The organism is Blastocatellia bacterium (assembly GCA_025054955.1).
GTDB lineage: Bacteria > Acidobacteriota > Blastocatellia > HR10 > J050 > JANWZE01.
Map to the genome: position 1 here is coordinate 1 of JANWZE010000100.1, position 57,671 is coordinate 57,671.

The 57,671-nt window shown below is 56.0% G+C and carries 41 protein-coding genes (1 of these 41 running past the window's edge); 21 read left to right on the top strand and 20 right to left on the bottom strand.

What is annotated here, in order from left to right; genetic code table 11:
* Positions 1 to 385: 385 nt before the first annotated feature.
* Positions 386 to 1,141: a tetratricopeptide repeat protein gene (locus NZ823_12250; protein ID MCS6805893.1), complete on the bottom strand. Its 756-nt coding sequence runs from the start codon at positions 1,139 to 1,141 to the stop codon at positions 386 to 388.
* 118 nt (positions 1,142 to 1,259) lie between these two features.
* On the opposite strand from NZ823_12250, the gene NZ823_12255 reads away from it, so the two are divergent.
* On the top strand, positions 1,260 to 2,051 hold the full coding sequence (locus tag NZ823_12255; GenBank protein MCS6805894.1) for a Uma2 family endonuclease: 792 nt from the start codon (positions 1,260 to 1,262) through the stop codon (positions 2,049 to 2,051).
* A gap of 113 nt (positions 2,052 to 2,164) precedes the next feature.
* Here NZ823_12255 and NZ823_12260 read toward each other — a convergent pair whose 3' ends face one another.
* Both NZ823_12260 and accC read right to left on the bottom strand, forming a co-directional pair.
* Complete coding sequence (locus NZ823_12260) at positions 2,165 to 3,892, bottom strand: propionyl-CoA carboxylase (GenBank protein ID MCS6805895.1); 1,728 nt, start codon at positions 3,890 to 3,892, stop codon at positions 2,165 to 2,167.
* A 309-nt stretch (positions 3,893 to 4,201) separates the two neighbouring features.
* Positions 4,202 to 5,545, bottom strand: a complete 1,344-nt coding sequence (accC, locus tag NZ823_12265; protein ID MCS6805896.1) for an acetyl-CoA carboxylase biotin carboxylase subunit — start codon at positions 5,543 to 5,545, stop codon at positions 4,202 to 4,204.
* A gap of 299 nt (positions 5,546 to 5,844) precedes the next feature.
* Here accC and NZ823_12270 point away from each other — a divergent pair, with 299 nt between their 5' ends.
* On the top strand, positions 5,845 to 6,063 hold the full coding sequence (locus tag NZ823_12270) for an AtpZ/AtpI family protein (GenBank protein ID MCS6805897.1): 219 nt from the start codon (positions 5,845 to 5,847) through the stop codon (positions 6,061 to 6,063).
* Between the two features lie 61 nt (positions 6,064 to 6,124).
* On the opposite strand, the gene pta is transcribed toward NZ823_12270, so the two are convergent.
* Positions 6,125 to 7,123, bottom strand: a complete 999-nt coding sequence (pta, locus tag NZ823_12275) for a phosphate acetyltransferase (protein ID MCS6805898.1) — start codon at positions 7,121 to 7,123, stop codon at positions 6,125 to 6,127.
* Positions 7,124 to 7,444: 321 nt separating this feature from the next.
* Between pta and NZ823_12280 the strand changes: the two genes are divergently transcribed.
* Positions 7,445 to 8,836, top strand: coding sequence for a hypothetical protein (locus NZ823_12280; protein MCS6805899.1), 1,392 nt, complete (start codon positions 7,445 to 7,447; stop codon positions 8,834 to 8,836).
* 176 nt (positions 8,837 to 9,012) lie between these two features.
* Here the strand turns inward: NZ823_12280 and NZ823_12285 are convergent, their stop codons facing one another.
* The 11 genes from NZ823_12285 to NZ823_12335 form a co-directional block, all read right to left on the bottom strand.
* Positions 9,013 to 9,804 carry a urate hydroxylase PuuD gene (locus tag NZ823_12285; protein MCS6805900.1) on the bottom strand — a complete coding sequence of 264 codons (792 nt, stop codon included), beginning with the start codon at positions 9,802 to 9,804 and terminating at the stop codon, positions 9,013 to 9,015.
* Between the two features lie 416 nt (positions 9,805 to 10,220).
* A complete protein-coding gene (locus tag NZ823_12290; GenBank protein MCS6805901.1) occupies positions 10,221 to 11,402 on the bottom strand; it encodes a S8 family serine peptidase in 1,182 nt (393 codons plus the stop codon).
* A gap of 65 nt (positions 11,403 to 11,467) precedes the next feature.
* Entirely contained in the window at positions 11,468 to 14,365 is a 2,898-nt protein-coding gene (locus tag NZ823_12295; protein ID MCS6805902.1) for a CHAT domain-containing protein, read from the bottom strand.
* An 11-nt stretch (positions 14,366 to 14,376) separates the two neighbouring features.
* Positions 14,377 to 15,015 carry a hypothetical protein gene (locus tag NZ823_12300; GenBank protein ID MCS6805903.1) on the bottom strand — a complete coding sequence of 213 codons (639 nt, stop codon included), beginning with the start codon at positions 15,013 to 15,015 and terminating at the stop codon, positions 14,377 to 14,379.
* 12 nt (positions 15,016 to 15,027) lie between these two features.
* Positions 15,028 to 15,723, bottom strand: a complete 696-nt coding sequence (locus NZ823_12305; GenBank protein MCS6805904.1) for a sigma-70 family RNA polymerase sigma factor — start codon at positions 15,721 to 15,723, stop codon at positions 15,028 to 15,030.
* 703 nt (positions 15,724 to 16,426) lie between these two features.
* Positions 16,427 to 17,719, bottom strand: a complete 1,293-nt coding sequence (locus NZ823_12310) for a pilus assembly protein TadG-related protein (protein ID MCS6805905.1) — start codon at positions 17,717 to 17,719, stop codon at positions 16,427 to 16,429.
* A 122-nt stretch (positions 17,720 to 17,841) separates the two neighbouring features.
* Positions 17,842 to 18,273, bottom strand: coding sequence for a pilus assembly protein (locus NZ823_12315; GenBank protein ID MCS6805906.1), 432 nt, complete (start codon positions 18,271 to 18,273; stop codon positions 17,842 to 17,844).
* Positions 18,274 to 18,276: 3 nt separating this feature from the next.
* Positions 18,277 to 18,696 (bottom strand): pilus assembly protein, encoded by a 420-nt coding sequence (locus NZ823_12320; GenBank protein MCS6805907.1) that lies wholly within the window; start codon positions 18,694 to 18,696, stop codon positions 18,277 to 18,279.
* Between the two features lie 76 nt (positions 18,697 to 18,772).
* Positions 18,773 to 18,970 carry a hypothetical protein gene (locus NZ823_12325; protein MCS6805908.1) on the bottom strand — a complete coding sequence of 66 codons (198 nt, stop codon included), beginning with the start codon at positions 18,968 to 18,970 and terminating at the stop codon, positions 18,773 to 18,775.
* Positions 18,971 to 19,672: 702 nt separating this feature from the next.
* Entirely contained in the window at positions 19,673 to 20,920 is a 1,248-nt protein-coding gene (locus NZ823_12330) for a pilus assembly protein TadG-related protein (protein MCS6805909.1), read from the bottom strand.
* A 291-nt stretch (positions 20,921 to 21,211) separates the two neighbouring features.
* Positions 21,212 to 22,477 (bottom strand): VWA domain-containing protein, encoded by a 1,266-nt coding sequence (locus NZ823_12335; GenBank protein ID MCS6805910.1) that lies wholly within the window; start codon positions 22,475 to 22,477, stop codon positions 21,212 to 21,214.
* 444 nt (positions 22,478 to 22,921) lie between these two features.
* Here NZ823_12335 and NZ823_12340 point away from each other — a divergent pair, with 444 nt between their 5' ends.
* From NZ823_12340 to NZ823_12375, 8 genes are all read left to right on the top strand, one after another.
* Entirely contained in the window at positions 22,922 to 24,127 is a 1,206-nt protein-coding gene (locus NZ823_12340; protein MCS6805911.1) for a metallophosphoesterase, read from the top strand.
* On the top strand, positions 24,117 to 27,032 hold the full coding sequence (locus tag NZ823_12345) for a hypothetical protein (GenBank protein MCS6805912.1): 2,916 nt from the start codon (positions 24,117 to 24,119) through the stop codon (positions 27,030 to 27,032). The genes NZ823_12340 and NZ823_12345 overlap by 11 nt, the downstream gene beginning before the upstream one ends.
* Entirely contained in the window at positions 27,029 to 27,529 is a 501-nt protein-coding gene (locus NZ823_12350) for an NUDIX domain-containing protein (GenBank protein ID MCS6805913.1), read from the top strand. The genes NZ823_12345 and NZ823_12350 overlap by 4 nt, the downstream gene beginning before the upstream one ends.
* A gap of 1,177 nt (positions 27,530 to 28,706) precedes the next feature.
* Positions 28,707 to 29,462 (top strand): ABC transporter ATP-binding protein, encoded by a 756-nt coding sequence (locus NZ823_12355; protein ID MCS6805914.1) that lies wholly within the window; start codon positions 28,707 to 28,709, stop codon positions 29,460 to 29,462.
* The gene (locus tag NZ823_12360) at positions 29,459 to 30,256 is read left to right on the top strand and encodes an ABC transporter permease (protein ID MCS6805915.1); all 798 of its coding nucleotides are present in this window, start codon (positions 29,459 to 29,461) and stop codon (positions 30,254 to 30,256) included. The genes NZ823_12355 and NZ823_12360 overlap by 4 nt, the downstream gene beginning before the upstream one ends.
* A gap of 179 nt (positions 30,257 to 30,435) precedes the next feature.
* Positions 30,436 to 32,124 carry an alkaline phosphatase family protein gene (locus NZ823_12365; protein MCS6805916.1) on the top strand — a complete coding sequence of 563 codons (1,689 nt, stop codon included), beginning with the start codon at positions 30,436 to 30,438 and terminating at the stop codon, positions 32,122 to 32,124.
* An 81-nt stretch (positions 32,125 to 32,205) separates the two neighbouring features.
* Positions 32,206 to 33,348 carry a hypothetical protein gene (locus tag NZ823_12370; protein ID MCS6805917.1) on the top strand — a complete coding sequence of 381 codons (1,143 nt, stop codon included), beginning with the start codon at positions 32,206 to 32,208 and terminating at the stop codon, positions 33,346 to 33,348.
* 53 nt (positions 33,349 to 33,401) lie between these two features.
* Positions 33,402 to 35,129 carry an alkaline phosphatase family protein gene (locus NZ823_12375; GenBank protein MCS6805918.1) on the top strand — a complete coding sequence of 576 codons (1,728 nt, stop codon included), beginning with the start codon at positions 33,402 to 33,404 and terminating at the stop codon, positions 35,127 to 35,129.
* Positions 35,130 to 35,526: 397 nt separating this feature from the next.
* Here NZ823_12375 and NZ823_12380 read toward each other — a convergent pair whose 3' ends face one another.
* The 4 genes from NZ823_12380 to NZ823_12395 all read right to left on the bottom strand — a co-directional run bounded on the left by NZ823_12380 (position 35,527) and on the right by NZ823_12395 (position 40,825).
* Positions 35,527 to 37,149 (bottom strand): hypothetical protein, encoded by a 1,623-nt coding sequence (locus NZ823_12380; GenBank protein ID MCS6805919.1) that lies wholly within the window; start codon positions 37,147 to 37,149, stop codon positions 35,527 to 35,529.
* Positions 37,150 to 37,228: 79 nt separating this feature from the next.
* Positions 37,229 to 38,386 (bottom strand): radical SAM protein, encoded by a 1,158-nt coding sequence (locus NZ823_12385; GenBank protein ID MCS6805920.1) that lies wholly within the window; start codon positions 38,384 to 38,386, stop codon positions 37,229 to 37,231.
* A gap of 94 nt (positions 38,387 to 38,480) precedes the next feature.
* On the bottom strand, positions 38,481 to 39,263 hold the full coding sequence (locus NZ823_12390; protein ID MCS6805921.1) for a glycosyltransferase: 783 nt from the start codon (positions 39,261 to 39,263) through the stop codon (positions 38,481 to 38,483).
* 116 nt (positions 39,264 to 39,379) lie between these two features.
* Entirely contained in the window at positions 39,380 to 40,825 is a 1,446-nt protein-coding gene (locus NZ823_12395) for a hypothetical protein (protein ID MCS6805922.1), read from the bottom strand.
* A gap of 452 nt (positions 40,826 to 41,277) precedes the next feature.
* On the opposite strand from NZ823_12395, the gene NZ823_12400 reads away from it, so the two are divergent.
* A complete protein-coding gene (locus NZ823_12400) occupies positions 41,278 to 41,964 on the top strand; it encodes a response regulator transcription factor (protein MCS6805923.1) in 687 nt (228 codons plus the stop codon).
* 211 nt (positions 41,965 to 42,175) lie between these two features.
* Here the strand turns inward: NZ823_12400 and NZ823_12405 are convergent, their stop codons facing one another.
* Entirely contained in the window at positions 42,176 to 42,811 is a 636-nt protein-coding gene (locus NZ823_12405; protein MCS6805924.1) for a redoxin domain-containing protein, read from the bottom strand.
* Positions 42,812 to 43,240: 429 nt separating this feature from the next.
* Here NZ823_12405 and NZ823_12410 point away from each other — a divergent pair, with 429 nt between their 5' ends.
* The 9 genes from NZ823_12410 to NZ823_12450 form a co-directional block, all read left to right on the top strand.
* Entirely contained in the window at positions 43,241 to 46,480 is a 3,240-nt protein-coding gene (locus tag NZ823_12410; GenBank protein MCS6805925.1) for a TonB-dependent receptor, read from the top strand.
* Between the two features lie 151 nt (positions 46,481 to 46,631).
* Positions 46,632 to 48,134, top strand: coding sequence for a hypothetical protein (locus NZ823_12415; GenBank protein ID MCS6805926.1), 1,503 nt, complete (start codon positions 46,632 to 46,634; stop codon positions 48,132 to 48,134).
* Complete coding sequence (gene truB, locus NZ823_12420) at positions 48,127 to 49,047, top strand: tRNA pseudouridine(55) synthase TruB (GenBank protein MCS6805927.1); 921 nt, start codon at positions 48,127 to 48,129, stop codon at positions 49,045 to 49,047. Before NZ823_12415 ends, truB begins: the two co-directional genes overlap by 8 nt.
* 132 nt (positions 49,048 to 49,179) lie before the next feature.
* Complete coding sequence (locus tag NZ823_12425; protein ID MCS6805928.1) at positions 49,180 to 51,120, top strand: PrkA family serine protein kinase; 1,941 nt, start codon at positions 49,180 to 49,182, stop codon at positions 51,118 to 51,120.
* 102 nt (positions 51,121 to 51,222) lie between these two features.
* Positions 51,223 to 52,383 carry a sporulation protein YhbH gene (gene yhbH, locus NZ823_12430; GenBank protein ID MCS6805929.1) on the top strand — a complete coding sequence of 387 codons (1,161 nt, stop codon included), beginning with the start codon at positions 51,223 to 51,225 and terminating at the stop codon, positions 52,381 to 52,383.
* 65 nt (positions 52,384 to 52,448) lie between these two features.
* The gene (locus NZ823_12435; protein ID MCS6805930.1) at positions 52,449 to 53,858 is read left to right on the top strand and encodes a SpoVR family protein; all 1,410 of its coding nucleotides are present in this window, start codon (positions 52,449 to 52,451) and stop codon (positions 53,856 to 53,858) included.
* 650 nt (positions 53,859 to 54,508) lie between these two features.
* Positions 54,509 to 55,879, top strand: a complete 1,371-nt coding sequence (locus NZ823_12440) for a sigma-54 dependent transcriptional regulator (protein ID MCS6805931.1) — start codon at positions 54,509 to 54,511, stop codon at positions 55,877 to 55,879.
* A 9-nt stretch (positions 55,880 to 55,888) separates the two neighbouring features.
* Positions 55,889 to 57,256, top strand: coding sequence for an ATP-binding protein (locus NZ823_12445; GenBank protein MCS6805932.1), 1,368 nt, complete (start codon positions 55,889 to 55,891; stop codon positions 57,254 to 57,256).
* Positions 57,257 to 57,458: 202 nt separating this feature from the next.
* Positions 57,459 to 57,671, top strand: the beginning of a protein-coding gene (locus tag NZ823_12450; protein ID MCS6805933.1) for an efflux RND transporter periplasmic adaptor subunit. Its footprint extends 1,041 nt past the window's final position; the window shows 213 of its 1,254 coding nt (coding positions 1-213); the start codon lies at positions 57,459 to 57,461; its stop codon lies beyond the right edge, outside the window.

The window sequence follows — 57,671 nt, forward strand, 5'->3', positions numbered from 1 at the left end:
GAGAGCAATCCTCCGGCATTTTGTTGACCACCAAACGCCGATTACCAGAGGCAGTCCGCGCTGCTGATGCCTGGTCATTGCTCAATGAGCAATCTGAGATAACCCTCAACGATGAACGATGAACAGCATGGAACGAATTCCACTTCTCATCATCTAGCGGGGCAGATACGAGATCAATCATGCTTCAACACGTCTGCGCCGTCTCCAAATATCGGCATGTCGCCTCCAGCGACAAGAGGCAATACATCGCCGAGTCAGTACTCCTACCACAGCCGTTGCAAGCGCATCAGAGCGCGAACTTGGATGCGCTCGCTGATGGGGCGTCGGACCGCGAACTCGGATGCGCACGTTGATAAAGCGTTGATCACGTACAACGCGCTGGCATTCACCGCTCACGCTCAAGAAACTCTTGAATTTCTTGTCGAAGCCGCTCGGCCTCTCGACGTCGAGGCGTGTACGTCCTGATGACGTTCTCACATTCTTTGATGGCTGAGTCGAAATCATCCGTTTTCAAATAGGCGAGCGCCAAGTGCCACATGGCTTCGCCTCGGATGCGGCCACGACCAAACCGAACAGCCGATTGAAGCGGCCCGATGGCCAGCAGCGGTTTTTCGAGCATCAAGAGCGACACGCCACGATAGAAATGCGCTTCAGCATGGCGTGGAGAAGATTGCAAGAATTGAGCCAGTTGCTGCTCAGCCGTGGCAAAATCCGCGCGTTGGTATGATTGCATGATCTGATGAAACAGGCTTGATTGCCCGTTGGCAGGCATGTCGCCGCCCGGCTCTCGCCAAATCAAATCATCCTCCTGTGGCTGAGGCGGAGTATACACTGCCTGAGCAATTTTCAACGTGCGCCAAGGATTCTCACGCGACGGCGCTTGCATCGAGGACGACGATGGCGCTGTCGAAGTTTGCAGCGGCCCATCCGATGGCGCTTCAACCGGCCATCCACGACCTAACAACAGCAGACCTCCGACAACCACCAGCAACACGGTAGCCAGCCCAAATACTCGGCGGCGATGCCGAATGTACCAAGCCGGAGCACCTGATGACGGCAAAGCTACAGGCGACGCATTTTCACCCTCCGACAGAGAGGCCTCAGGCCTCTGGAGGTCTTCATTGACCAACTGCGGTTTCATACGGCCTCTGCTGTTACTTTCTGTCAGGAACCACGCGACAATAATACCGCAATGCCAAACTGAATCAAAGTTCACAGCCAGAGCAGCAGAGCACTGCCTGTTCTTGACGGTGTTGGAGGTGGCAGTGTATAAAGGCGGCATGAACCGGACAGAGCACGCTCCATCAGAAGGCCAAGAAGCGACGTTGGCGCCGCTGCCGGCGTTGCCGTTTGATGTCAATGAATTGGTGACGGAGGACGATACGCCGGTGGATAATTTGTTTTCAGAGAAGCAGCAACGTTTGCTGACGGAGCCACTGTACAGTAGCTGGGCGGGGCCGGAGCCGGAGGCCGAAGGCGGGGGGCGCCGGCCATTTTTGGTAGCGTCAAATGTGGGACTGTTTTTTGCATGGCGAGAGCCGCCGCTTGTGCCCGATGTATTTTTGAGCCTTGACGTGGCGGTTCCCGAACAATGGCACGAGAAGAGCCACCGGTCGTATTTCTTTTGGGAGTTTGGCAAGGCGCCGGAGGTGGTGGTGGAGATTGTCTCCAATCGTGAGGGCAATGAGCTGGGGAGCAAGAAGCAGCAGTATGCGCGCATCGGCATAGCCTATTACGTGGTCTACGACCCGACGCACCAGTTGGGAGAAGAGACGTTGTATGTGTTTGAGCGGCGTGCTGAGGGATATATTGCTCGCGCGGAGCGTTATCTGAGCGGAATTGGGCTAGGCGTGACGTTGTGGGAAGGCGTTTATGAAGGCAAGCAGGACACGTGGCTGCGCTGGTGTGATCAGCACGGCCGCGTGATTCCAACAGGCGCTGAACGCGCAGCCCAGGAAGCCCAACGGGCCGAACGCGAAGCTCAACGGGCCGAACGGCTGGCTACGAAGCTGCGGGAACTGGGCTTTGATCCCGATCAAATCGGTTCCTAATGACTCTCAACCCCAACGACGCGTCACCGAGCCAAGGCGGCCTTATCTTCACACGCTGAACACCTGTCAGGCCATCGCCGGGCTGTTTGTCTCCGTCACGGTGAAGCAACAGGTCATCTTTCGATGAGGACATTCAAATCATGTAGTGACCAGATGCGTGGGTTCTTCACGCGCCGGTAGCCGATGCTCTGATAACACATCTGGACAATCGTCTCCAAGTAACTGCGCAGCTCGCTCATTTTGACAATTTCGTCCACGTCTTGTTGGCGTGCCGTCAGGATTGGGTTCATCTCAGCAGTGATACGGGCTTCCACGGCCTCCATGCCACGTCGCACTTCCTCGTACTCCTCTTGGGTGGTAAAAATGATATTGAAATCGTCATCGAGTCGGGCGTTGTAGGTGCCGATGGCCAGCGTGCGGCCTTCCATCACAGCCAGCCGTGTGATCGGCGTTGCCAGTTGCAAGACCGGATCATAGGGCATACCGGCCATGGCGTAATAGCCTGCGCCTGAGGCCTTGCGCAGCAGGACGGTGATCATCGGCGTCGAGTTGGTCGAATTGGTATAAATCAAACTTGAGCCGTAGCCGAGCAGTCCTTGCTTTTCCGCCTCCGGCCCGATGTCGAAGCCGGAGATGTCCTGAAGCCAGATGATCGGCAAGCCATCGTCATTGCAGGCGCGGGAGAACTGAGCAATTTTGGCAATCCCCTCTCGATAGAGGATACCGCCGGGTCGCTTCACATGGTGGCTCACCGGATGGTCGGTGAGGAACTGATTATTGGCAATGATGCCGACATACAGACCACTGATACAGCCAACGCCGCAGATCATTTCCTGACCCTGCTGCGGCATCAATTCCCAGAACAGCCCGGCATCCACCAAGCGAGCGATCACCTGCCGCATGTCGTAAGCCATACGGTAATCCACGGGAAATAACCCATCCAGCTCTGCCGGATCAAAGCGAGGTGGGGCAGATTGCATACCATAGCGATAATACTCGACGGCGCTGCTGGGCAACTTGGCGACTTCCCGACGGATCATGCGCAGCAACGTATCATCATCGGGCACACGCGCGTCGGCGCAATTAGACAGGTGTACATGCACATCAGGGCCGCCAATGCTGAGGCTGGTGATCTTCTGCGATTTGCCACCTTTGACCAGCGCCGCGCCGGCAATCACCATATAGGCGTCTTCAGTCATGTAGACAACGTCGCTAATAATCGGCATATAACCGCCGCCGGCAATGCAATCCCCACAAACGCCAGCAATCTGTGGCACGCCGTGGGCGCTGAGCAGACTGTTGTACTTGAAAATATGGCCAGCGCCGGTTTTGCCAGGAAACGTGTGAATCTGTTCGGGGAGGAACAGGCCGCTGCAATCAACCAGATAGATCACCGGAATGCGCAAACGTAAGGCGATTTCTTGCGCGCGTTGAATCTTCTCCGGCGTGCGCGGCCACCACGCGCCTGATGCCACCGTGTTGTCGTTGGCAATGACTACGGTGTGTCGCCCTTCCACTTGAACGAAGGCGGTGACAACGCCCGCGCTTGGCGACGTTCGTTGCTCTTCGCCGAACGTCAACCCTTCATTGACAAACGTGCCGATGGGGAACACAGCCGTGCCTGCGTCTTTGAGCCGCTCGATACGCTCCCAGGTGGTCAGCTTGCCTTTCTGGTGAACGCGCTCAACGTATTTCGGACCCCAGCCAGCGCGCACCTGTTCGCGTCGAGCTTGTAGCTCCAGGTTCAACGCTTGCATGGCGCGTAAATTTTCTTGGTATTGGTCAGGCGTGAGAAAATGATGCAGCGATGTGCCGATCGGTTCTAGGATAACCTTAGCCATAAAGCACCCCTGTGGTGGAAATCCGAAATCCGAATATCGAAATCCGAAACAAGTTCAAAAATCCAAATCCCAAGCCCTCTTCGAGGGAAACCCGGCCCTCTTCGAGGGAAATCCGAAGCCCCGGCGGGGAAATCCCAAGCACGAAATCCCAAATCCGAAACAAATTCCAATGACCAAACTCCAAATGGCAGACAATGAGTGGGGTAGTGTTTGGAACATTGAGATTTTGACGTTTGAACTTGTTTCGGACTTCGTGCTTCGGACTTCGGATTTCCCTCGAAGAGGGCTTCGGGCTTTTCCCCATTTTCTTCAATCAACCAGCATGCGTTTGAGAAATTCGACATCGTACTGTCCGCTGACGAACTCAGGCGCAGCCAGAATACGCTGATGCAGCGGGATTGTAGTGCGGACGCCCTCAATACGAAATTGCCTCAACGCCTCTGCCATAATACGCAACGTCTCCGGTCGCGTCCTCCCATGCGCAATCAGCTTGCCAATCATCGAATCGTAGAACGGCGGGATGGTGTACCCGGCTTCAACGTGTGTGTCCAATCGGAGTGCCTCGCCTGTTGGTGGATCAAACACAGTGATGCAGCCGGGGTCAGGTTTGAATCCGTTTTGTGGGTCTTCGGCGTTGATGCGACATTCAATCGCATGACCGTTCCACCGGACCTCGTCCTGTTTGATCGTCAACGGTTGATTGGCGGCGATACGAATTTGCTCTTTGACGATGTCCACACCCGTGACCATTTCGGTGACCGGATGCTCGACTTGAAGCCGCGTGTTCATCTCCATGAAGTACAAGCGACCGTCGGCATCGCGTAGGAATTCAACGGTGCCGGCGCTGACATATCCGATCGCCTTCATGGCCGCGACGACGCGCTCGCCCATGCGACGGCGTGTATCAGCATCTATCACCGGCGATGGAGATTCTTCGACCAGTTTTTGGTGATGACGCTGGACTGAGCATTCGCGTTCACCCAGATGAATGACATGACCAAACGCATCGCCCAGCACTTGAAATTCAATGTGTCGGCCACCTTGAATGATCTTTTCCAAATAGAGGCCAGGGTGACCAAACGCTTTCTCTGCCTCCAAGGCGGCCTCGTCGAAAAAGCGTTGCAACTCGCCTTCATCGCGACAGACGCGCATCCCCTTGCCGCCGCCGCCGGCTGTGGCCTTCAACAAGACGGGATAGCCAACGTAGCGGGCCACCTGTTTCGCCTCATCCACATTGGCCAGAAGCGATGCAGAGCCGGGAATCGTTTCCAAGCCGGCGGCCTGCATGGTTTGCTTGGCTGTCAGTTTGTCGCCCATCAATCGAATCGCGTGAGGCGGCGGCCCGACAAACGCAATCTTCTGTCGCAAGCACCGCTCGGCAAAGAGCGCGTTCTCCGACAGGAATCCATAACCGGGATGCAGCGCCTGACATTCGTATTGCTCGGCCGCTTGCAGCACGGCGTCCATGTTGAGGTAGCTTTCTTTGCTCTGCGCTGGACCGATGCAGACACTCTTATCCGCCAAGCGTAAATGCGGCGAGTCGCGGTCTGCGGATGAGTGCACGGCGACCGTTTCAATGCCCAGCTCACGGCAAGCGCGTATGATGCGCAATGCGATCTCTCCTCGATTGGCGACTAGCAGTCGGCGAAACATAGACGGTCACACAGCAATTTTTTAGGAAATGGGCTTGGGTGCATTGCTTGAATCCTCGTGGCCAGAGCTGTGGGAAACGAGCGCAGCGCATCGAAGGCGCAGAGAAAAAGGGAGCGTTTCTGCAATCGCCGTGATCTGGACAAGTCTCTCTTCATTCTTCCTGGCCTGTCGTAGCACGCAGGTAAGTCTTGAAATGTTCGTACAGGGCGGAAATATAACACGAGACCTATACGAGCAGAAAGCCTCTTGCCGATTGAGGCCGGCGGCTCATTCGTCTACAATCAAACGAGGTGATTGTCATGGCAAAGTCAGATACGCCAGAACAACTGAAGAAATTTGGTATGGCCATGTCGCTTGGCACGGTGTTCATTTCTTACATTTTGGCTGGAGGCCTGATCGGCTATTATCTGGACAAGTGGCTTGGCACCACGCCGTGGATGTTTCTGATCTGGTTCGCGCTGGGCGTGGGCGGCGCGATTTACCAAGCATTTCGGATTTCAGCTCGACTGAATCAGTAACCTGTGAGGCAGTGACCTACGACTCACACGTGCGACTCGATTGAACGCTGCCCGATGCGCCTCACGAAGCCAGCGCTTGCACCGCTGTGACGGCGATGGCCTCGACGATGTCTTCAGCCGTGCAGCCACGCGATAAATCGTTGACCGGCTTGTTCAGCCCTTGCAAGATCGGCCCGATGGCGGTGGCTCCGGCCAGCCGTTCGGTCAGTTTATACGCGATATTGCCAGCGTCGAGGTTGGGAAAGATCAGCACGTTGGCCCGACCGGCAACTGGCGAGCCTGGCGCTTTTTTCTCGCCGACCAATGGCACTAACGCAGCGTCTGCTTGCAGCTCACCATCAATCTGCAACTCGGGCGCACGGGCGCGAGCCGTCTTCACTGCTTCGACGACTTTCTCCACGAATGGATGAGCGGCGCTCCCTTTGGTGGAGAAGGAGAGCATCGCCACGTAAGGTTCAACCTCCAGTAATTGTCGGCAACTGTGCGCCGAGGCCAGTGCGATCTCGGCCAGCTCTGCTGCCGAAGGGTTCACCACCACGCCACAATCGGCATAGATCAAGGCGCCTTGAGCGCCCACGCGAGCATCGGGCAGCACCATGATGAAGAAACTAGAGACGAGGCGAAAGCCTTCTCGTAATCCGACCACCTGAATGGCTGCCCGCACGGTCTCAGCCGTCGTGTGAACAGCGCCGGCCACCGCGCCATCAGCGTTGCCTTCCCGCACCATCATCGCGCCGAAGTAGAGTGGGGCCAGCATCTGCTGTCGCGCTTCGTTCAGCGTGATCCCTTTGGACCGGCGCAATTCAAAATAGAATCGAGCATAGGCTTCAAGGTCACTGGATCGCGCCGGCTCCACTATGCTTATCTGATGCAGCGGCACGTTCAGTCGAGCGGCTTCTTCTCGGATGACGGCTTCGCGTCCAAGCAACGTCACGTGGGCGATCCCTTGACTAACGCAGATAGCTGCTGCCCGCAGCGTCCGTTCGTCTTCGCCTTCAGGCAGCACGATCCGTCGTGGATGAGCCTGGGCACGTTGTTTGATACGATCCAGTACGCTCATTGCATTTTCCTTCGTTGCGGCGGCAAACCATGCCATTGCCTCACAGCTTTGTCAACCTTGGCACGAGCCGTAGAGTGAGCGAGTCGTCACAGACCAAACGACAAGCTCTACACCAAATGACGGGTCACGAACGCAGCGGCGCGGCGCGGGCTTATGGACTGTCTACTTGTTGAAATGAACTTGCTCGTTAATCTCCAGGATGAAATTAAGTAGTAATCCTGATAGCTATCACGTCGCGGTTTTGATATACTGCCGCCCGTGTGAGAAGTGAGAGATAGACGAGTGGTTGTAGAACGAACCGAAGCCATTGTGGAGGAGATCATGAACAAGAACGATCAGGAGGGTCTTAGCCCAATCCCGGCGGGCGCAGTGCCCATTCGCTTCACTCGTTCCAACCGAGAAGCCCGGTTGCCCCTGCTGATGTTTGTTGCCGCTGGCCGTGATGCGACGCGGCTCCTGATGCCGCTGCTGTTGTTTGTCATAGTGCTGACGGTGGCGACGCCTGCGCACCACGCGCAATCCGTCTCGGCGTTGATTCAAGTGCCGGTTGGTTACTTCTATGTCAACACGCCGGCCATAGGCGATCTGAACGGCGATGGTCAACTGGACATCATTGTCTCGGCCAGTGGGGTCCATCCTCGGATTTTTTCCATGTCCATGTCGGGCCTGATCACGGCTGTGGCCAGCGATGGTTCGATTTTGCCCGGTTGGCCTGTCCTCACGGATGAAGACGTTGCGATGTTGCCCCCTACGCCGGCTATTGTCGCCGACGTGGACGGTAGTGGTTGGCCTGAAGTCATCTGCGGTCATGGGCGCACGCTTTATGTGTTCAGCGCGAATGGGCGACTAATCTGGAAGCAGCGGATCGAAGGCTACTTCAAAAGGAGACCGGAGGTCGCCGATTTGAATCATGACGGTCGGCTGGAGATTATTGCGTCAGCCGATTACTTCTTGGGCCAGGCCAGAATCTACGCCTGGCATTCCAACGGCAAGCCGCTTGCCAACACGCCCATCTTCATTGATGAATACTTTGCCTCATCGCCGAGCGTGTACCGTCAACATGAGGAGACGCTCATCGCCATTGGCGGCGGCAATGGGTATGCCGATCAAGCTGGCACGCTCTATCTGTTTGCTTATGAGCAGGGGCAATTCCGACAACGATGGATTCATCGCATCGGTCAGCACCCGATTTGCAAGCCTGTTTTTGCCGACCTTGATGCTGATGGCGAGATAGACGTTTTAGGCGGCACGTATGCACCATTGGTCTATGCGCTACGTGCGTCTGACGGAACGTTTTTGCCTGGCTGGCCTCGATCGGTGGCCGGCAGCGTCTTCACCTCACCGGCCGTCTATCAAGATACTTTTCGCACGATTGTCGTCGCCGTCGCGTTGACCGGCACAATCTATGCCTGGAATGAACGAGGCCAATTACAATGGCAACAGCAGATTGATCCCAACGCGATTGAGCAGATCACGCTCGCTGATGTGGATGCGGCTGCTGACAACATGCCTGAAGTGCTTCTGGGCATCAACGGCGGCATTAGCGCTTTCGGTATCCTCGACGGACGGCCTGTCAAAAAATGGGACTTGACCAACCATTGGGTCACCGGGGCCTTACAAGCTCAACTCCAACCTAGCAGCGCACCCAACCTGATTCTCGGTGGCGTTGACAACCGGACTGAACGCGCCAAATTGTTTATCCTTCAAAATTGAAGGCCGGCAGGCCAAGAGCATCGGCAAACAATGAAGCGCCCTCGGCAACAGGGCTCACTGCCGGTGCGCTTCGCTTCTCACCGTCGGGCGTATGTGCCGTTCACGAACGAAACCATCTGCAACAGGGCTCATTGCCGGTGCGCTTCGCTTCTCACCCTCGGCCCTCATTGCTTTGTTCACGGACGAAACCAAATGTAGTCTCCATGTGAGGTGGCCATGAAGAACAACATGGGCAACGATAACCAAAAGTTCGTGCGCGAAGCCATGAACGCGCGACGCGCCAGTTGAGCCGATTCGGGTGGAATTGGCGTTCCGTCCTGGGCATTGGCCTTCGTCCACGCGATAATTCGTTTCTGATGCGGCCAGATAATGCCCCACACATTCAGCATCATAATCAACCCGATTCCACCGCCAATACCGATGGACGCTGATTTGTTGGTAAAATGCATTCCTGTCGGGGTCGGAATGGTGAATGTTTTAATCATCAAGAACGACATGATGAGCACCACCAACACGACCGCCACGGCAATAAACCAGCCCTTGTCAATGCGCCCCGGAACGAGCATCAAGAACCCATAGATGATGCCCCACGCCAGCAGCGACCAGCCAAGCCATTGAATGAAGACGCCACCCATCGGCACTTTGGCGTTTTGGGCGTCCGGGCGCAGAATGTACATGACATAGTAACCCAGTCCCATCAACACGGTGACCACAGCACCCCAGCGAAACCACCAGAGGGCGCGCGGCATCAGTTCCGGCACAACCTTGCCTTTGGTTGGCCCATCCAGGGCTTTCATGAAGTTGACGTTGACCAGGTTGAAAAAGTAGAGAAGCCCGATCCAAGCGATCCCGGCGACAAAGTGCACCCACCGCATGAAAATTCTCGGCAACTCATCTCCACTGGGACCGTGAACCTGCAACAGCAACGCGACGACAACCGGCAATCCGGTCAGTACCACTGGCAGCATAGTTTCCTCCTGTAGATGGATGTTTGGTTTGAGCAAAATCCTACTTCATTTCTCTTCACACACTGACGACCAATTGAGTGAGGCCATTGTAATGACCGACACGTACCCGGTCAAGAGGAAGAACTGGATGCCGTTGCCGACGCGGCGCCCTTCTTCATGGAGAGTGGAGAACTGCGCCCAGGGAGGCACTCAGTTGAAGTGGGTGTTGTTGATGTTGAAGCGGCTTAAGCCCCTCGGCAAAAGCGGCGCCATGAGCTCGGCATATCGGCCTGCTTGGCAGCGATGGGGCAACTGGGCCAGCCACGCGGCTTACCTGTGTGACCCAGAGGCGCTCAGCTTCATCAGGATTGCAACTGAGATAATCGAAGCTCCGTCTTCAAGACGCCAGATTGATTGAGCTCGGCCCTCGTTATGTATCACCGTGAAACAGCGGCCAGCACATCCAACCGGCCACGTCCAAGCATGCCGCGATAGCCCGGATTGAGCCCGTCAATGTTGACCGCTGAATCAAGCACGGCTTGCGCTGCATTGGCCCGACCAGACGATTTGACCAACGCGACAGCGCCGCTTGCGAGCGCCGCTGAAAACGACGTGCCGCTGGCTGACGCAAAACCGCCACCGGGGAAGGCGCTAATCAACTCGACACCGGGGGCGCACAGGTCTACGTGAGCACCATAATTGGAGAGAGCGGCTTTGTAATCAGACAGGTCTGTAGCGGCAATGGTCATCGCTTCTTCGACCGACGCCGGATACGGCACCGGCCAATTTGTATTGCTGTTGCCGGCGGCTGTGACTACGATGGCTCGACGCAGCGCCAGGTTCATGACGCCTCGCATCGCTTGTGGTTGACCGAGCGTGCCAAAGCTCAAGTTGATCACATCGGCGCCATTCTGCGCAGCGTAGCGGATCGCCTTCGCGATATTACTGGCCGTCCCACGACCGTCAGGGCCAAACGCGCGTACCGGCATAATCGTCACACCAGGAGCAACCAGCTTGATCAAGCCGGCCACAAGCGTTCCGTGTCCATAACCGATGCCGCCACTGACTTCAGAAGGATCACTATCGCGATCCACAAAATCATAACCGGATGTGAGAGACCCCAGAGCCGGGTGGGCTACATCAATCCCTGTATCAATCACGGCGACAACGACGCCACGCCCATCGGCCACAGCTTGAGCTGACATAACGCCGAGAAGCGAGAGCGCCGGTTGAGCCGCATAGGCGGCGCTGCTGCCGGGGCCATCTACATTGGCGATCGTTCGTTGATTGATTTCAGGAATCTGCAATAGATAGTTGGGTTCGACCGATTTGACATCACGATCAGCGCGGAGCTCACTCATCACCTGTTCAACGGTTCGACCCTGTGGGATGCCCAACAACCAGATTCGCTCATCCACCTCTTCGAGGACGACCAGATTGTAACGACCAGCTACGCCTTGAATCGTTCGCTGAGGTTTGAGCTCAACGATGATTGTCTGCGGATCATAACTGGCTGCCGATGAGTCAGCCTGAACAGCGGCATCATCGCCGACCGGGTTCACACTGCTCACATCAACAAGCGTGAGGCAGAGTATCAATCCAGCTATCATCACCAGCATGCTGAAACTCCATGAGTTTGTTGTGTGTTTTCTTGAATATCGGTCCCTCATGGTTCCCTCCAGTGTCAAAAGGCTGCTCCAATCAGTACAAACGGAGCCCAGTAATACGGATGTGGATGCTGTTGCTTCATCGCCAACTGAGCGGCTCGCAATGCAGCACGCTTGTTCAAGCCTTGTTTCAAGCCCTCGTACAACGTTGGCATGAAGGTCGCCGTTGAGCGATCTTTGACCATCCATGAGCTGACAATCAGCGATGAAGCGCCAGCATAGAGAAATCCACGTGTCAGTCCAAACAATTCATCGCCTGGATAAACGCCGTTCAAACCGGTTTCGCAGGCGCTAAGCGTGACCAGGTCTGCTTCAAGTCGCAGATTCAAAAGGTCGTAAAAGCTCACCCATCGGTCGGCTAGCTTCATCGCTGAGAACAGGGGTTGATCGGAACGAAACGTAGCATGCGTAGCCAAGTGCAGCAGACCAGCGCGGCTGCCGTCACAAAGGAGGCGTTGCCACGTGGCGTCTGGCCCCAGGACCGCCTTGGCTTCAGGCCACAGAGCTTTGAGCGCAGTGACCTCATCCGTGACGCAGGGCGCGGCGTCATCAGCAAGGCCCATCAGCAATATCGGCCCGGCCTTCTGTCGCGCCCGCGCTTTATCCACACACCACTTGAATACACTGGCGCTGGGCGCATAGGAAATTTCGTGATGATCAAGCAAGTAACGATGGCCATCGTACAATGCATGAAACGGAACGCTGTGCAGCAGGCCATGTGGCACGAATACCAGCCGCTTGCCTTCGATCAGCGATTCAATCGGCGCGATCAACTCAGTGTAGAGCTTCTTCAAACACGAATCAGCGAACGCCTGACGATTGCGTCGGTGAGCGTGAACAAATGCTTCGCCCAGCATGCATTGATTCAAGCTATGGCGCAGCGGGCGCAGTAATGATGACACGCGCTCGTCAGTGGTGATGTCATTCAGCAGATGAAGCTCCCGCCGCGTCAGCACGAACACCTTGACGCGTCCGTTGACGATGTAATACTCAACCAGCGCTTCATCGTCGGCCAAAGCGTCTCGCAACGCACCCACGTCCAATGAAAAACTGCTATACAGTGAGGCAGCCTCCGCGTCTTCGATGCGCAGTTGTTGAATCAACCGAGCTATCTGCTCCTCATCGGCTCGCGCAGCCGCATACAGCTCAGCCAGTCGGCCGGCCATACTCTGCTTGCCCTGCCACTCTATCTGCTCAATGCGCGTATAGTACCAATTCAACCGCTCGCGCAGCGTTTCAATTTGCTTGAACGAATCGCGGCTGCCAGGGTTGGAAGCCACCCGTTCAATCGTTCGACCCGTCTGAGACAACAGATCGAGCAAGACGCGGGATTTGGAAGCCTCAGCGTACCGAAACGCCGCTTCGATCATGTCATCGGTTTCTCGTTGTGAGCACCATTGAACAAGGTCTTCGTAGACGGACATCTTGTCATGAATGAAGGCGCAAGCCAATTGTTCCACCCGGATGCCACGCCGCAATCGTTCCACTTGCTCCACCGCGCGCGTGTAGTAGCGGTAGGCTTGATCTGCTTCGCCGGTTTGCTCCAGTAGATTGCCCAGGAAATGAAGTATCTGATAGGCCAAGGATGGCGCTTCGATCCTGCCAAGGGCAGTCAACGCCGCCTCGCTCAGAGATCGCGCGCGGGCGACATCGCCGCTGCTGAAGGCGATGCGCGCATGCTGAAATTGGGCATAGGCCGCTTTGGCGACCAGACGGTGTTGCTCAAACAGAGCCTCGGCCTGTTGGCAAAGCGACTCGGCCTGATCCCACTCCTGGCGGCGCGCGCACACCTCGCTCATGTGGAGCGCGGTCACGGCTGCAAACACATCGTTGCCTTCGGCGAGGAATCCCTGACGCGCCGCTGCTAGCTCTGAGGCAGCCGCGTCTAACCGGTTCTCACGCAGATGAACGATGCCCAGATACATGCGAGCCTTGAGCTGTTCATAGCGCATGTCCAGCGCCTGAAATTTCTCGATGGCCGATTGCGCCGCTTCACGAGCTTGCTGGTAAGCATTTAATTGCCAGTAGACCTCGGCCAGGTCCAGATCGCACAGCGCGTCCTGAGCCGGGTCGCCAAGCTGACAGGCTTGCAAACGAACCTCTGCAAATAGCCGCAGGCTCTCTTGAAATCGCCCTCGTTGGAAGTAGAGCCATGCGATGCTGTAGTCAGCTTGGTTGACCAGCAGCGGCATAGATAATCGCTCGTAGACCTCTCGGGCCTGCTGATAGAGTGTCACCGCCTGTTCAAACTGGTTTAAGCAGACGTAGACGTTGGCCGTGTTGTAGCTGACCGAGCCGATATTGAACTGATGGCCGCCCTCCTGATAGATACTCAATGCTTGTTGATAATGGCTCAGCGCCTCATGGTAGCGATCCAGCCGATGATAAACGTTGCCCATGTTTTCCAATGTCTGAGCGAGCAACAGGCGCTGGTCGTGATGGCGAAACACCTGACAGGCGCGCTGACCCACCGTCAACGCTTCTTCATAGCGTCCAAGATACATCAGCACATCGAGCTTGGCCCGCCCGATGCGCGCTGCATCAACGGGGCGATTGAGCCGATGATAAAGGCTTTCAGCCTGATCGTATTCAAGCAACGCCTCACGGTACCGCCCAGAAAAATGGCGCACCAGCGCCACGGCGTGATGAGCCAACGCCGTCGCGTCCGGCTGATCAATCAGTGTGGCGGCAGCCTGCGTCAGCTCGGCCAGCCGGATAGCCTGATGAATGTCAACGCGGATCAGATGAGCCACCTGCTCTTTCAACCGCTTGACCCAATCTACCGTAATGTATGCTCGATGCGCTGATAACAACCGATGCGCGTCAACGGCATCATCCTGTGAAAGGACCTGGCGCAGTAAGGCCTCAACGGGTAGCTCCGGCGTGCGGCTCGGCGTTGTGAGGGTTGGCATCATCGTCGTCATGGTCAATTGATCGGATCGGTAGCATCCAGTCCATGAATGGCTATCTCGCCGCTCTTGAGGCGGATGAGCAGGTTGTAAACGCCCTCAGGACTTTCATCAAGATAAAACCACCCAAACTCATTCGCGAACGTTCGGGCAACGAGCTCCGTTTGTTGATACAGCTCAACTTCGCCTCCGACGACCGATTCCAGGTCACCGCTGACCGGATTGGCCTGGCCGGTAATCAGCATACGAGGCTCACGTTCGCTGAAATGAATGCACAGGTCAATGTCGTACTCCGTGGTTCGGTAGAGCAGTTGTCTGGACATTTTTCGCGTGCTGCGAAATCCAAGCAGCATGTCTCGATCAAAACTGTCAGCTACCAACAATGCCACGTTTGAGCGATCAACCGGCGCTCCGATCCTGTGCTGATCAAACAAGCTCACCGCCCGCCGCATCAGCCACTCGGGCACATCGCGCAGCATCCAGTGATCTACCTGCGACCACACCTGTTGCAACTGGCTCACCTGCGCATTGCAGGTCGCACATCCTTGTTGCAAATGTTGGCGTATAAATGCGGCCTCGCGCGTAGACAACAGGTTGCGCACGAAGTCCGCGAGCTGTTCGATTGACGGACACCATTTTGAGTGGGCTACATCCATGCGTTGAGACCCTCAAAAGCCGAGTTGCTGAAGCGTCAACAGCAGTTTCCTTAAACATCGCCCGCGCTTGGGACCAATGGTGGAAACCGCAAACCCTAATTCCTCGGCAATCTCTTCATACGATTTCAACTCGTCGTCGAAAAAGAGTCGTGTCAGAAGGTGGCGACACGGCTCATCCATCATCGCCAGTGCGTGACGTACCAACTGCTGCTTTTCGAGGGTCTCTAACACCTCGTCCGGCAGCGGCTGAGTATCGGCCACATTCGCCGCTTGCTCTGCCACCTCGTCCAGATTGACGAACGCTTGACGGTGACGCCGCTTCAATCGCATGCAGTGATGAATGGCGATGCTGGTCAACCATGACCGAAACTTGCTGTGATCTTTTAAGCGGTCTAATCCGCTGAGCACATCGAGTATTACCGATTGAAACACATCGGCCACGTCCTCCGGCGCTAGTTTCGACTTCCACGCAATCGAATAGATCAGGCCGCCATGCCGCTCGATAAGCACAGTCCAGGCATCTCGATTCCCTTGCAAACAGGCTGCGATCAATTCAGGGTCGTTCTGTTGCCGGAACCGAACCATGGCCCTCCATGAGGCTGCCGGGTCTGGTTGAGCGCCTGCTTCGGCTCCATCGTCAACCACTGCATAAATCGTTTCTCGCGCTAGCCGACTCAGTTCCTCTATCACTTTCCACAGTGGTTCCACACCAGGCTGAGGCAACGAGGTTGATCGTGCTTCAGGCTGACTCATTCTGTTGCATAGTCCATCCATAGCTGTTTTCCCCAGCGATGCGAAGCAAACTTGATACCACTCGGTGGACGGTTGATAAGAATTTGTTTGACCACACTAATCACTAACTTTTCAATCCATTACATTGATCTTAAGAAGCCGTTGAAGATGGCCTTCTCACCAAAGCAATGAAACAGACCTTTCACTCTTGAGACGCTAGGAATCAGGGGTGAAAAAGCTGACCACACCCCTTTGTGTGGATGGCATCACTCAAGCGGATGGTGCGGCCAATTGATCAGCGTTGTTCAGCTCAGTCTTCGTGACCTGTCTTCTACTTTCCGAGGCTTCCGAGGCATCGCTCATGCTGTGATAGTGATGTTCAAAGATCATGCGCGTAAACCCTAAAGAACACGAAGACCGCGAAGTAGCTCATGGCGTTCTTGGAGACGTAGGTGATCCAGCTTGACGGGGCGGCACGTGCGGGGTTGGCTGAGGGCAGACAGCTTGTTGGGTCGAACCTTGAGGAGGGTCACTGTCGTCCAACGACCGCACGCGCCAGGATGAAATTGTTCAGGTCTACGTGAATCGTTCTGACATACAACTCTATATCATCACAGGCCACCTCGTTTGCGCTTCCAGCAAACGGCTCAGCGGCTTTTGCCAAACGATGTCTGGCTGGCTACTGATCGGTCAAGCGTCCCGTCAAAACCATGCGGCCTCCGCCGCTGACCGTTGACGTACCCGCATTTGGCGATGGCGCTGTACGCTCACCAACCTTAGAACGGCTGGCTACGAACCGACCCCACACATCACGACCGTTTGAGCCTTCGACAAAGAAGAAGGCGATGTTGGTCACTTTGAAATTAGACCGCCCGTTGCCCGGCGAATGGGCATAGCTGTAGAGCGGAATCGGGACGATCCGCGGGCTTTCGTTCACCGGAAAGTTGGGACTCATCACAACCCAGCGGCCCGCTGCGTTTCGTACCATATAGGCGCTGGGGTCCTTGGCAATCAGGTCATTCACACCTTGACTCGTTGGACCCACCATGTTACCCGTCTCTGTGGGTAGGAGGTCGCCAATCTGCACCAACCCCTGATAGCCATTGCGGATATTCTCACGGTACGTGCTGGCGCCATTACTTCCCAACGCCACCGCGCCATAATTGCCAGGCGTCAGCCACGGATTACTGTTGTTATTGTTATTTCCGTTGCCGTTCCCGTTATTATTTTTCTTCCCACTATTACAACTAGCAAATTGCTTGAGTGTGTAGCGAGTGCCGTTGACATCACGTGGATTGATCAAACCGGTGACCTGACCGCAGTCGCTTTGATTGCTCAGGTCCCAACCATTGAATTCGGGATCATACGGCGACTTGTAATGGTCGGATTGAACCGTCACGCCGTTCCATGTGTGTGGGTAATTTTTGAACTCACCGTGCGGTGTGGGGTTCACCTCACAATCGTTGAAAGGCACACAGAGTGAACCATGGCCGAACTGATCGAATATAGCCCACGGACGCAGCCCGTTGCCCAGCACCGCTCCGCTGATTGCCTCACTGGGCACAGCTTTGGCAGTCACTTTCAGGTCTGCGCTCGTTATGCCAATGGCTCGACCGAGAAACGTATCCACTGTCCGCTGGATATTGACCCGCGCAGTGCTGGGATTAGGGAAGAGAATGTCCGCCGGAGTAAGGATGACGGGCTGACCGTCAGCCAAATTCTTGGCAGCCGTTTCTATCGCCCACCGTTTAGCTGTGCCATTGTCAGCGTAATTGCCGGGGTCGGCAATCAAGCCCTGCACGGCAGCCAACGCGGCTGCGTCGGCGGCGTTCTGCAGTTGATTTCGCACGGTGAAGAAGTATCCGATGTCAACGGCCAACGCCGCCGCGCCCATGATGGCCACGGCCCCGGCGGCAATCAACACTAACATCGTACCCTTTTCTGCTCGCTTTCTGATGCTCGTCAATTTCATGTATACCCTCCTAGGTTAGATTGTGAGGCGCGTTGCCGACGGCTCGGCTCACTCCGCTGCCGACCGCGCTGGACAACGCCCCATGTGCCTGTTGGTGTTTTTCATTCGTTATTGTTTTTCATTCACTCATTAAACATGACAGTGGATGCCGTCAGTTGAATGTAGTCTCGTGGCAAAATGAAACTCAACGCGGTCAGCTCCACCCGGTAATTGAGTGTCACCTGAGCGGGTTGACCCGCTGCGCCATTTGCGCCTGTGACGGTGATCACCACATCATTAGGGTCTATGCCCATGCTCTGGATGCGCTGGATCACCTTGGTTCGTATCTCGGCATTGCTCAAATCACTGACCGTTGCTAAATGCGCGAATTCGCGCGAGGCCGCTCGAATGATATGCTCGGAGACGGCCAGCCGTCCTACGTCAATCAAGCCGGCAATCATCAGAATGGCCACTGGCGCGAGCAGCCCAAACTCAGCAAGTGACTGACCGCGCTGACGCCACCGGCAAGTCACCATCTTGAGAGAGTGAGTCAATGAACGCAGATTGAGCTTCATGGCTTATAACCTCATAACGGTCGTGGCGCTTAACTGATTCAGCTGCGCCGGCGATTGACCCGTGAGATAACTCACAATCCACATCCACAAATTCTGCGTCGGCGAACTGAATTGATAAGTAACCGTGACGCGCGCCTCGTTGGCGGCAGGAATCAATTGCGACTGGACGTTGACCCTGTTGACCTCCATGCCCGCCTGCGTACAGTAATTGAGCACCACCGCGTGAGCGCAATCTGAGCACCCTTGCTGAACGACCCGACGCACACCCACCCGAGACGCGTTGGTGATGATATGCTGCGCGCGCATGGCCATGCCAAAGTGCACCAGCCCAGCCACAATCATGACGATGATGGGAAAGGTCAGCGCCATTTCGACAATCGCCTGACCACGCTCCCTCGGTTTTCGACAGCCGTTTTTCGGCATGGTAATCCTCCTCATCTGATTCACGGATTGTCGAAACGAAAGGAGGAGTTCAACCGCAGCCTGATGTCGCTGATGCCTACTGGCATCGCACGTCAATGTCTCCGAGCGTCCATCTCAAGAGCAAGCTGCGTGCCATCGGCACGGCGACGCCTGAAAAATTGATCGCATCCATCACAACCAACAATGGTTCAATCAATTGTCCGAGCAGAGGCCACTGCATCGGCGTCCGTTCATGGCTCTCTGCGGATGTTTCAATGTGCCACGCTTGAAACATCTGCAATGCTTGTTAACGGCGTGACGGTGAAACAACGCCGGTCGAACGGCGGCAGGTTAGGGCTTGACAACAGGCTGCGAGCACTGGCACGACTCGGCCGTACCGCGGTGATAGGAATTTTGCTGATCGCATTTGGAGGTAGCGCTGAATCAGATGAAGGCAGCACAAGCAGTGGGCTCGGAGATTGACAACACACGGATCACAACATCGGCGTAAGGGCCCGGTTGAATCCACCTATCGCATCATTCCACTGCTCGTGCTCGCTTCATCCAATTCATCATTGTCAAGAGCGGCACAGGCGTCGTCAGCATACTCGAACGAGCGCCCATGCACTTAGTAGTCGCATGAACCGAGCGAAAAATTCATCAGCTCAGAAAAGATTTTCATCGAGCGTTGACAGACCGTTGCCGAGTATATCCGCCTGTGACCCGTCGCCACAGCGTGATCCGTTCCTGCTCATCCGCGTCTGTCTTCTGCTGCGCATAATAACCGGCCGTGACCCGTCGCCACAGCAGGATGAATCATCCACGCGGAAGGAACGCAGCCGATGTGTCTGAGCTGCCGCCGTGTGAAAAGAAAAAACGGGCGGCACGGACGAGATCGGCTCAACCGCTGCCGTCTCGCCGTGCCTGATCCCATGACGAGCATGCCGGACACACCGGCTGAGGGGTACAGAAAAGGGCGTACAACAAAACAACAACCTTATGGCGTTTCTACCAGCAGCGTGGTATTGACCATGCGTCCACTGCCGCTGGTTGTGCTGACTCCACCGATCGAAGGAGTGGCATGATGGTCAGCGTTCTTGGCGCGAATTTGAACGAACCGTCCCCAGACTTCCTTGCCGTTGGAGCCTTCCACGAAAAATGAAGCAATGCTGACGACCTTGAACGTTGTGCGGCCATTGCCCGGCGTATGATAGACGCCGTATAACGGAATCGGGACGATGCGCGGGCTTTCGTTCACGATGCCGGGCCTCAACGGGCTGAGCACCACCCATCGGCCGGCAGCATTTCTGGTCATATAGGCATTGGGGTCTTGAGCCACGAGGTCTCTAACACCCTTTTGCGTCGGCCCAACCATATCGCCGGTCTCTGTCGGCAGAATATCGCCGATGCGCACCAGGCCGCGGTATCCTTGCACAATGTTTGTTTGATAGGTTGACGCGCCGGTGGACCCAAGCGCAATCGGACCGAAGTTGCCGGGCGTCAGCCAGGGGTTCGAGCCGTTGCACGACTTAAACGATTTCAACGTCACCCGCTGGCCGGTCACATCGCGAGGATTGAGCAATCCGGTGACCTGGCCGCAATCGCTCTCGGCGCTCAGGTCCCAGCGATCAAACTCCGGATCATAGGGCGATTTGTAATGATCAGACTGAACCGTCACACCGTTCCATGTGTGCGGATAGTTTTTGAACTCACCGTGCGGTTTGGGCGATTCGCAATCATTGACCGGCACACACAGCGCGCCATGACCAAATTGATCCAAGATCGCCCACGGGCGCACGCCGCTACCGGCCACAGCCCCGCTAACGCCAGTGCTGGGCACCGCCTTGGCAGCCACTTTCAGGTCCACTTCGTTGATCCCGATGGCTCGCCCCAAGAACGTGTCCACTGTCTTTTCATACCTGATCTTCGCAGTGTTCGGCGTGGGAAATGTAATATCCGAAGGTGATAATATGACAGGCTGCCCGGCAGCCATGTTCTTGGCGGCCGTCTCGATGGCCCACCGCTTGGCCATACCACTCTCAGTGTAATTGCCTGGATCGTTGATCAACCCTTGCGCCGCCGCCAATGCTGCTGCATCAATCGCATTCTGCATCTGATTGCGCACTGTGAAGAAATAGCCAATGTCCACGGCCAGCGCGGCAGAGCCCATAATGGCGATTGCGCCGGCGGCAATCAGCGCGAGCATCGTCCCTCGTTGTCTTCGTGTCGGTTGAGCTGATTTCATCGTCATCCTCCCTTCGTCTATTGATTCTTGTTGATGTGGTGTTGGTGTGTAGCCACGTTGGCTCGTGACGCATACCTATCCAGCGCCCAGTTTTGCCCAGAAAGGCCAACCAGCCACAACAAAACCGAGACCACATCACGATGATTTTCCGGAACGATGAGGATCACTCTTCAGTGGCGATTTGCATCATTCCGTTTTGCCTCTTCTCCCAACCATAATAGGGACTGAAGCTGGCCCAAAAATTCAGCTCACGCCACCAAAGGCTATTGCCTGCCGATGTAACCGCGACCGTTAGGACAACAAACGAAAGGCCAGTCGTCGCCCGATTCGTCGCATCACCTGTGGAATCTCAGCAGGGCCGGGCGCGCTGTAGTAATGGTCGTCCGTGCCGGGCGCCGAAGAAGCTACGTATCGCAAGAGCTCAACCGCGTGAGGAGGCGCCGCGTTTCCATACCGAATGACGAAAATCTCGATCCCCTGCGCTTTGGCCAGATCAGCTTCTCGTCGGGTTTCTGCGTCACGGCATGATTGGTTGTTACAACTTCGGTTGTTCAATGGCGGCGCTTGAAAAGCGTCATGTGGGCTATACCACGTATTCATGCCATCCGAGAGCAGGATCATGACCTTACGATATTGATCGGGGCGCCCGCCTTGCTCAAACGGCCATTCGGGTGTGAGCACTTCGCGGCCCCATTTGATCCCTTCCATGATCAGCGTCCCAGAGTTCGCTTGTCCGCCCGGCGCCGTCATTCGGTTGACATGGGCGATGATCGTCTGTTTGTCATAACTGAGCGGCAGCACAGGCGTCAGCGGGTTTAGGCACGTTTCTTGAGGCGCGCCTTGATTCAATCGTCCATCGCGGCACCGACATCCATCGGGCAAACCGTCCTGACCGGCGATACGCACCTTTCCACGAAACGGCACGAGCGCGACTTTGACCGGCGGATTGACGCGGTCGCGAGCCCCATCGGGCAACATCAGGTTGACTAACTGATTGGTCGCCTGCTTGACGCTCTGTATCGGCGCGCCGTTCATGCTGCTGGTATTGTCAAGCACCAATGCGATCTCAACATGGTCGAATCCGGCGCTGGCACAGGCGCCGACCGTTCGATCCTCCAAGCCTAGCACACTCATGAAGCTCATACCGACGCTTGTTTCCGCACAGATGCGCACACCGCGTATGCCGGTGGTGGCTGTTACGCTCGTCAATACCGCGGCGGGCATGTTCCGATTCAGGTACTCACCGGCAGCTTGCTTGACCAAGCCTCTATTGAGTTCCGGGTCTTCCAACAACCACATGGCGCCGGCCAGCGCAGCCGCGTCGGCTGCTGCTTGCAGCCGCGCGCGCTCTACATAGAGGCGTCCCAGATCAACAGCAAACCCAACCATCCCGATCAGCGCAGGCAAGGCGATGGCCACAGCCACCAATACTTGTCCGCGTTTGCGCGACGGCCCATTTCCGTTGGCTGATGGATCAGCCGTCAGCGACATGAACCATCGCCACCACCAATGATGATGAGACACCATTCGAGCGAATGCAATTTCATTTCCCATCATACTCCTCCTCAACAACAAGACATAGGCCGTTTCCGGCCAGCCGTTATCATCAACGCGCCGACCTCCGGCAATAGGCATTGAACAAAACCAACCCTGCCCGCCGCACCAGAAAAGCCTGAGCAAGCAATGCCAGCGTCGCCGCAGCAGCACACTCGCGCTGACGAGCACACCGAACATCCGCAGAGCCGGTCAAGTCAATCAAAAACTCAACAACGTTCAACCATCTCTTACCCTCCAGAGATCGTTCTACGTCCACTTACAGCCGTGTTGCATTTCTCGCCCATATTCTCGCACAAATGAGATGGAACGGAATTGGCAGAATTACCAAGCCGGCGCTGTAATTTTACGCAGATTCACAATTCCCAATGACACTACCAAGCAGTATAATGTCGGCTCCAAGTGTGACGCGGGCAATCACAGTGGCAGTACGAACCGGGCACAAAAATGGATAAGTTGCGGTTTCTCCAATTTTCCGACGCGCACCTTGATGCTGCGCTGACCCATCTGAAACTCGGTTGGCCGCCCGACAAACGCGAACAACGGATTCGTGAGATTAACAGGCTGCTTGCCGATCTGCCTCGCTTGGCCCAGGAGCGTCAGGTAGAAGCCGTTTTCATTCCCGGTGACCTGTGGGACGACGAAGCTGCCTCAGCCGATACTGCCGCAACAGTGATTGAAACGTGTGCCGCTCTGTCGCCGATTCCTGTGTTCATCACACCCGGCAATCACGACTTCTACTCACCACTATCGTTTTACAATCCCGACAGAGCGCGCCTGCGCAACCTGCCCGTCTGGCCTGACAATGTGTTTATTTTTCGCTCCGAACAATTTCAAACGATCGCTCATCCAACGCGCCCCGACGTCTCGATCACCGGACGCGCCTTTCACCACAATGCGCCTACTGAAGAACGATGGCTGGCGCAGCACATCACGCGAGCGGAAACGCCGATCAGCATTTTGCTATTCCACGGGTCTTTGCTGACCTATGAGGGAGCGGATGCAAATCTGCCCGGCAAGCGCACAGCGCCATTTTCCGCCGAGGAACTCGTGGAACAAAATTTCTCCTACGCTGCGCTCGGTCACTATCACCACTATACCGAGCTGGTGGATGTAGACGAACGCATTCGCGCTGCCTATGCCGGCTGTCTGGCGGGTCGAGGACCAACAGAAATCGGCCTTCATTTCATCTTGGTCGGCGAACTCGATGCTCACGGTGTGTGCGGCGAGCTTGAAAAGATTCGGCTGGACCGACGCACCGTTTACAATGTCGTGGTTGACGTGTCCGGCGCGACGACCGACACCGAGATGAGGGAACGAATCGGCCAGCACCTGCAAGCAAGCGGCGCAACAGCCGACGACATCGTCTACCTGCAACTGACCGGACGCATGCGCAACAGCCTGCGCACCGCCGGTTGGATCGAAGCGTTTCAGGCTCGCTATTTCTACCTCGGCGTGAGCGATCAGACGCGACCTGCTTACAATCTGGAAACACCGCATCCGCGCACGTCGCAAGGCGCCTTCATTCGACAGATGCAACGCCAACTCAACGCGGCCGCCAATCAGGCCGAACGCTCACAATGCGAGCACGCCATTTACTACGGCTTGGACGCCCTGCTGCAAGGAGAAGTCAGACCACGATATGAAGATTGAACGTCTGACCATTGAAGGCTTCGCCCCACTGCCTGATCAACGGATCGAATTTGATGCAACGCGCGTCAACCTGCTCATCGAAGAGAACGAAGCAATCAGACGCGCCACCGTGGCTGCCATCATCGCGGCGCTTTACGGATGCCCGACCACTCAACACAAGCCTGAGCAAAATGCAGAGCCTGAGCAAAATGCAGAGCCTGAGCCTGGTCGGCCATACAATAGCCAGCGTTATCAGGTTGGCATTGATATTACACTGGCAACTGCCAATGGCCCTCGACGCTACCGTTTGATCTGCCAGAGCGACGGCGGCAACGTGCGCGTGTTTGATCGAACCGGCGGCGAGCAAGAGATCACGGCTCATCTGATCGAGCAATCAGACCATCGAGATATTGGACTGGCGCTCTGGTCTCTTTCGCGTGATCAATTTGCCAGTGTGTGCTGCGTGCGTGCAGCCGATTTGCATCACCGAACAAACCTGGATGAATTGACCCGGTATCTGCAACGTGTGGCCGACAGCGACACTGCTAGTCGCACGGTCGCCGATGCTCTCGCCGTTTTGAGCGCAACGTTGGCCTCGTCGGTTGACCTCGCCAATACCAACCCGATGCCAGCAAGCATTGAGCTTGAGCAAACCCGCCATGAGCTGGCAGCAATCGAGCGCCAATTGGATGAGATGGCATCTCGACGCCAGCGTCTAGCAGCCGATCTGGAGCGCATCCGAGAGCTTCAGCAGCGCATGACAGAGGCTCAGCGCGAGCGCCGCGTGTCACTCTATCTAGCCGCTCGTTTACAACTGCACGCGCTCACCGATCAGGTGAACCGCAGACGCCAACTCGAGCAGCAACTTGAGACGTTGGAGCAAGAGGCCGCTTCGTTAGTCGCTGACTATCCGCTGCCTTCCCAGTCACCTGGTGAACTTCTGCAATGGTGTGATCAATGGAAGCAACTGAAGCGCGCCCTGCAGGACACTGAGCAAGCACTGCAACAAGCCGAACAGGCGTTGGACGCGTTCAATCACCAGATTGGCCCACTGAATTGTCTCCGCCCGTTCACCCAAGCCGACTTTGATCTCCTAAACCAGTCAGCGAGCCTCTATGAAGCCACGGCTGCCGAATTGAGCCGCCGGCAGAGCGAGCTTGATGCTTACACGGCCAAGCTGACCGAACAGAACATTGATCTGGACGAATTCGAGCGATTATCTGAACCGCTCGGCGCGATGACGCCACAAGAGCGCGAAGAAGCAGCTCTCTACCCGCAGCGTATCCAATCGCTCGAAAGTGAGCGAGACAAACACGAAAACAAAGTGATCCGTTATACGGCGATGATCGAGCAGATTGACAAAGAGCGGCAGCAAAAACGCGAACTGGCGCGCCTGTTGTGGCTTGGCGCAGCTTCGCTTTTGATGATGAGTGTGGTGTTCTTTTTCATAAACGAATCCATCATGGCGTGGACGTTGACGGCGGCTGGGTTGGTGAGCTTGGCCGTCGGCTTTTATCAGCATCAGACAGCCGGTGTACATCGCAGCCGCGAGCGTCAAGAAGCCCACCGTGAAGTTGAACAAGGCCGCCAGGAAAGTCACAAAATTCGTCAGGAAATCGCTCAGCAACAGGATCACATGACGACTCAGGCGCAACTGATCGGGTTACTCTACCCTGACAAACTCGCTCAAGCCTGCCACGAATACAACGCGCTGATCGGCCAGGTTCAACCTTATCTCACGCTGCGCGCGCAGGTGGCTGCCTTGCGCCAACAATTGGAAGCGAGCGGCTCGGTCATTGAGCGCCTGTTCCGTAAAGCCGGACTGGACGAAATTAAGGTGGCACGTTCATCCATTGAAGGGTTCAAGCATGACGTCAGTCGCTACCGGCAAATGATCGAGCAGCGCCAGCCCCTGGAAGCCAGAGTAGCTGAGCTGCGCCAGCAATTGGTCAACGATCGTCGTCAGTTTGACGAGCTGTCAGCGCGGCTTGCAGAGGCCTTACAAACAACCCACAACAGCACGGCGACGCCATTGGAAGAGATTGTTGAGCGGATATGCAATGGCGCTTCGAACTATCAACATTGGTGTCAGATTCAAACTGAGCAGCGTCCGCGTATCCAACAAGCCTTAGCCGAGCTTCCTCAACAGGACGACGTTGAACAGGAGTGCCATCGCTTGCGCGAGCGCTTGCAGGCCTGGCATGCCGACGATCCAACCTTGGAGGCGCTTATGCCAGAGAAAACGCAGGATGAATATCAGGCCGTCGCCGACCGCTTTGAGCAGGTCATCGAAGAGACGCAGCAGGCACTAAGCAGCCTTAGTCAACACGTCTCGGCTCAGCTCGCCCAGATGGAACAAGAAGGCCCTCACCTCCTGGAGCGACACCATCAACTCTCTCATCAATTGGCTCGCTTGTCTCAGTTCATCCAGGCTGCCCAGCAGGCCGCGGCAACACTGCAGCACGCAGCGGAGCAAACGCATCAGCAGTGGGCTGACGCGCTGTCTCACTTAGCGGACGAGTTACTCAGTTCACTGAACACGGAGATTGAGTCGCTCAGCTTTGACGCTCGTCTCAACCTCACTGTATCGCTCAAGGACCGCTCTGAAGCATTATCGGCAGAGCAACTGCGTGAACAACTCGCGCTGGGCACGCGTGAACAACTAGCGTTGTTGTGTCATGTGCTGGTCGGTCGCTATCTGTCGGGCGGAGCCGTGCGCTTGCCGCTGATTGTGGAAGACCCGCTGGCTGGCGCGGATGAAGCGCGATCTATCAAGATGATGATGCTGTTGGAGCAACTGGCCGGCCAGCATCAGATCATTCTGCTGAGCGGCCAGCCAGAGCAAACTCAATGGTTGAAAGCAAAACTTCCCCACTTGTTTGCTGAGCGGATTCATGAATGCCAACCGGTGGACGTGATTCGATGAACAGCATCAGCACAGTGGATCAACGGCGCTCGGCTTCGTTTCGCATTACCTGTTCAGTCATGCTCGAGCAAGATGGCAACCTGTTGCTTGTACAGGAAGCCGATCCTGCTTTCTATGGGAAATGGAACCAACCGGCCGGCCATTTGGACCCTGGGGAAACGGTGTTTGAATGCGCGCTGCGCGAAACCAAAGAAGAGACCGGATATGAAGCTCAACTGACCGCGCTGCAAGCCATCTACTTTTCCATTGTGGGTGAGCAGCAGACGATGAATTTTTGTTTTCGCGCCCAACCGCTCGGCCCGCCGGGCGCATTTGATCATGCGGAAATCCTCGCCACGCGCTGGTTCAGTCCGCAAGAACTTCGACAGATGCCTCGTCACCACTTGCGTCACCGTCTGACCGAGCGGCGCATTGAGGATTGGCTCCGGGGTCTATCCAGCCCACTGCCCACGATTGTTCATCTTGAGCCGATTCTTGCCCAATTGCATCCAGGCTAATACCAATAGTGCGATTTTCGATTGCCTCTAAGTAGGCGGACAAACATTCTGGGACATTTTGGGGGGACGGGACGTTTTGGCGTGCGGTGATGTATCACCGCTTTCCAGCCAAAGCTGCGACACGTCGCAGCACTCCAAAAACGCCACGAACGTTTGTCACGTGACTTAGCTTGCAGGCCTCGCAGCTTGCGGGCTGATGCATGCTGGAAGCGTGCGCTCTTAGAGTAAGCTTATTCGCGAACCGCTCTCGTGCGCAGAAAGGCCATGTTTGATGAAGTGACAAGCAGAGCAGGAGCCGAAATTCCCAAGCAGCACTCTCCGATTCTCTGTGCGCATTTGTATACCTTGTCATGATGTGGGTCGCGCTCCAGAGGCCGCGCAAGCGGCGCGTAAGAAGGTAGCCAGAGGTGAAACGTCTGGAACAGCAGATCAAATCATCGCGCTCCAGAGGCCGCGCAACCGGCGCGTAAGAAGGTAGCCAGAGGTAAAACGTCCGCAATAGAAAACGTCCAACGTCAGCTTGCGCCGGAGGCGCAATCAGCAGGTAGCCAGACGTGCAACGTCTGGAAAGCAGGTCAAACAATAGTGGCGCGTTGGAGACGCGCCGAGATGTGCGCGTTCGTGGCCAGCGAATGAACAACATGAACGAGCCGATGGGGAACGGGGTGGCGCCCCTCCAGGGCGCGAGTGATCGGGGATGACGCCGACCCAGACGTTGCACGTCTGGCTACCCTCTGGCGGGCGGCTGCCGCCGCTTAAGGCCCGCCGTCGTGGGTTGTTTGTACCACATCGTGGCACGCCAAACTCGTGTAACCAGGCACCGCCGCCGCTTAAGGCCCGCCGTCGTGGGTTGTTTGTACCACATCGTGGCACGCCAAACTCGTGTAACCAGGCGCCGCCGCCGCTCGGAGTTCGCCGGCACGCACACAGCGACGCTCCTACAAAGAACGTGGCCTTTACCGAAGCTATTACTCTAAGACCTATCTCGGCTGCCACGCACTGGCACGGCTTCACGCGACGGCGGTTTCGCACCGCGCCGCCTGACATGGCTGCGGTGTCGCACTGCCGCCGCCTGACATGGCCGCAAGGTCGCACTGGCACGGCGTCGCACGGCTTATGCGCTCACCTTGCCGCTCCTCGGCTGACTGGCTATCCTTGGCGGCTTATGTGCGGCTCAATGGAGACGATTCTGCGTGTCCACCAATTGACCAAATCATTCAACGGCACGATTGCGGTAGAGAACTTGAGCTTCGAGGTGGCGCGTGGCGAGATCGTCGGTATACTGGGCGCTAACGGAGCGGGCAAATCCACCACGCTTCAGATGATCCTTGGCTTGGTTCGTCCCACGTCAGGACGCATCGAGGTGTTCGGGCAGGAGCTGGAGCAGCATCGCACCGAGATTTTGCAGCGCATGAACTTCACAGCCGTCAACGTCAACCTGCCGATGAACCTGCGCGTGTGGCAGAACCTCTGGGTCGCCGGTCGGCTCTATGGCGTTAATCATCTCAGTGAACGGATTGACACGCTGCTGGAGCTACTGGAGATTGCCCATCTGCGCGATACTGTGAGCGGCCAACTCTCCAGCGGTGAGCTGACGCGGCTAAACCTGTGCAAGGCGCTGTTGAATGATCCGGAACTGCTGTTGCTGGATGAACCGACGGCCAGCCTCGACCCCAACATTGCCGACAAGGTTCGCAAGCTGCTAGTGCAGATTCAGCGCACACGCCGGATGACGATGCTCTATACCTCGCACAATATGCGCGACATCGAAGAAGTGTGTGATCGGATTCTGTTCCTGCACAACGGGCGGCTGCTGACGCAAGGGACACCAGAGCACGTCAAGGAGCAATTCGGCAGTCAGAGCCTCGAGGAAGTCTTCATCCGCATCGCGCGCAGCGGCGAAATTCTGATTGAGGGAGGTCGCTCATCATGAACCTGACGCGCGTCGGCGCGCTGGTCATGCGCTATGTGTTCGTTTATCGCCGCAACAAAATGCGGCTTGTTGAATTGTTTTTTTGGCCGCTGGTAGACCTCCTCGTCTGGGGCTATTTGACGATCTTCATTCAACAAACCGGGCAGGGGGCGTTGCCACGGTTCATCACGTTTCTGATTGGCGCGATGATTTTTTGGGACCTGCTCTACCGCTCGCAGCAGGGCGTGACCGTGTCGTTTCTGGAAGATGTCTGGTCACGCAATCTGTTCAATGTCTTCTGCGCGCCGGTGCGCTTATCCGAATACATCGTAGGCACGTTTTTGGTGGGATTACTGCGGGTTGGCATCACGCTGATTCCACTGCTGACGCTGGCCTGGGGACTGTACCACTTTAACATCCTGGACGTAGGATTTTGGCTCATTCCGTTTATCGTCAATTTGCTTGTGCTAGGACTGACGCTGGGCATCGTGGCCACAGCGTTGATTATCCGCTATGGCGATTCTGTGCAAGTACTGGCTTGGGCTGTGCCGTTTTTCTTCCAACCATTCTCTGCTGTGTTTTATCCGGTGGATGTGCTGCCATCGTGGATGCAGGCGGTTGCCTATGCGCTGCCCAGCACGTATGTCTTTGAAGGGATGCGGGCTGTGATTCAGACAGGCGCCAGTTCATGGCAACTGTTGTTGATGGCCACTGGTATGAATGTCGCCTACCTGCTCCTGGCGATGGCGCTGCTCAGACGTATGTTCAACCTGGCTCGTGATCGCGGCTTGTTGGGCAAGCTGGGTATCCAGTGAATAGGCGGCGACCTTCAAGCCCTGCTTGATGCTTTTCGTGAACAAGGGTGGGCTCGCCGGGCATCCAGTGAATGGGCTGCGGAGGGCGGCCTCAGTCAAGCCAGGATTGATTCAATGGCGAAAGCGGTGTAGTATAGGCCGACCTTTTCCACAAGCATGTTGTTAAGGAGACGGTGTTGATGTCAAATAAGGTTGTTATCGTTGGATTGGACGGTGGCGCGTTTTCGACTTTGCAACCGTGGATGGACGCCGGTCATCTGCCAAACCTGCAACGCATGATGCAGACCGGCGTCAGCGGCGACCTACAATCAGTCATTCCACCGGTGACGGCGCCCGCTTGGGTTTCGTTCATGACCGGAAAGAATCCAGGCAAACACGGCGTCTATTATTTCACTACGCGAGATAAGACGACGGGCCGAGAAGTCCCTGTCAGCGCTTCTTCGCGGACGGGCAAAACGCTCTGGGAACTGTTAAGCGACAGTGGTAAAACTGTCCTCGTGCTGAATGTGCCGACCACCTATCCGCCGACGCCGGTCAACGGCGTGCTGATTGCTGATTTCCTTACGCCGAAAGGTAAACGTGATTTCGTTTATCCCAACGAGCTGCTGGACGAGATCGAAAGCCGATTCGGCCCCTATCCGCTCTATCTGAAGACGCCGGTCTTCGCCGCCAATCTATCTGAATCAAATGTGGAGAGCTTCCTGGCCGAATTGTACCAAGAACTCCGCTACAAAATGGCGGTGATGGACTATTTGATGGAGCGGTACGCGCCTGATTTTTCGATGGTCCACCTGTGGGGAACTGACCGGGCGCAACATGAACTATGGAACTTATTCGACGCCAATCATCCGCGATATAACGCCAAGTTGGCAGCGCGTTGCCAGCCGAAGATCATTCAATACTTCTCGGCGGTGGATGCCGCGCTCGGCCAATTGCAGCAGCGATTGGATGAGGACACCACGCTGATTGTCATGTCCGATCACGGGTTCGGGCCGATTCACCGGTTCATTGATCTGAATGTTTGGCTGTTGCAGCATGGGTTCATCGCGATCAAGCCGACGCTCGTATCTCAGTTGCGATTGTGGGCTTGGAAATTGGGAATCACCAACGAATTGTTCTTGAAATTGCTGCTTGGCCTTGTCAAATTAGGAATACGCTTGCCCGATCGCACGCCGGCCGATGCCGTCAACCTTGTTCGTGAAGATGGGTTCCAACCGTTGCTCTCGCTCAATGATGTGGATTGGTCGAAAACAAAAGCCTATGCCAAGTTCGGCCTTGGCCAGATCGTCATCAATCTAGCTGGCCGCGACGCCAAAGGCTCTGTGCAGCCTGGCGAGGAGTACCGGCAGGTCCGCGATGAGATCATCGAGCGATTGAAGACATTGCGCGATCCAGACACCGGTCAACTGATCGGCGGAGAAATTTACACCAAGGAAGATGCCTATCACGGTGAGTTTCTCGACCAAGCGCCCGACATCACCTTCCTGCCGCTGGAGAACAATTACATGGCCAATATCCTGGTCGGCTTCAGCACACGGCGCTGGATCATGGATATTCCAGCGTTGTTTGGCAATCATCGGCTCAACGGCATCTTCATTGCGCAGGGTCAACACCTGGCCAAAGGACGCCGACTGCATGGCGCACGGATTATTGACATCGCGCCGACCGTGCTCTATTTGATGGGTCAAAAAATTCCGACCGACATGGACGGCGCTGTGCTCACCGAAGCGTTCACCGATGAGTTCCTCAACCATCAGGCAATTGAATGGACTGAGCCGAGCCAATCGCTGGCTACGACCGCGCCATCGTTGACACAGGACGATGAAGCGACCATCATCGAGCGATTGAAAGGACTCGGCTATTTATAGAAATTTGCTACGACGTCAGGAACGAACGAGGCAATGCGACAACTACTGAACGTCTCTGTGCTTCTGGAGCGGTGACGGCGTATGCCATTACGCTGGAGGCCGGTCATGACCGGCGGGTTTGGCAATCCGAATAACAAAAACATCCGCGCCTTGGTCGAGTTCAACGGTTATCTCTACGCCATCACGTCAAACGGTCGTGATGGCGGCGAAGTCCATCGTTCGCCGACGGGCGAATCCAATAGTTGGGAAAAAGTTGTTGACCAATCATTCCGCGCCTTTGGCAATCGCCGGCGGCGGCCGCTTCGTTCGCTTCATGTGTTCAACGGGTCGTTGTTTGTCGGCACTGGCATGGGAGCGCAAATCTGGCGCTCAGAGGATGGCGTCCGGTGGCGATGTGTCGTGGAGGATGGATTTGGTCAGGGGCTTCGTAACTTCTCCGTGCGCGCGCTCGAAGTGTTCAATGGCCATCTTTTCGCCGGAACCGGCGCGGAATTCTTCGGCTCAGCCGGCGTCTACAGCTCGGCTGAAGGCGACATCTGGCAACGAGTCGCCTGCGATGGATTCCGCTCGCCACCGGGCAACAACATCGTGTATGCGCTGGGCCGGTTTGACAATCATCTGTACGCTGGCACGTTCAACGTGCTGACTGGAGCGGCTGCCTATCGCACGCGCGACGGTCGTTCGTGGCAGTTAGTCGCAGCGCGTGGACTCGGCCATCGCGGCAATCTCTACATCTACCAGTTCTGCGCCTACCAACCGAGCCCTGCTGTGCCAGCTCGACTCGTCGTCACAACGGGCGGTAATCCGCGTGGCGGCGAAGCGTGGGCGTTCGATGGCCAACGCTGGAGCATGTTCGCTCCCAAAGGATTCGGCAAATGGCGCAACTCTGATCTGTGGGCAGCAGGCCAGTTTGGCGATGACTTTTATATCGGCACATGGAAATATCCGATCAAGCGGGCACACGATAATGGCGCGGAGCTGTGGCGATTGGATGGCGCTACCGGACAGTGGCATCCAGAGACTACCGACGGCATGGGCAATCCCGACAATGACGGTATTCGGTTGCTCGTGTCATGGCGCGGCGCGCTCTACGCCTCATTGCACAACCGGAGAACCGGCGCAGAATTGTGGCGCGGAGAACCGGAGCCGGTGGATTCGGCCAAGCAAAACCAGGCAGGCGCAGAGTCACTGACAGCATCGGTCAACCGGCCGAATGCGCCATGACTTGATTTCAGTGGAGCGCGACGCGAGCGTCACACCACAGCGCAAGGAACAAAATGAAACAAAAAGTGATTGTCATCGGCTTAGACGGCGGCACGCTGCGACTGCTCAAACCGTGGATGGATCAAGGACTGCTGCCTCATCTGAAACAGATCGAACAGGCCGGCTTCAGCGCTTCCCTGCAGTCCACCATTCCGCCGGTCACCATTCCAGCCTGGCCGTGTTTTATGACGGGCAAGAATCCGGGCAAACACGGCGTGCATTTCTTCTTCCGTCCCAAGCTGGGCAGCTATGAAGAGATACCGATTAACTCGACCTCGCTGGATGCCAGCACGCTCTGGGAGCTGCTCAGTCGTGACGGGTATCGCGTGGCTGTGCTAAACGTGCCGGGCACCTATCCGCCACAAAAGGTCAACGGCGTGCTCATCAGCGATCTGAGGCTCAGCGCCGAGCATGCCCCCATGACCTATCCGGCCAACCTGCTGGAGGAAATCGAGCAACGCTTCGGCCCATACCGGTTGGCCATCCAGACGCCGGCAGCGTTGCTGGCCAACCAATCGCGCGTCAACATTGATTACTTCTTGCGCGAGTGCCGCGAGATTCTCGACTACAAATGTCACGTCGCCGCCTGGTTGATGGATCGCTATGCGTTCGATTTCGTCATGCTGCATCTGTTGGAAACGGATCGGCTTCAGCATTGGCTATGGAACTTGCTCGATCCCACTCATCCCAAACATGACCCGGCGATGGCGCGGCGATACTACGACCCGATACTGACGTTTTATCGCACCCTGGATGACCATATCGGCACGCTCAGGCACAAAGCAGGGCCGACAGCGACAATCCTGGTGATGTCTGATCATGGATTCGGCCCTGGCCATCGCGCCGTTGATCTGGCCACCTGGTTATTACAGGAAGGATACCTGACAATCAAAAACACGCCGGTCTCGCAGTTGAAATATCGCCTGTGGCAACGGGGATGGACGCCGGGCACGCTGGCGCGATTTCTCCTCACACATGTGACGAATACCCGTCTCACTCACCCTGCCATCACGCGCATCTCCACGTGGGCACTGGCACGAGGCCGCCCACGCGCGGTCAACCGACTGCGACAAACGATCAGTCCGATTTTTCTCTCCAGCCGCGACATTGATTGGACGCGCACGAAAGCATTCTGCCTGCGCGGGCCTGGCCAAATCAGGATCAACCTGAAAGACCGCGAACCGCACGGCATCGTCCAACGTGGCGCTGAGTATGAAGCGTTGACGCAAGAGATCGCAGAGAAGCTGAGCCAGTTGCGTGACCCTGAAACCGATCAACCCATCAACGGACAAGTCTACATCAAAGAGCGCGTCTATCGCGGTCCGCATCTGGACGAGCTACCCGACATCACGTTTGTGCCGCTGGAAAGCGGTTACTCAGCCGTCAACCTGGTTGATTTCAAATCGAACAAGATCGTACTTGAGGACATTTTGGCCACCGGTATACATCGTTCGGATGGTTTGCTGATAGCCAGTGGTCCGGCCATTCGACCAGGCGCAACGCTTGCCCACGCGAACCTGGTGGACCTAGCGCCAACGATCCTCTACCTGATGGGATGCGAAATTCCCGCTGACATGGACGGCGCGGTTCTGACCGACATGTTCACCGAATCATTTCTCCGAGCGAACGCTATCCGCCTTGGCCGGGAAGTTTCACAGCCAATCGTTCAACCACACGAGGTCTCAGCCTACGACGAAGAAAAAGTTCTCGAACGACTGCGCGGCTGGGGCTATATTGATTGAGCCTGCTTGATTGCAACTGACCCTCTCACACCAAGCCAGAATGGCGTCACGTGAAGAAAAAATAGCACGCAGATGACGCAGCTCGCGCCGATCAACGCGGAGCAGAACGCGGCGGAACACCCTCCCTATCGGCGTTTTCCGCGCCACGAGAGCGGCCTGCGAATGAGTTTATCCTGGGAGCGCACTTCCAGCGTGCATGAGCCGGCAAGATGCGGGGCCACCAGGCTGAAGAAAGGCAATTGAAAATCGCTTAGCCTTTTTCGCGCACATGTGGGCTTGTCGCTCAAAGCTGAATCTATCGCGAGTCCGCATACCATTACCCACCGGCGCTGCACAAATCGGAACCGCCACAACCCAGGACAATAGGGTAAACGGGTCTACCTGAAGGGTGTGAAGGTTATTGGGCGAGGTTAGGAGAAGACCGCTCATCAGCCTGGGGCTTGACGGTTCCGGTTTCTGCAGCCGGTGATGGGGCCGGTGACGCCTCCAATACCTGATAGACCGTGGTGAATTTGTCAGAAAAAACCCGTTTCATGCGTGGGCTGGCGTCGGCAATCTCCATGAACTCATCATGCTTATTATCGGTGATGACATACTGGCAGCCGAACGTATGCAGAATCTCGTCCTCCGGCTGCTTGACTTTGCCGCGTGTAATCGCTTCCCAGCGACGAAACAGCCGCTCGTCCTTCAACCGCATGAAGTCTGGATCAAGTCCGACCAGATAGGTATTGTGCGTGTTGTAGAAAAATAGCATGGGGAAGTCATCCCAGTCGGTATGGAAGACGGTGGAGCCAGCCGGTGTGTTTTGGGCGAGCCACAGGGCGCCTCCCTTGTAGGCCTCCGAGGGCGGCCGGTCAGCAATATCTTCACGTACAGCACGGATGCTCCGTTGGCAGGCCAACAGCACAAGCAACATCAGCGCAACAAAGCTCACCACGCGCACTTCGTTCCTCAGAAGCCGCGAGAAATCCAGATTCTTCAGCGCGTCCCGCAGCGAAAAAGCCAGTAGCATGATGGCCGTTGGCGGGAAATACTCAACAAAACGCCGCGACTTGAGCAGCAGGAAAAAATACATGGTTGACGTGAGCAACCAGAACAAGCGCGGCTTATCCTTGAGCCATTCATCGCGATTCGTAATCAACAAGGATGTCAGGTATGACAACACAGCGACCAAGGAGAGCGTCAAAAACAACCACGAATTGTACGGATACCACTCCGAGCCGACCGAGGTTTGATACTCCGTCGCAAATAACTTGGGGACGACATGATTCCACATGAACACGAGATTGCGCGGGAAATACGGGTGCAGGACCAGACCGGCGATCAGCCCAACGCCGAGCGCCACGATCAATCTGTACTCGATCTTTCTTTCGACGATGTAGTGTGTGGCGACGCCAAACAACACCAGCGGAATCAAAATGGGAAAGCTGTTATACGCCAACACAAACACAGCCGCCAAAACGGCCAGCCCCACCCCGTTGCGCGTCATCAGGAAGTGGAATGCAATCAACTGAAGCGCGAGGCTCAGACTTTGTCCGCGCGGCATGCTCATGCGATAGAGGAACGGACTGGATGAAGCAAACAACATAATCAACCAGAACAGCGGATATCGAATCCCATATCGCCAGATCACCAGATAGAAGACGGTGAAGGTCACCGAGGCAAAGGCAACCGGCGCCAACTTGGCAGCCAATCGCAAATCGCCAACCCAGGTGAAAGGAATTTGCAAAACGTGCATCAACCAGTGATGATCGGTGTAACCGGCTTCATCCAGCACGGTAAACTTCAGCCAAGGAAACGGCACCGTCCAGCCATGCTCGCGCATCAACTGAGCCATTTTGATGTGATAGTAACCGTCATAGTCCACAATGTTGGGTCCGGCAAATTGAATGTACGCTAACAACGTGCCGGAGAGGATCAAGGCAACCGCCCCATGCATCAACCATGCAACGCGCACACGGCCCAGGCTCCACGATCTTGCAGCGGCTGTCCATGCTCGAAGTTTTTCCGTACTTTCCATCTTTCCATCCACTTTCATCATGCGCTTTCGGGCATGCTCAATTATTTGCCAATGAGGGTGGCAAAAGCCAGAAAACAAACTAGTATGGCGTTTGAATGCCGGCCAGCCGGGCCATGCGCTCCACCGCAATGAGCGCCTTCTTGGTGACTGAGGCATTCAGCAGCGTTGCGCCCAGCACTTCGGGCACGCTCACCGTCGGTTGATTGCAACCTGCGCACAACGGGATCTCATGCTGGCGACCTTCCAGATGTTTGCGCCGCATATCCACCATCACCGGGCTGTTCCAAATCTCTTCCAACGTTTGCTGATGGATATTGCCCAGAACCGATTCGTGCAGGAAATCGTGACAGCACGAAACGGCCGTGCCATCGTAGTAGAATGCCATCTGCCGCCACAGCAAGAAACAGGGTTGACGGCGCCCGCTCTCCGCCTGAAGCACAATTTTTTTCTTCACACCAGTTCCATTGCCGTTGCCGGCGCTGCTTGCGCTCTGACCTGTCCCATTGCCCTGGCCGGTGCTGCTTGCGCTCTGACCTGTCCCATTGCCGTTGCCATTGGTCAGTTGAACCAGTTTCGGTTGATTGACGCTGCGGTCTTCGACATTTCCGGCAAAGTTGAAGAATCGCTTCAAGCGAACGGCATCAGCTCCTAGCTGTTTCCAGTGACGGTAAAACTGCTTGGCTTGATGCGCGTTCTCGTTCATCACGATCATTTGCATGACCGTGTACGGCCCTCGCCCTGCCGCGCGTTTCATTTGCAGAAATGTCTCTGCGTTTTCCACGACTTTGCGAAAGCTATCGGCGCCACGAATACGCCGGTAGGTCTCGCGGTCTTCGCCATCAATTGAAATGATCAGGTCGGCCAATTTGGAGTTGATCAGTATCTCGGCCCGGCGCCGATCCAGGATGGTGCCATTGGTTGAAATGCCGGTTTGAATCCCCTTGGAGGCAGCATATTCGATGAATTCGCCAAACTGTGGATGCATCAACGGCTCACCTGCCAGGTGCAGATAGGTGAATTCTAGATACTGGCTGGCTTGGTCAATGATGCGTTGGAATGTTTCCATCTTCATGTTGCCCAGCCCACGCTCAGCATTGTCGTCGCGCGGGCACATAATGCACTTGAGATTGCAGCGACTGGTCAGTTCGATTGAAAACTCAATCGGCATCCCGTCACAGAGCGCCCGGCGACCCAAGTAATCTCTGGCGATTCGGATGCGATTTGTCAGCGAATTCATAATGCCTCCTCCAGGGCGAGCAATCGGCCATCAGCGGTCAGCCGACCAGCCACTCGCCGCGCCGGCAGCCGACCGCTGATGAGCACCTTACTGCCTAATGAAACAAAGAGCATAGATAGAGCCAAATGATGCGCGAGGAAATTTTACTCTGCCCTCGATGCCGGGGATCAAATTCATACCCGATCTCCCTGACATCGGTCGAACGGGGCAATTGCTTGAGCAGATCGAATAAGACTTTGTATCCGCCCAACTCAAACGATTGCCTGTTCGTTTGAATGATCTGCTGAACAAGCGCCACCTGTCCGGCAAAAAACCCTGACATGCAATCGGTGCAGCGCGCCGCGCCTGATAGCCTCAGCCGCAGCCGCCCCGACACTGTGGCCACTTTGGAAATCAACCACCGGTGCGGCGCAACCTTAAATCGCCGGCGTGTCGCTACGACCAACGAGGCGCCCTCCTGGAGGGCCGCCATCAGCCGGCGCACAGCCTCTGGCGGATGTTGCAAATCACCATCCATGACCGCGAAATACTCGGTCGTCACCTGTTTGAGGGCGTCCAGGACACTGGCCGTCAACCCACGAACACATTCGCGCCGCCACAGCAACTGAACACGAGGATTGAAACGAGCCCGTGCCATGACTTCCTCACGGGTTCGATCGGTCGAATCATCATCGGCCACAATCACGTGCAGACCAGGATAATGATAGAGCAGGTAATCCAACAACTCTCCGATGTTCCCTTCCTCATTCAGCGTCGGAATGATGACCGTGAGCTGCTCATAATCGGTTACAACAACGCACGACTCGTCTACACCAACGGATTCTCGGCTGGGAATGACCGGACTCGCGACTTGTATGATTGATGCGTGACTGCTCATAGCTTTTCTCCTTGCAATACAGCCCCGACGGACAACGTTGCTGGTTAATCCGAAACTCACGGCCATGCTGTCTCATCCAGTGACCAGAGTTTCGGATTACCGGCTGCAAGACACGACTAGACCCCGTTATCGTTATCGTTGTCGTTATCGTTATCGTTATCGTTGTCGTTGTCGTTATCGTTATCGTTATCGTTATCGTTGTCGTTGTCGTTGCCGTTGCCGTTATCGTTATCGTTGCCGTTGCCGTTACCGTTATCGTTGTCGTTGTCGTTGTCGTTGCCGTTGCCGTTATCGTTATCGTTGTCGTTGCCGTTGCCGTTACCGTTTCCGTTGTCGTTGCCGTTACCGTTGCCGTTACCGTTGCCGTTGTCGTTGTCGTTGCCGTTGCCGTTACCGTTGCCGTTACCGTTACCGTTTCCGTTGCCATTACCGTTGCCATTGCTGTTCTGTTCAGCTTCAGCAGCGGTTTCAACGGCCTGTTGTGTGGTGGCACGTGCAGAGTCGTCAGCGGTCAGAGCGGCATCAACACTTTGATCGAAACTGCCCTGCGCGTGCGCTGATTGAGCCATGCTCAGATGCGCTTCAGCTTGACTCAGTTGAGCCTGAAGTGCGCTGGTTTGGGCGCCGAAAGCGGCGGCCAACGCGATGGCCTGACGAGCTTGGGCAATGCTGGCTTGGGCTCCGGCAATTGCGGACGATGATTCGGGCGGACCGGCTTGTGTTTCCAAACGGCCCTTGTAACGGAGTTCACTTCGTCCTGAGCTATTCGTGGTGAAGGAAGTCACCCGGCCACCATTTAGTTCAAGCGTGAACGGCGGATTGACATCCAAATCGTCAATGCTCAGCTCAAATTGCTGATCAAGTCCCCCGGCTGTCAGCTCTGTGACTGTAATTGTCGCTTGTCCTTTTGCATTGGGGTCCACTTGCGTTGGCTGCAAGGTGACTCGGGACGTCGTCTTAGATGGAGCGAAACGTCCTTGCAAAACCACCTTCCCTTCGGCGTTCAGAATCCGAATGGAGGTCATCGTGGCGAGGTTTGCTTGCGACACAAGATCGTAAGAGCCGCTCAGCCGAATGGCTCGACCATCAGCGCTCAGGAGTTCAACCGTATCAAACTGAGTGACAGCAGGCGCTGTGATGGGCAACCGTTGTTGACCGGCTGTGGGTTGTTGACCACGCACATAGGTCACCTGAAGACCGCCCCGGCTGTTGGCTTGCAACTGATCCAAGCGCCGGCCATTGACAAACAGTTGTACCCGCTCATTGGCCATAAGCTTGTACACATCAAGGGAAAAAGTTTCTACCGTGCGCCCATTACGAACGACTGATTTGACAGTGGCACTCCCATAAGCCCGCAACACAGTATCCGTTGTGGTTAACTCGATGCGCCGGTAGGTAAGCTGTCGGTTAGAAGTTTGGGCTTCAACAACCGTCGTGGTGGTCCAGTGCCAGTTGGAATGCCCTCCGCTCAACGCCACCCCAACGGTGATAATGGCCATCAGTAGCGGAGTTGTCCATCGCCGCCAAAGATTTGGCAGGTTGGAAAGCTTGTATGTTGTCATGTTGAGTTCCTCCAAAATTTTAATGTTGTCGCCCAAATTTCCTTCACGTCCTTATAGAGGCGGAGCGCACCCGAAAAGATACATCGTTCTCAACATTTTTTCGCCCATGAACCACCGTGGAATGCTTTTAGGTGTCGTGGATTGGCGGAATTGCTCATGCCCTCTGGGCACACCACGAAATGACGAAAATGTTATTTTCATGGCAGCACGGGCGGGAACGGCTATGCCGCATTCAGTCGCCCCTATGCGATGGCACGCCACGAAAATAGGTCACAGGCAGGAACGCCTGTGCCACATTGCCTGAGCAGCCCAGGCGGGATGTTTGTGTCACATTCGCATAAGGAGTCGGGCCTCTGTTCACTGGCGTGCTGGTCTTCTTGCAAAGAACATAAACACAAATATACCAACGTCAACGGCAGAAATTCATGCTATACTTCACGCCGCTCACTGGCATGCGCGTATTGCTCGTCGAAGACGAACGAAAAATGGCTGAGTCGCTGAAACGCGGCTTGCAAGAAGAAGGCTACGTCGTTGACATTGCGCGCGACGGCGAAGAAGGCTGGCATTACGGCACTCAATACAGGTATGACGTGATCATTCTCGATATCGTATTGCCGGTTCGCAGCGGCATTGAGCTGTGCCGAGAATTGCGCCGACAAAAAATCAAGACACCAATTCTGATGCTGACAGCCCGCGATACGGTTGAAGCCAAGGTTGAGGCACTTGATAGCGGTGCTGATGATTACCTGACAAAACCGTTCGCTTTTGCCGAGTTGCTGGCGCGGCTGCGGGCGCTACAACGACGCGGCCAACTAGACCCATCACTACAACTGCACGCTGCCGATTTGGTGCTCGATCCGGTGACCCGACGGGTCAGCCGCGCCGGCCGTGACATCACGCTGACGCCAAAGGAATTCGCCTTGCTCGAATGCTTGCTGCGGCACAAGAACCGTATCCTGTCGCGAGCCATCCTCGCTGAAGCCGCTTGGGGCGAGAGCTTCGACGCCCTGACCAACGTGATTGATGTCTACATCAACTACCTGCGCAATAAAATTGATCGAGACTTTGAACCGAAATTGATCCATACCATTCGAGGCGCCGGTTACATGCTCAAGGATGAACCGGTTCGCGATTCGTGAGCCGTGAGCCGGGATTCGGGATTCGTGAGTAGTGATCCGTGATCTGTGGTTCGTGAGCGGGGTTCGTGAGCCGGGATTCGTGAGTCGGGAGCTGGGATTCGGGGTTTGTGAGCCGAGGTTCGTGAGCCGTGAGCCGTGAGCCGTGACTCAACGTGTGAGCCTCTATCCTCGTCGCGGGTCGAGGATCGTGATTCAGAAAACGAGCTCCACTTCACGGGATACGCGCCAGCTCTTGCAGAATTTGCTCCGGGCGCGGGCGTAACCGGACGTTCTCAGCAAGATTGCGCCAGCGGATGATACCCTCGCGGTCAATGATAAACGTGGCTGGACGCGCGATGTCACGACCATTGTTGCCGCCCCGATGCCGTACGCCATAGGCATCAATGGTCTTCAATTCAGGATCAGACAGAAGAGGGAAGGTGAGCTTCAGGTCGGTTGCCAATTTCCTATTCTGTTCTACCGAATCCACACTGATGGCAATGAGCGCAGCATCAGCAGCGGCAAACTGATTGAGTGAGGCCTGCAAACCTTGCAGTTCTGACCGACAGAAGACTCACCAATAGCCTCGATAAAACGTCACGACCAATTTCTTCCCGCGAAAACTACTCAAACTTGCCGGCAGCCCGTTTTGATCGCTGAGGGCGAAATCCGGCGCGCGTGTCAATGTTTGGGCCGTCTCGGTCAAGGCAGGCAACTGAGCAGCAAGAAACAGACCGTAGCAAAACAAACCCGTCAGCGTCAGTGAAACAAGCAATCCAACGACGCTGAGCCTTTTGCCTCGATACAGCAGAGGTTGCTTGACGGCTCGCCAAAGCCCCAGAGCCGAGACGAGCACACCGGCAATCATCAGCGGCAGGTTAATCCACGGAAAATCGCGCAGCGCCGGCACGCGCACTGTCGGTATGTATGTGAGCAAGCCAACCAGCGACAACAACACACCGACCCAGATGGCATGATTGCGACGCGGCAATGCTTTGCCCGCTGCGAGCGACGGGACTTGATGTTCCAGAGACACGCCGCTTCCTCCTCTTCATGGTTTGGCCCTCTATGATAGCCACTGCCCTGAGAAAGCGTCCAGGATGACGTTGATAGTGGTCATCAAAGGCAGTCAGGGACGCCTGGGACCGCGAAAAATTTTTTCTGGAGGTGAAGGATTTTTTGGAAAAATTCCGTCTTTTATAGGCAGAGGCGAGCCAGAAGCTACCGAGCGAACGACGCCGGATCAACGCCTCACAACACATTCAACAATTCAACACCGGATGGAGGAGACATGGGTATGAGAAGGCAAACCGAGCTGTGTTGGTTTTTTGTGATTGCAGTGATGACCGGCCCCGCGTGGTTGACGCGGATGTCGGTTCAAGCGGATGGTTTCCTTCAGACGAGTTTACAAGGACGTGTCCTGGATAGTCGGGGCGCGGCCGTCGTCGGCGCGATTGTGAGCGCCCAGCATCAACAATCAGGCTCCGTTCACACAGCCGTTAGCGAGCAGGACGGACGCTATGAGCTGACAGGCTTGCCACCGGGTGATTACTCGGTCAATGCCCAGTCCACCGGTTTCCGTCCATCTCAATCAATCTTGATCACGCTCGCTGTCGGCCCTCCTGTGCTTCACGATTTTTATTTGGAACCAGCTCCGATCATCGAACAAATTGACGTGTCTGCGGGCCAGGATACTGTCGCTGGCATGACGATAGACAGCAGCGAGATTGAAGACACGCCGCTGAACGGGCGCAATCCGCTCGATCTCGTTTACCTGTCGAGCCAAGCACAAGCGCCGCCACTGGAGACCCTTGATCTGGGCGATCCGGCAACTCGCGATGATGTTGTTAACACCCCGCGCGACGCTGGATTGTTCGCGCTCAACGGCGGACGAGCCAACTCCAACAACGTCACCATTGATGGGCTGGACAATAACGACGACCGGCTGGCACGCGAGCGCACCCGACCGAGCTTGGAAGCAATTGAAGAAGTTCGCATCATCACCAATCGCTTCGCCGCCGAATATGGCCGCGCCGGTGGAGCACAGATCAACTTCCGCACACGAGCTGGCAGCAACAAGGTGCACGGCGCCGCCTTCTTCGGCTTTCAAGACGAGAGCCTCAACGCCAACAGTTTCTTTCGCAACGCGCGCCGACAAGGCCGACTACCGTTTCAACGACGTGAAATCGGCGGACGCCTCAGCGGTCCCCTAAAGCGCAACCGGCTGTTTTTCTTCGGCAGCTACGAGCGCCAGGATGAACCCGATACCGATTCGATTGTGGCGTTGTTACCCGTCAATCCACAACTGAACCCACGTTATCCGCTGGAGCAAATTCCTACAGGCCGACCTTTCACCCGCGATGGCGTACAGGTGGGCCTGTATGAAGAAGACGTTCAGGCATCAGGCCAACGCAGCACGGTGCTGGCTCGCTTTGATATTCGGCTCTCGCCACATCACCAATTCTATATTCGGACGGACCGTACGTGGAGTGATCGGCTGCGCTCACGTGAGCAGGGCGCAACATTGCGTTCGGCGTTGCTGAGTCACCGGCGCAATTCAAGCGCCTATGCGTTTCAGCATTACTGGAAGTTTTCGGGCAATGCGCTCAATCATCTCCGGTTTCAATACGCCACGCTTGTGCCTCAATATGTGCAAACAGACACGCGGCCTGGGGTGATTGTTGGCACGAGTCGCGGGTTGGACTTCGGCACATTTGGCGAATTTGCCAGCGGATTCCGCGCCGGTGCGGGTGGTTTTCCTGAAACGTTGACCGAGCGGCGCTTTCAACTGGCCGATACGCTGGCCTGGCCGCGAGGCGCCCATCAGTTCAAATTCGGCGCAGAGGCGCTCTATCTGCGCTCCGCCATCACGCCAGGGCATCTATTCGGCGGATTCTACAACTTCCCCAGCTTCGGCGAATTTGCCCAAGGCCAACCCTCGCGATTTCGGCAGCGCATCGGCGATGCTCGGCAGATTGTATCGAACACGATCCTCGGCGCCTTTGCTCAAGATGAATGGCGATGGAGGCCGAATCTGACGATCAGCTACGGTCTGCGCTACGACCTTGAAACGTTGCTCTCTGACGACAACACCAACTTCAGTCCACGGCTGGCTTTTGCCTGGGCCCCCTTCGCCAAAGGTGACACCGTCATCAGAGGTGGGGCTGGCATCTTCTACAATCGCGTGCTGCTGCGCAGCTTTGAAGAATATGCCGTCAACTCGCGCTTGTACGAAATTGATTTGGGCGATGCTCCAGGAGCGACCGGCCCGATTGACGCTTTGAGGCGGATTGGTGGCTTCCCCAATATCTTTCCCAACGATCCACGCCATCCGCTGGTCGAAGGCTTGATTCGCCCGATTCTCAATACACGTCAATTGAGCGACGACCTGCGCTTGCCCCGGAGTGTGCAGTTCAGCCTGAGCATTGAGCATGAGTTGTCAAGAGAGTTTTCACTGAATCTCCACTATGCCTACAATCGCTCGCTGCGGCTTTGGCGGGAGCAGAACATCAATGCGCCCGTGCCACCGGCTGGCGGTTGGGTCGAATTTCTCTTGAACCCGCCGGTTGGAGCGCCCGGAGTAGTCGTATTGCCGGATGGGCGCACGGCCTTTGATAATCGCGCACGGCAGATCACCAACGTCAATCTTGGATTTGTGCGATTCGATCTGTCTGATCAACGCTTTCGTGACCAAGGACGCGGCGCGACCGGCATTCGCACATTCGGTCTGAATGCCCTCCCAAGTAGCTCCGCAACAACCAATCCGATCTTTGCCGCGCAGAATGCGGTTCGTTGGCGACGACCCAATCCGGAGCTGGGCGAAATCGGACGATTGGTGTCGGATGGCCGATCGCTCTATCATGGCGTGACCATTAGCCTGTCCAAGCGGTTCGATCGTGGCATGTGGTTGGCCGGGTCCTACACGTGGTCGAAATTGATTGATGACGTGGTGCTCAACACACACTCGCCGATGGACGAATTTAACCTGCGCTTGGAGCGCGCGCTGGGCACCACCGATGCGCGGCATCGAGTGGTGCTGCGTGGACGTTATACTTTGCCCGGCATTTTGGCAGGCTTGGAATTGTCGCCGTTGATCACGCTCATGTCAGGCCGACCCTTCAACATTACGACAAACGGACAGGATCGAAATCTGACCGACACGTTCACCGACCGGCCGCATTACCTGGGCACCGAACCGATTCGCTACATCAGGCCAGGCGACACGGCAGCCTCAGAAGCTGCTACTGCGCTCTTTCGCTTGGCCACCATCGGGAGCAACGGAACGCTAGGGCGCAATGCCGGTCGTGGTCCGGCCAATGCGTGGTTCAACCTGCGCGTCTCGCGAAAGATTCAGATCAACGAACGGTTCCGCCTCAGACCGTGGGTTGACATCTACAATGTGCTGAACAAAGCGAACTTTCTCATGAATGGGTTCTATGGACCTCTGGATACGCGCAATGATCTGTCTGTCTTTTTGCAGCCACGCGCCGCGCGAAAACCACGCAACATAGATGTTGGAATTCGGTTGGAATTTTAATCGTTCGGCGATGTGCTCACGACATCTCCGTTGGCGCGAGCGTGGTGCAGAGTTTTGTTTATAAACGACCATTCTGAGCCGGCGACAGTCTTGGCGCGCGCCCGCCTCTGAGCTTGCCAAAAGAAGCCGAGCAAAGCAGACTCAAACAGCGATGTTAACCGATCTGTGGCGAGCCAAGTACGAAATTGAACGCTTCCTCTCTCGAGCCCAGCGGTGGCATGGCACGCGCGATGGCGTGCCCATTGATGCATTCGAGAGCCGCTGCATGGCTGTTTCATGTGAATTTGGCAAACTCATCTTCAGTTTGTGGGGTGACGACTTCGCAGAAAGCTGGCGCATTGATGATTATCAAATCACAGCCAATCGCTTACAGCTTCGGTTGATCCGCCAAGCAGGCCGCCAGCATGTTCACGTGGAGCTATGGCCGCTCGACTCAGTCGAAGAATTGCCAGCGGATATTCGTCAGCGCCGACTGCTCTTCCAGCAACGGCTTTGTCAACTCATCAGACAAACATTTCCTGGCGCCGTCATTGAACGTGTGACCACACAGCGAGATGATGCTCGGCAACTATCCGGCGTCTACACGCGGATGATTGTCTCACTAGGCCAAGAACGCTGTATTGCCATTGGCGTCAACCCACAGGAGAGCCAAAGCGCTATTGATGGGTTGCTCACCGCCGGCATTATCTGGTTTGATCGCGCCAGCCGGCGTCTGCGTGGTCGGGCGAACCGGCTCGCGCTACTGTCGCCGGCGGGGCGATCCACGAAGCTGGCCCGGCGACTGACGGCGATTCGCCCACCAGCCGGCGTTAGCATCGAACTCTATGAAGTGGATGAAGCCTCCGCTGCGCTGAGACCTGTTCGCCCGTTTGACCAGGGATCGCTGTTTGACCCAGTGCGAGATCGTCTGCCGCGCGCGAGCGAACCGGCGCCCCTCAATGCGCTGGTGGACCACGTGCTCCGAGATCATCCTGAACTGAAGGTCTATCGGCGACCGGGGCGGCCAGTCCAGTCGCTGAGAGTACATGGATTAGAAGTCGCCCAGCTCAGCGGCGGCAAGCTGCGCTTCGGCCTCGGCGAGAATAAACAACTGTTGGAAAGCAACGACCTGACACCACTGAATCGTTTGATTGAGCAGGTCGCGCGGATTCGTTGCGCGCAAAGCGAACAAAAGTGGCATGCCCTGTATCGGCAGCAAGCTGAACGGTGGTTGGAAGAGATGATTCGTCAAAACGTGCAGGCGCTGGATGTTAATCTGGACGCACGCTACATCTATCCGCAGGTCCCGACACTTTCAGACGACGAATACGACTTGGTAGACTTGTTAGCGATCACCGAAGCAGGTCGTTTGGTGGTGATTGAACTGAAAGTGAAGGAGGACATGGAGCTACCGCTTCAGGCGCTCGACTACTGGTTACAAGTTGAGTGGCACCGGCAACGCGGTGACTTCCAACGACGCGGCTATTTCCCCGACCGACAACTAAGCGATGAGCCGGCCCTTTTGTTCTTAGTTTGCCCTCTCTTACGATTCCACCGCACATTCGACTTAATTGCTCATTGGATTGACCGGCGTATACCAGCATATAAAATTGGTATCAATGAGAATTGGCGTAATGGAGTGAAGGTGTTGATCAAGGAGCATGTTCATGGGTGATGTCAGTGGGTTGTTGATCATTGATAAGCCTGAAGGGCTCACGTCTCATGACGTGGTCGTGCGCGTTCGGCGCGCGTTGGGAATCAAACGCATCGGCCACACGGGCACGCTGGACCCGATGGCCACTGGCGTGCTTGTTCTGTGTGTCGGCCAAGCGACTCGGCTACAAAAGTTTCTCACCGGCAGCGAGAAAGAATATCTGGCCCGCGTGCGTCTTGGGCTGGCCACTGATACGCATGATCGAACCGGAAATCCATTATCACCCATTGTGGCATCTAACGGCGTGATGAAGCACGAAATTGAAGCGGTGCTGGCTGGTTGGCGTGGTTGGCGCGAACAAATCCCTCCGATGTACTCTGCCAAGAAACAAGCTGGGACACGACTGTACAAACTGGCGCGGCAAGGGCGCGAGGTGGCGCGTCAACCCGTTCGCGTGCAGATTCATGAATTGGAACTGGTGGGGCAAGAGCCGATGCCGTTGCAACGGCACGCCGATGGCACAACCGACTTTTCACTGCGCGTCCGCTGCTCAGCCGGCACGTATATTCGCAGCCTGGCTCATCAGATTGGGCAACAGCTCGGCTGCGGAGCGCACCTGATCGCGCTGCGGCGAACGGCTGTCGGGCCGTTCAGTCTTGATCAAGCAAGGCCGTTGCATGAAGTTGAACAACAGGCCCGAGCGGGTCGGGTAACGGAATTGTTGATTCCTCTTTCACAAATTCCCCTGCCGTTCCCAACAACGGAGCTTTCATCGGTCGAAGCTGATCGGTTGCGGCATGGTCAGGCAATACTACGAACGGAGACGACCGAGGGAGTCTACCGAAGGCTTGTTGATACGAGCGGCATGTTGATTGGCATTGGACAGGTCACCGACAATGGGCAACGCATTCAACCGTGCGTGGTATTTTGTTGATTCGTCAGTGGCGTTCTGTGTATACTGTAGCTGTCGGCGTTGACCGACACGCGAAATGGCTCTTTACCAGATTGAGGCAACCAATGTGAGGCGTCATCCCGCTGGCATCGAGCCGGCGGAAGGAGGCGAGCAATGACGGAGCAGGAGAACAACAAGGGACTTGATTTATACAAGTTGCTCGAAGGTCACCGGCAAGAACGCGAACGGCTGCGGTGGGAAGGCAACTTCCGAGAATACTTCGAGCTGGTTACAGCCAGGCCGCGACTGGCGCGGCTGGCGCATGCGCGTATCTGGGATATGATCGTTGCGGCGGGCGTGGAGAAGCTCAACGAGGGCACGCCCGACGAAGTCACCCGGTATCCATTCTTCTCACGCGAACTCTTTGGCATTGACAAGTCAATTGAAAAGATCGTCGAGTACTTCAAATCGGCAGCTCAACGCTTGGAAGTACGCAAGCGCATTTTGCTGCTGATGGGACCAGTCGGTGGCGGAAAATCTACGCTCGTGACGTTGCTCAAGCGCGGCCTGGAGCAGTACACCCGCACCGACGAAGGCGCTGTGTTTGCGATCAAAGGCTGCCCGATGCACGAAGAGCCGCTGCATCTGATTCCACATGAGCTGCGACCAGAGATCGAACGCCATTATGGTCTCTATATCGAAGGCGACCTGTGCCCGCGCTGTCAGTATAACCTCGAACACGTGTTCCATGGTCGTCATGAAGATGTGCTGGTCGAACGCATTGTGTTCTCAGAAAAGGAGCGAATTGGCGTCGGCACGTTCGCCCCAAGCGACCCGAAGAGTCAAGACATCACGGAACTGACCGGCTCGATTGACCTTTCGACTATCGGCGAAGTCGGCGTCGAATCTGACCCACGCGCCTACCGCTTCGATGGCGAATTGAACATCGCCAATCGCGGCCTGATGGAATTCGTCGAGATGCTGAAGGTGGACGAGAAGTTCCTTTACTCGCTGCTGACCCTCTCGCAAGAGCAGTCCATTAAAACGGGACGGTTCGCTATGATCTATGCCGATGAAGTCATCATCTCGCACACCAACGAGAATGAGTACAACAACTTCGTCGGAAACAAAAAGAATGAGGCGCTGCAAGATCGCATCATCATGATCAAAGTGCCGTACAATTTGAAAGTCAGCGAAGAGGAGAAAATCTATAAGAAATTGCTCGATCAGAGCGACGTTCCCGGCTCGATCCACATTGCCCCGCATACGCTGAAGGTCGCCGCCATGTTTGCCATTCTCAGCCGATTGGAACCGTCCAAGCGGCAGAACGTTGACCTGCTCAAGAAGATGAAAGTTTATGATGGCCAGGATGTAGACGACCTGAAAGCCAAGGACGCGCGCGAATTGCATGAGGAAGCGGAGCGCGAAGGCATGGATGGCATTTCTCCGCGCTATATCATCAATCGTCTGTCTAACGCGCTGGTGCGTGAAGGCATTCAGTGCTTGACGCCAATTGACGCGCTGCGGGCCATCCGCGACGGATTCGATCAACACACGGGCATTTCCGCCGAAGACCGTGAGAAATACCTCAACCTGATCGCGCTGGTGCGCAAAGAATATGACGAACTCGCCAAGAATGAAGTGCAACGCGCGTTTGTCTATTCGTTCGAGGAGATGGCGCGCACGCTCTGCGAGAAATACCTGGACAACGTCGAAGCATACTGCAACAAGGATAAGATCAAAGACCCGCTGACGGAGGAAGAATTGGAGCCGGATGAGAAACTGATGCGCTCGATTGAAGAACAAATCGGCGTCTCTGAAAACGCCAAGAACACATTCCGGCAGGAGATTCTGATCCGCATTTCTAGCTACGCGCGCAAAGGTCAGATGTTCGACTATCGTTCGCATGAGCGCTTGCGCGAGGCGATTGAAAAGCGCATCTTCGCTGACCTGAAAGATGTGGTGAAGATCACCACCACAGCCAAGACAAAAGACCCCGACCAATTGCGCCGCATCAATGAAGTCATTGACCGGCTTGTCAAAGAGCACGGCTACTGCGTCGTGTGCGCCAATGACTTACTCAATTACGTCGGCACATTGCTGTCGCGAGCCTAGTTCAACAGGGGACGTATGGGCGCAGGACAGACTTAGGGCGCGACGGTGACGCGCTCTAATGCCACTGCCCATACAACCCACCGGCTTCCGAAAGGAGATATTATGAGTGTTCGACGCAACGATTGGTCGCTCCAACGCAAAGGAGCGATGGATCAGGAGCGCCACAAAGAGCGGGTGCGTGAAGCCATCCGTAAGAATTTGGGTTCGATCATCTCCAACGAATCTATCATTCTCTCGGACGGACGCAAGACAGTCCGGATTCCGATTCGCTCACTGGACGAATACCGCTTCCGTTATGACTTCCGCAAGAAACAACACGTCGGGCAAGGCAACGGCCAAAGCAAAGTCGGCGATGTGATCGCACGCGAAGACGCCGGACAAGGCCCCGGTCGCGGCCCCGGCGCCGGAGATAAACCGGGTGTGGATTACTATGAAGCCGACGTCGAGATTGACGAAATCGCCAAGCTCATCTTTGACGATTTGCACCTCCCCTACATGGAGGAGAAATCAAAGCAAGCAGTCCAATCACGCAAAATTGAATTCAACGAAGTGCGCCGCACCGGCGTGCTACCCAACCTGGACAAGCGCCGCACCATCCTGGAAAACATGAAGCGCATGGCGCAAGAAACAGGCCGAGCCGCGCTCGGACCGATCAAGAAAGAAGACTTGCGTTTCCGCAGTTGGGATGAAAAGGTCAAGTATGAATCCAATGCCGTCGTGCTGGCCATGATGGACGTCAGCGGCTCAATGGGCGAATTCAAGAAATACATTGCCCGCTCGTTTTATTTCTGGATGGTGCGGTTTCTGCGCACCAAGTATGATAACGTCAAGATCGTCTTCATCAGTCATCATACGGAAGCCAAGGAAGTCACCGAAGAGCAGTTCTTCACCCAAGGTGAGTCCGGCGGAACGGTGGTCAGCTCAGCTTATCGGCTGGCGCTGGACATCATCAAACAGCGATTCAACCCGGCGGATTGGAACATATACCCCTTCCACTTCTCCGATGGTGATAACTACTACTCCGATAATGATGAAGCCGTCAGACTCGCTGACGAATTGATCGCCACGTGCAATCTGTTTGGCTACGGAGAAATCGGCGAAGAAGAATTCTCCAGTTATCGTCGCGCTTCGGGCGCCTTGCTCTCCATTTTTGAGGAACGATTGAAAAACAAAGACCGGTTCCTCGGTGTGCGCATTGACACCAAGGAGGATGTTTACCCCGCGCTCAAAGCCTTCTTCGGAAAGCGAGGTGAGGTGGTTTAGAAACTGCCGCTGGTGGCCCCTCCAACCAGATGTGACACTAACAAGTGGACGGTGAATACGTCAGTATGATCAACGACGAAATCCAACAGCTTGAAGCAGCGATTGATCAAATCTGGGAGAAAGGAACCCAGATGGGACTGGACCCTTACCCGACTCACTTTGAGATCGTGCCGGCGTCGGTCATGTATGAAATCGGCTCATACGGTCTGCCAGGACGCTACTCGCACTGGACGTTCGGCAAGGCCTATCACAAGATGAAAATGATGTATGACTTCGGATTGTCTCGCATCTACGAAGTGGTTATTAACACCGATCCGGCCTATGCCTTCTTGCTGGAAGGCAATTCGCTCGTCCAAAACAAAATGATCATCGCTCACGTCATGGCGCACGTAGACTTTTTCAAACACAACGTCTACTTCTCGCCGACGAATCGCAACATGCTCGACATTGTAGCCAATCATGCGGCCCGCATCCGTGAGTACGAATTCAAATACGGGCAGAAAACCGTCGAAGCATTCCTGGACGCCGTCCTTTCCATTCAAGAGCATATTGATCCAAATTTCTTCATCCGCAAGCCGGAGACTCCGCCCGAACAAACCGCTCAGGAGAAACGTCCACGCCGGCGGAGCCCCTATGACGATCTGTTTGAGAAAGATGAGAATCAGGCTCCCGCCACGTCTGAAGAGTCACCCCCGCGTGAGCCACCGCAACCAGAAAAAGACATCGTCTACTACATCATGAAAAACTCCCCAGTCCTTGAACCCTGGCAACGAGACATCATGGGGATGATTCATGAAGAAACAGCCTATTTCATCCCGCAAATGCAGACGAAGATCATGAATGAGGGCTGGGCTAGTTTCTGGCACTCGCGTATCATGCGCGAAATCGGATTGAGTGACAACGAGCTGTTGGAATTCGCTCATCTGCACTCGGCTGTCGTCTCACCCCATCGCGGGAGCCTCAATCCGTACTACGTCGGCTATCGCATTCTGGAAGACATTGAAAAACGCTGGGACAACCCGACCGAGGAAGAACGCGAGCGGTACAGACGACGAGGCGGCGAAGGGCGGCAGAAATTGTTTGAGGTCAGACAGCTCGACAACGACATTTCATTCTTGCGCAATTATCTGACCAAAGAACTCATCGAAGACTTAGACTTGTTCATCTTTCAATTGCGCGATGAAGAGGAATGGGTGATTACCGACAAGAACTGGGAACATGTGCGAAACCAACTCGTCGCCGATATGACCAACTTTGGATTCCCGTACATCGAAGTCCTCGATGCTGATTACAATCGCAACCGAGAATTGTACCTACGGCATCGCTTTGAGGGCGCCGAGCTTGATCTGGATTACGCTCAGAAGACCTTGGAATATGTTTACAAATTATGGGGCCGCTCCGTGTACCTGGAAACGGTCGTGGATAATGAACCGCTGGTCATGGGCTACGACGGGAAAGAGCATTGGGAGGAATGACCGCCTTCAGCGCAAGCCGCGACGACATTAGTAGCGATTTTCAATTGCTTTTAGCCTGAGGGCTTCGTATCTTGCAGGCCAATGCAGGCTGGAGCGTGCGCCTCTCAGGATAAACTCATTCACAAACCGCCCTAACCAAATTGGCATTGACTGCACCACCCACATCCGCCACGCATAGCATCTGCCACAACCCACAATGACGCCCGACCAACCAGAACGGTTTGCCAATTCATTTACGCTGCGACGCCCGCTAGCAGGTGTCAACCAGCCAGGTTGCGAGCGCTCGCAGAGAAAGGCAAATTGAAAATCGCTATAAGTTCTGCGCATCATGGCTGAATCTGTCTTTAAGGTGACATGAACTGGGTCAGACCCTCCGTCCCTCCTGGTAGGGGTTTCGCTCACCGGCGCACGGTTCCTAGCGAGGTGATTCGCTCGTCCCAGGCTAGTTCCTGCTGCTTCTACGCGGGCTAACGTGGCGCTCAAACCCAGCTTTTTACTTTTCACCGACAGCGACGGAGGCGGCCATTTGATTGTAGTCGTATAGTGACGCGGCCTGTCTGATTTCAGTGCGAGGCCATCTCAGCGAGATGTAGATCAGTTGCTGGTCTTTCCACGCAACTCTGAAGTAGAATAGCGCCGGTTGGCTGTTTATGAAGACTCACCAGGAGGCGCCCGCACGCGTGTTGATTGCCGATGACCAGTCCGATGTGCTGGAAGCTCTTCGCTTGTTGCTCAAGACCGAAGGGTATCAGATCGAGATGGCGCGTTCTCCGGCAGACATTTTAGAGGCGCTGGAGTCCCGCGATTTCGACGTTGCTTTGATTGACCTCAACTATGCGCGAGACACCACCTCCGGCAAGGAAGGACTGGACGTGCTCTCTCGCATTCAGCGTCTGGATAGCACGCTTCCGGTCATCGTCATGACGGCTTGGGGAAGCATCGAGCTGGCCGTAGAAGCAATGCGCCGAGGAGCGCGCGATTTCATTCAAAAGCCCTGGGACAACGCTCGGCTTCTGAGCATCGTGCGCACGCAGGTCGAGCTGGCGCGAGCGCTTCGGCGCGGTCAGCAACTGGAAGCCGAGAATCTAATGCTCCGCCGCGAGGTTCACCCAACGTTGATTGCTGAATCTCCCGCCATGAAGTCGGTGCTCGATCTTATTGCTCGCGTCGGCCCAGCGGATGCCAACGTGCTGATTACGGGCGAAAGTGGAACCGGCAAAGGAGTCGTCGCCCAGGCGCTTCATGCGGCTTCCCCGCGCGCGGCCCGGACGATGGTGACGGTGAATGTGCCTGCCCTCTCCGAAGCCCTCTTTGAAAGCGAACTCTTCGGTCACGTCAAAGGAGCTTTCACCGATGCCAAGACGGACCGCGTCGGTCGGTTTGAGCTGGCCGATGGAAGCACGTTGTTCTTAGATGAAATTGCTCACATTCCTCTGGTGCTTCAAGCCAAACTGCTCCGAGCTATCGAAACCGGCGAATTCGAGCGCGTCGGATCCTCCCGGACTCGCCGCGTGGACGTTCGCATCATCTCGGCCACCAATGCCGATCTGAGCGAGGAAGTCGCCCGAGGCCGCTTCCGTCAGGATCTTCTTTTTCGACTCAACACGGTAGAGATTCATCTGCCGCCGCTCTGCGACCGACGCGAAGATATTCTACCGTTGGCTAAGCATTTCCTCAGCCTCTACTGCCGGCGTTACCGAAAGGACATCCGAGGCTTTGATGATGCGGCCCACCAGGCTTTGCTGAATTACTCCTGGCCGGGGAATGTTCGGGAACTGGATCATACGATCCAGCGGGCCGTGCTCATGGCGGAGGGAGAGGTTTTAAGAGAATTTGATCTCGGTTTGCGCTCGGGCCGTGAGCTTCGGGCTCGGCTCGACGATTTGAGTCTGGAAGAAGTCGAACGCTTGCTGATTCAAAAAGCCCTCGCTCGCTTCGGCGGCAATGTCAGTAAGGCAGCGGAACTTCTGGGATTGAGTCGCAGCGCCCTCTACCGGCGCATTCAAAAACACGGATTATGAGATACGCTGATGGCTGACCGCCCTCGTCTCCCGGCGCGAAAACTTACCTTTGAGCACCGCTTTCTTCTGCTGGCGCTCCTGGGAGGGCTTCCGGCCGTTCTGATCCTGCTTCTGTTCCTCTGGAGTGAGGATTACACGGCCAAGGTGCAGTGGACGCTGACGGTGCTGATCCTGAGCGTCTGGCTGGGAACGGCCTTTGCTCTTCGGGAGCGCGTCGTGCGATCGCTTCAGACGCTCTCCAATATCCTGGCCGCACTGCGTGAAGGGGACTATTCGATCCGTGCTCGCGGCGCACGCCGTAACGATTCTCTCGGTGAAACCCTGCTGGAGGCGAATCTGCTGGGAGAGGTCCTGCGCGAGCGGCGATTGGGAGCCGTCGAAGCGACGGCGTTGCTGCGCAAAGTCATGGCTGAGATTGACGTGGCAGTGTTCGCCTTCGACGGCGCACAGAGGCTGCGGCTCATCAATCGCGCCGGTGAACGCTTGCTCGCTCAACCGGCTGAGAAGCTTCTCGGTCGCCCGGCTGCCGACCTCGGCCTGAGCGAATGCCTCGACGGCGAGGCCGTGCGAACGCTGGAGAAAAGTTTCCCCGGCGGCGCCGGGCGCTGGGGCATGCGCCGCAGTAGCTTCTGGCAAGAAGGCATCCCGCATCACTTGCTTGTGCTCGCTGACCTGAGCCGCGCCCTGCGAGAAGAAGAGCGCCAAGCCTGGCAACGGTTGATTCGGGTGCTCGGTCATGAGCTGAACAATTCGCTGGCTCCCATCAAATCCATGGCCGAGACGCTGGAACGCTTGCTTGGTCGAGAGCCGCGCCCAGAGGATTGGAAGGAAGACCTAGCGCGCGGACTGGCGGTGATTCGCGCTCGCGCCGAATCGCTCAGCCGATTCATGGAGAACTATGCGCGACTGGCTCGCTTGCCACCGCCTCGGTTGCAGCCGCTCGATGTGGGCACACTGGTGCGACGAGTGATCGAACTGGAAACGCGCATGAAGGTGGCGCTTGTCGCCGGACCGAATGTGACCATTCACGGAGATGCCGATCAACTGGAGCAGCTTCTCATTAACCTCGTGCGCAACGCAGTAGATGCGGCGCTGGAGACAGGCGGCGGCGTGGAAGTCGGTTGGACGACCAATGAAACCTCTCTCGATGTGTGGGTGACGGACGAAGGTCCGGGCCTTGCGAATACCGAGAATCTGTTCGTGCCGTTTTTCTCCACCAAACCGGGAGGATCGGGAATCGGTTTGGTCTTGAGTCGGCAGATCGCCGAGGCTCACGGCGGCAGCCTCACGTTGGAGAATCGCCCGACGGGACGTGGCTGCCAGGCCCGGTTGCGCCTTCCTCTTCCCTCGTCTTGGAATCATGCTCAAAAGTTTTAGCGCGGAGGGCAGCCCCGACTAATGCAAGCAATGCGGCTTGCGTGAATGTTCGCTTTTGGGACGGTCACGTCTCAGAAGTGGACACTTTCTAACACACCGAGCCGAGACTGCCATCATTAATCCACACTTTTGAACAAACTTGCATCGCGCGAGCAAAATGGCACGGCAGTTGCCCAAAGAAACATTCTGGAGGCACGAGCGAATGGACATACCACGACCGTCGGTAGCTCGTCGGAAACGCCTTCGCCGCGCCCTGTATGGGCTGATCGGTCTTGGGCTGATCGTGCTCATTACCGTTGGCGTGTCACGATTGAAGCCCGCGCCGCCGAGCGTCGAACGAGCAACGGTGTGGATTGACACGGTGAAGCGCGGTCCCATGCTGCGGCAGGTGCGAGGACTGGGTACGCTCGTCCCC

Coding starts and splice junctions, on each gene's coding strand:
- NZ823_12395 (MCS6805922.1), bottom strand. CDS start 40,825: ATGACAACATACAAGCTTTCCAACCTGCCAAATCTTTGGCGGCGATGG.
- NZ823_12390 (MCS6805921.1), bottom strand. CDS start 39,263: ATGAGCAGTCACGCATCAATCATACAAGTCGCGAGTCCGGTCATTCCC.
- NZ823_12300 (MCS6805903.1), bottom strand. CDS start 15,015: ATGGATGTAGCCCACTCAAAATGGTGTCCGTCAATCGAACAGCTCGCG.
- NZ823_12315 (MCS6805906.1), bottom strand. CDS start 18,273: ATGAAGCTCAATCTGCGTTCATTGACTCACTCTCTCAAGATGGTGACT.
- NZ823_12280 (MCS6805899.1), top strand. CDS start 7,445: ATGAACAAGAACGATCAGGAGGGTCTTAGCCCAATCCCGGCGGGCGCA.
- NZ823_12345 (MCS6805912.1), top strand. CDS start 24,117: ATGAAGATTGAACGTCTGACCATTGAAGGCTTCGCCCCACTGCCTGAT.
- NZ823_12440 (MCS6805931.1), top strand. CDS start 54,509: ATGAAGACTCACCAGGAGGCGCCCGCACGCGTGTTGATTGCCGATGAC.
- NZ823_12330 (MCS6805909.1), bottom strand. CDS start 20,920: ATGAAATCAGCTCAACCGACACGAAGACAACGAGGGACGATGCTCGCG.
- NZ823_12335 (MCS6805910.1), bottom strand. CDS start 22,477: ATGATGGGAAATGAAATTGCATTCGCTCGAATGGTGTCTCATCATCAT.
- NZ823_12425 (MCS6805928.1), top strand. CDS start 49,180: ATGACGGAGCAGGAGAACAACAAGGGACTTGATTTATACAAGTTGCTC.
- pta (MCS6805898.1), bottom strand. CDS start 7,123: ATGAGCGTACTGGATCGTATCAAACAACGTGCCCAGGCTCATCCACGA.
- accC (MCS6805896.1), bottom strand. CDS start 5,545: ATGTTTCGCCGACTGCTAGTCGCCAATCGAGGAGAGATCGCATTGCGC.
- NZ823_12365 (MCS6805916.1), top strand. CDS start 30,436: ATGTCAAATAAGGTTGTTATCGTTGGATTGGACGGTGGCGCGTTTTCG.
- NZ823_12380 (MCS6805919.1), bottom strand. CDS start 37,149: ATGGAAAGTACGGAAAAACTTCGAGCATGGACAGCCGCTGCAAGATCG.
- NZ823_12370 (MCS6805917.1), top strand. CDS start 32,206: ATGCCATTACGCTGGAGGCCGGTCATGACCGGCGGGTTTGGCAATCCG.
- NZ823_12285 (MCS6805900.1), bottom strand. CDS start 9,804: ATGCTGCCAGTGGTACTGACCGGATTGCCGGTTGTCGTCGCGTTGCTG.
- NZ823_12400 (MCS6805923.1), top strand. CDS start 41,278: ATGCGCGTATTGCTCGTCGAAGACGAACGAAAAATGGCTGAGTCGCTG.
- NZ823_12295 (MCS6805902.1), bottom strand. CDS start 14,365: ATGATGCCAACCCTCACAACGCCGAGCCGCACGCCGGAGCTACCCGTT.
- yhbH (MCS6805929.1), top strand. CDS start 51,223: ATGAGTGTTCGACGCAACGATTGGTCGCTCCAACGCAAAGGAGCGATG.
- NZ823_12290 (MCS6805901.1), bottom strand. CDS start 11,402: ATGCTGGTGATGATAGCTGGATTGATACTCTGCCTCACGCTTGTTGAT.
- NZ823_12250 (MCS6805893.1), bottom strand. CDS start 1,141: ATGAAACCGCAGTTGGTCAATGAAGACCTCCAGAGGCCTGAGGCCTCT.
- NZ823_12360 (MCS6805915.1), top strand. CDS start 29,459: ATGAACCTGACGCGCGTCGGCGCGCTGGTCATGCGCTATGTGTTCGTT.
- NZ823_12375 (MCS6805918.1), top strand. CDS start 33,402: ATGAAACAAAAAGTGATTGTCATCGGCTTAGACGGCGGCACGCTGCGA.
- NZ823_12445 (MCS6805932.1), top strand. CDS start 55,889: ATGGCTGACCGCCCTCGTCTCCCGGCGCGAAAACTTACCTTTGAGCAC.
- NZ823_12435 (MCS6805930.1), top strand. CDS start 52,449: ATGATCAACGACGAAATCCAACAGCTTGAAGCAGCGATTGATCAAATC.
- NZ823_12310 (MCS6805905.1), bottom strand. CDS start 17,719: ATGAAATTGACGAGCATCAGAAAGCGAGCAGAAAAGGGTACGATGTTA.
- NZ823_12320 (MCS6805907.1), bottom strand. CDS start 18,696: ATGCCGAAAAACGGCTGTCGAAAACCGAGGGAGCGTGGTCAGGCGATT.
- NZ823_12415 (MCS6805926.1), top strand. CDS start 46,632: ATGTTAACCGATCTGTGGCGAGCCAAGTACGAAATTGAACGCTTCCTC.
- NZ823_12350 (MCS6805913.1), top strand. CDS start 27,029: ATGAACAGCATCAGCACAGTGGATCAACGGCGCTCGGCTTCGTTTCGC.
- NZ823_12260 (MCS6805895.1), bottom strand. CDS start 3,892: ATGGCTAAGGTTATCCTAGAACCGATCGGCACATCGCTGCATCATTTT.
- NZ823_12410 (MCS6805925.1), top strand. CDS start 43,241: ATGAGAAGGCAAACCGAGCTGTGTTGGTTTTTTGTGATTGCAGTGATG.
- truB (MCS6805927.1), top strand. CDS start 48,127: ATGGGTGATGTCAGTGGGTTGTTGATCATTGATAAGCCTGAAGGGCTC.
- NZ823_12355 (MCS6805914.1), top strand. CDS start 28,707: ATGGAGACGATTCTGCGTGTCCACCAATTGACCAAATCATTCAACGGC.
- NZ823_12270 (MCS6805897.1), top strand. CDS start 5,845: ATGGCAAAGTCAGATACGCCAGAACAACTGAAGAAATTTGGTATGGCC.
- NZ823_12340 (MCS6805911.1), top strand. CDS start 22,922: ATGGATAAGTTGCGGTTTCTCCAATTTTCCGACGCGCACCTTGATGCT.
- NZ823_12385 (MCS6805920.1), bottom strand. CDS start 38,386: ATGAATTCGCTGACAAATCGCATCCGAATCGCCAGAGATTACTTGGGT.
- NZ823_12325 (MCS6805908.1), bottom strand. CDS start 18,970: ATGTTTCAAGCGTGGCACATTGAAACATCCGCAGAGAGCCATGAACGG.